49 protein-coding genes (2 of these 49 running past the window's edge) are annotated in these 57,671 nt (G+C 41.1%); 26 read left to right on the forward strand and 23 right to left on the reverse strand.

Going from position 1 to position 57,671, the window contains the following annotated elements; genetic code table 11:
- From L0657_RS27265 to L0657_RS27295, 7 genes are all read left to right on the forward strand, one after another.
- Positions 1–1,038, forward strand: partial view of a tetratricopeptide repeat protein gene (locus L0657_RS27265; protein WP_235154033.1) — the 3' portion only. 639 nt of this gene lie to the left of the window's left edge; only the last 1,038 of its 1,677 coding nucleotides appear in the window; its start codon lies beyond the left edge, outside the window; the stop codon is at positions 1,036–1,038.
- 256 nt (positions 1,039–1,294) lie between these two features.
- Complete coding sequence (locus tag L0657_RS27270) at positions 1,295–4,054, forward strand: TonB-dependent receptor (protein WP_235154034.1); 2,760 nt, start codon at positions 1,295–1,297, stop codon at positions 4,052–4,054.
- Positions 4,055–4,081: 27 nt separating this feature from the next.
- Positions 4,082–5,359 carry a right-handed parallel beta-helix repeat-containing protein gene (locus tag L0657_RS27275; protein WP_235154035.1) on the forward strand — a complete coding sequence of 426 codons (1,278 nt, stop codon included), beginning with the start codon at positions 4,082–4,084 and terminating at the stop codon, positions 5,357–5,359.
- A gap of 32 nt (positions 5,360–5,391) precedes the next feature.
- Entirely contained in the window at positions 5,392–6,489 is a 1,098-nt protein-coding gene (locus tag L0657_RS27280) for a phytase (protein WP_409015114.1), read from the forward strand.
- Between the two features lie 188 nt (positions 6,490–6,677).
- The gene (locus L0657_RS27285; RefSeq protein WP_409015116.1) at positions 6,678–7,778 is read left to right on the forward strand and encodes a BamA/TamA family outer membrane protein; all 1,101 of its coding nucleotides are present in this window, start codon (positions 6,678–6,680) and stop codon (positions 7,776–7,778) included.
- A gap of 123 nt (positions 7,779–7,901) precedes the next feature.
- Positions 7,902–8,834 carry a D-2-hydroxyacid dehydrogenase gene (locus tag L0657_RS27290; protein WP_235154037.1) on the forward strand — a complete coding sequence of 311 codons (933 nt, stop codon included), beginning with the start codon at positions 7,902–7,904 and terminating at the stop codon, positions 8,832–8,834.
- 164 nt (positions 8,835–8,998) lie between these two features.
- Positions 8,999–9,958 (forward strand): DUF4886 domain-containing protein, encoded by a 960-nt coding sequence (locus L0657_RS27295; protein ID WP_235154038.1) that lies wholly within the window; start codon positions 8,999–9,001, stop codon positions 9,956–9,958.
- 79 nt (positions 9,959–10,037) lie between these two features.
- Here the strand turns inward: L0657_RS27295 and L0657_RS27300 are convergent, their stop codons facing one another.
- Both L0657_RS27300 and L0657_RS27305 read right to left on the reverse strand, forming a co-directional pair.
- Positions 10,038–10,484, reverse strand: coding sequence for a glycine zipper domain-containing protein (locus L0657_RS27300; protein WP_235154039.1), 447 nt, complete (start codon positions 10,482–10,484; stop codon positions 10,038–10,040).
- A 118-nt stretch (positions 10,485–10,602) separates the two neighbouring features.
- Positions 10,603–11,028, reverse strand: a complete 426-nt coding sequence (locus tag L0657_RS27305) for a VOC family protein (protein ID WP_235154040.1) — start codon at positions 11,026–11,028, stop codon at positions 10,603–10,605.
- Positions 11,029–11,321: 293 nt separating this feature from the next.
- On the opposite strand from L0657_RS27305, the gene L0657_RS27310 reads away from it, so the two are divergent.
- The gene (locus L0657_RS27310) at positions 11,322–12,710 is read left to right on the forward strand and encodes an alpha/beta hydrolase (RefSeq protein WP_235154041.1); all 1,389 of its coding nucleotides are present in this window, start codon (positions 11,322–11,324) and stop codon (positions 12,708–12,710) included.
- Positions 12,711–12,749: 39 nt separating this feature from the next.
- On the opposite strand, the gene L0657_RS27315 is transcribed toward L0657_RS27310, so the two are convergent.
- The 5 genes from L0657_RS27315 to L0657_RS27335 form a co-directional block, all read right to left on the reverse strand.
- Complete coding sequence (locus L0657_RS27315) at positions 12,750–13,163, reverse strand: DUF6157 family protein (RefSeq protein ID WP_235154042.1); 414 nt, start codon at positions 13,161–13,163, stop codon at positions 12,750–12,752.
- Positions 13,164–13,331: 168 nt separating this feature from the next.
- A complete protein-coding gene (locus L0657_RS27320; RefSeq protein WP_235154043.1) occupies positions 13,332–14,171 on the reverse strand; it encodes a glycosyltransferase family 92 protein in 840 nt (279 codons plus the stop codon).
- A gap of 157 nt (positions 14,172–14,328) precedes the next feature.
- On the reverse strand, positions 14,329–15,087 hold the full coding sequence (locus tag L0657_RS27325) for a ThuA domain-containing protein (protein ID WP_235154044.1): 759 nt from the start codon (positions 15,085–15,087) through the stop codon (positions 14,329–14,331).
- 130 nt (positions 15,088–15,217) lie between these two features.
- Positions 15,218–18,694 (reverse strand): PVC-type heme-binding CxxCH protein, encoded by a 3,477-nt coding sequence (locus L0657_RS27330; RefSeq protein WP_235154045.1) that lies wholly within the window; start codon positions 18,692–18,694, stop codon positions 15,218–15,220.
- 93 nt (positions 18,695–18,787) lie between these two features.
- Positions 18,788–20,041 (reverse strand): GDSL-type esterase/lipase family protein, encoded by a 1,254-nt coding sequence (locus tag L0657_RS27335; protein ID WP_235154046.1) that lies wholly within the window; start codon positions 20,039–20,041, stop codon positions 18,788–18,790.
- Positions 20,042–20,286: 245 nt separating this feature from the next.
- Between L0657_RS27335 and L0657_RS27340 the strand changes: the two genes are divergently transcribed.
- Complete coding sequence (locus tag L0657_RS27340) at positions 20,287–21,306, forward strand: endonuclease/exonuclease/phosphatase family protein (protein WP_235154047.1); 1,020 nt, start codon at positions 20,287–20,289, stop codon at positions 21,304–21,306.
- A 183-nt stretch (positions 21,307–21,489) separates the two neighbouring features.
- Positions 21,490–24,276: a DUF6797 domain-containing protein gene (locus L0657_RS27345; protein ID WP_235154048.1), complete on the forward strand. Its 2,787-nt coding sequence runs from the start codon at positions 21,490–21,492 to the stop codon at positions 24,274–24,276.
- Between the two features lie 44 nt (positions 24,277–24,320).
- On the opposite strand, the gene L0657_RS27350 is transcribed toward L0657_RS27345, so the two are convergent.
- Positions 24,321–25,253: an AraC family transcriptional regulator gene (locus L0657_RS27350; RefSeq protein ID WP_235154049.1), complete on the reverse strand. Its 933-nt coding sequence runs from the start codon at positions 25,251–25,253 to the stop codon at positions 24,321–24,323.
- Positions 25,254–25,474: 221 nt separating this feature from the next.
- Between L0657_RS27350 and L0657_RS27355 the strand changes: the two genes are divergently transcribed.
- The 3 genes from L0657_RS27355 (at position 25,475) to L0657_RS27365 (ending at position 28,208) form a co-directional block, all read left to right on the forward strand.
- Positions 25,475–27,016: an aldehyde dehydrogenase family protein gene (locus L0657_RS27355; RefSeq protein ID WP_235154050.1), complete on the forward strand. Its 1,542-nt coding sequence runs from the start codon at positions 25,475–25,477 to the stop codon at positions 27,014–27,016.
- Between the two features lie 98 nt (positions 27,017–27,114).
- A complete protein-coding gene (locus tag L0657_RS27360; protein ID WP_235154051.1) occupies positions 27,115–27,498 on the forward strand; it encodes a DUF779 domain-containing protein in 384 nt (127 codons plus the stop codon).
- Positions 27,499–27,641: 143 nt separating this feature from the next.
- Positions 27,642–28,208 (forward strand): hypothetical protein, encoded by a 567-nt coding sequence (locus tag L0657_RS27365; RefSeq protein ID WP_235154052.1) that lies wholly within the window; start codon positions 27,642–27,644, stop codon positions 28,206–28,208.
- Positions 28,209–28,309: 101 nt separating this feature from the next.
- Here L0657_RS27365 and L0657_RS27370 read toward each other — a convergent pair whose 3' ends face one another.
- Positions 28,310–29,506 carry a BamA/TamA family outer membrane protein gene (locus L0657_RS27370; protein WP_235154053.1) on the reverse strand — a complete coding sequence of 399 codons (1,197 nt, stop codon included), beginning with the start codon at positions 29,504–29,506 and terminating at the stop codon, positions 28,310–28,312.
- Positions 29,507–30,241: 735 nt separating this feature from the next.
- On the opposite strand from L0657_RS27370, the gene L0657_RS27375 reads away from it, so the two are divergent.
- The 5 genes from L0657_RS27375 (at position 30,242) to L0657_RS27395 (ending at position 34,941) form a co-directional block, all read left to right on the forward strand.
- Entirely contained in the window at positions 30,242–31,465 is a 1,224-nt protein-coding gene (locus L0657_RS27375) for a DEAD/DEAH box helicase (protein WP_310588309.1), read from the forward strand.
- A gap of 183 nt (positions 31,466–31,648) precedes the next feature.
- Positions 31,649–32,371 (forward strand): DUF1361 domain-containing protein, encoded by a 723-nt coding sequence (locus L0657_RS27380; RefSeq protein WP_235154054.1) that lies wholly within the window; start codon positions 31,649–31,651, stop codon positions 32,369–32,371.
- 130 nt (positions 32,372–32,501) lie between these two features.
- A complete protein-coding gene (locus L0657_RS27385) occupies positions 32,502–33,233 on the forward strand; it encodes a class I SAM-dependent methyltransferase (protein ID WP_235154055.1) in 732 nt (243 codons plus the stop codon).
- A 6-nt stretch (positions 33,234–33,239) separates the two neighbouring features.
- Positions 33,240–33,971: a pseudouridine synthase gene (locus tag L0657_RS27390; RefSeq protein WP_235154056.1), complete on the forward strand. Its 732-nt coding sequence runs from the start codon at positions 33,240–33,242 to the stop codon at positions 33,969–33,971.
- Positions 33,972–34,083: 112 nt separating this feature from the next.
- Entirely contained in the window at positions 34,084–34,941 is an 858-nt protein-coding gene (locus L0657_RS27395) for a hypothetical protein (RefSeq protein ID WP_235154057.1), read from the forward strand.
- Positions 34,942–35,037: 96 nt separating this feature from the next.
- Here the strand turns inward: L0657_RS27395 and L0657_RS27400 are convergent, their stop codons facing one another.
- The 4 genes from L0657_RS27400 to L0657_RS27415 all read right to left on the reverse strand — a co-directional run bounded on the left by L0657_RS27400 (position 35,038) and on the right by L0657_RS27415 (position 39,766).
- A complete protein-coding gene (locus tag L0657_RS27400) occupies positions 35,038–36,843 on the reverse strand; it encodes a glycoside hydrolase family 15 protein (protein ID WP_235154058.1) in 1,806 nt (601 codons plus the stop codon).
- 627 nt (positions 36,844–37,470) lie between these two features.
- Positions 37,471–37,707, reverse strand: a complete 237-nt coding sequence (locus L0657_RS27405; protein ID WP_235154059.1) for an acyl carrier protein — start codon at positions 37,705–37,707, stop codon at positions 37,471–37,473.
- Between the two features lie 245 nt (positions 37,708–37,952).
- Positions 37,953–38,690, reverse strand: coding sequence for a LytTR family DNA-binding domain-containing protein (locus tag L0657_RS27410; RefSeq protein WP_235154060.1), 738 nt, complete (start codon positions 38,688–38,690; stop codon positions 37,953–37,955).
- Between the two features lie 11 nt (positions 38,691–38,701).
- The gene (locus L0657_RS27415) at positions 38,702–39,766 is read right to left on the reverse strand and encodes a sensor histidine kinase (protein WP_235154061.1); all 1,065 of its coding nucleotides are present in this window, start codon (positions 39,764–39,766) and stop codon (positions 38,702–38,704) included.
- 313 nt (positions 39,767–40,079) lie between these two features.
- Here L0657_RS27415 and L0657_RS27420 point away from each other — a divergent pair, with 313 nt between their 5' ends.
- Positions 40,080–40,688 carry an RNA polymerase sigma factor gene (locus L0657_RS27420; RefSeq protein ID WP_235154062.1) on the forward strand — a complete coding sequence of 203 codons (609 nt, stop codon included), beginning with the start codon at positions 40,080–40,082 and terminating at the stop codon, positions 40,686–40,688.
- Between the two features lie 63 nt (positions 40,689–40,751).
- Here the strand turns inward: L0657_RS27420 and L0657_RS27425 are convergent, their stop codons facing one another.
- Complete coding sequence (locus L0657_RS27425; RefSeq protein WP_235154063.1) at positions 40,752–41,279, reverse strand: GNAT family N-acetyltransferase; 528 nt, start codon at positions 41,277–41,279, stop codon at positions 40,752–40,754.
- A gap of 236 nt (positions 41,280–41,515) precedes the next feature.
- On the opposite strand from L0657_RS27425, the gene L0657_RS27430 reads away from it, so the two are divergent.
- The 4 genes from L0657_RS27430 (at position 41,516) to L0657_RS27445 (ending at position 47,639) form a co-directional block, all read left to right on the forward strand.
- Entirely contained in the window at positions 41,516–42,307 is a 792-nt protein-coding gene (locus tag L0657_RS27430; RefSeq protein ID WP_235154064.1) for an MYG1 family protein, read from the forward strand.
- Positions 42,308–42,702: 395 nt separating this feature from the next.
- Positions 42,703–43,737: a DUF2235 domain-containing protein gene (locus tag L0657_RS27435; protein WP_235154065.1), complete on the forward strand. Its 1,035-nt coding sequence runs from the start codon at positions 42,703–42,705 to the stop codon at positions 43,735–43,737.
- A gap of 161 nt (positions 43,738–43,898) precedes the next feature.
- The gene (locus L0657_RS28095; RefSeq protein ID WP_235154066.1) at positions 43,899–46,940 is read left to right on the forward strand and encodes an ATP-binding protein; all 3,042 of its coding nucleotides are present in this window, start codon (positions 43,899–43,901) and stop codon (positions 46,938–46,940) included.
- 159 nt (positions 46,941–47,099) lie between these two features.
- Positions 47,100–47,639: a pyridoxamine 5'-phosphate oxidase family protein gene (locus tag L0657_RS27445; protein ID WP_235154067.1), complete on the forward strand. Its 540-nt coding sequence runs from the start codon at positions 47,100–47,102 to the stop codon at positions 47,637–47,639.
- Between the two features lie 126 nt (positions 47,640–47,765).
- Here the strand turns inward: L0657_RS27445 and L0657_RS27450 are convergent, their stop codons facing one another.
- Both L0657_RS27450 and L0657_RS27455 read right to left on the reverse strand, forming a co-directional pair.
- The gene (locus L0657_RS27450; protein ID WP_235154068.1) at positions 47,766–49,256 is read right to left on the reverse strand and encodes an alpha-amylase; all 1,491 of its coding nucleotides are present in this window, start codon (positions 49,254–49,256) and stop codon (positions 47,766–47,768) included.
- A gap of 211 nt (positions 49,257–49,467) precedes the next feature.
- On the reverse strand, positions 49,468–50,346 hold the full coding sequence (locus L0657_RS27455; RefSeq protein ID WP_235154069.1) for a cation diffusion facilitator family transporter: 879 nt from the start codon (positions 50,344–50,346) through the stop codon (positions 49,468–49,470).
- A gap of 218 nt (positions 50,347–50,564) precedes the next feature.
- On the opposite strand from L0657_RS27455, the gene L0657_RS27460 reads away from it, so the two are divergent.
- Both L0657_RS27460 and L0657_RS27465 read left to right on the forward strand, forming a co-directional pair.
- Complete coding sequence (locus L0657_RS27460; RefSeq protein ID WP_235154070.1) at positions 50,565–51,203, forward strand: NAD(P)H-dependent oxidoreductase; 639 nt, start codon at positions 50,565–50,567, stop codon at positions 51,201–51,203.
- Positions 51,175–51,465 carry a putative quinol monooxygenase gene (locus L0657_RS27465; RefSeq protein WP_235154071.1) on the forward strand — a complete coding sequence of 97 codons (291 nt, stop codon included), beginning with the start codon at positions 51,175–51,177 and terminating at the stop codon, positions 51,463–51,465. The genes L0657_RS27460 and L0657_RS27465 overlap by 29 nt, the downstream gene beginning before the upstream one ends.
- A gap of 66 nt (positions 51,466–51,531) precedes the next feature.
- Here the strand turns inward: L0657_RS27465 and L0657_RS27470 are convergent, their stop codons facing one another.
- From L0657_RS27470 to L0657_RS27495, 6 genes are all read right to left on the reverse strand, one after another.
- A complete protein-coding gene (locus L0657_RS27470; RefSeq protein WP_235154072.1) occupies positions 51,532–52,062 on the reverse strand; it encodes a DUF892 family protein in 531 nt (176 codons plus the stop codon).
- A gap of 448 nt (positions 52,063–52,510) precedes the next feature.
- Entirely contained in the window at positions 52,511–52,864 is a 354-nt protein-coding gene (locus L0657_RS27475) for a cupin domain-containing protein (protein WP_235154073.1), read from the reverse strand.
- A 56-nt stretch (positions 52,865–52,920) separates the two neighbouring features.
- Positions 52,921–53,589 (reverse strand): response regulator transcription factor, encoded by a 669-nt coding sequence (locus L0657_RS27480; protein WP_235154074.1) that lies wholly within the window; start codon positions 53,587–53,589, stop codon positions 52,921–52,923.
- Between the two features lie 18 nt (positions 53,590–53,607).
- Positions 53,608–54,402 carry a sensor histidine kinase gene (locus L0657_RS27485; protein ID WP_235154075.1) on the reverse strand — a complete coding sequence of 265 codons (795 nt, stop codon included), beginning with the start codon at positions 54,400–54,402 and terminating at the stop codon, positions 53,608–53,610.
- The gene (locus tag L0657_RS27490; RefSeq protein WP_235154076.1) at positions 54,381–55,031 is read right to left on the reverse strand and encodes a hypothetical protein; all 651 of its coding nucleotides are present in this window, start codon (positions 55,029–55,031) and stop codon (positions 54,381–54,383) included. The genes L0657_RS27485 and L0657_RS27490 overlap by 22 nt, the downstream gene beginning before the upstream one ends.
- Positions 55,032–55,147: 116 nt before the next feature.
- Positions 55,148–55,840: a hypothetical protein gene (locus L0657_RS27495; RefSeq protein WP_235154077.1), complete on the reverse strand. Its 693-nt coding sequence runs from the start codon at positions 55,838–55,840 to the stop codon at positions 55,148–55,150.
- 361 nt (positions 55,841–56,201) lie between these two features.
- Here L0657_RS27495 and L0657_RS27500 point away from each other — a divergent pair, with 361 nt between their 5' ends.
- Positions 56,202–56,996, forward strand: coding sequence for a hypothetical protein (locus L0657_RS27500; RefSeq protein ID WP_235154078.1), 795 nt, complete (start codon positions 56,202–56,204; stop codon positions 56,994–56,996).
- A gap of 244 nt (positions 56,997–57,240) precedes the next feature.
- Here L0657_RS27500 and L0657_RS27505 read toward each other — a convergent pair whose 3' ends face one another.
- Positions 57,241–57,671 carry the final stretch of an LLM class flavin-dependent oxidoreductase gene (locus tag L0657_RS27505; RefSeq protein WP_235154079.1) on the reverse strand. It continues 595 nt past the right edge of the window, so the window shows 431 of its 1,026 coding nt (coding positions 596–1,026); the start codon falls outside the window, past its right edge — the gene reads right to left on this strand; it ends in the stop codon at positions 57,241–57,243.

Here is a 57,671-nt window from a genome sequence, read left to right on the forward strand (position 1 = left end):
GAAAAGTATGATTCAGCTTACTGGTATTTTAATAAAGCCTATGTACTCAATAAGCAGCAGAAAAATGACAGGGCGCAAATTGAGGTGCTGAATAATCTGGGTGATGTGTTGCGGAAAACGGGTCGTTATCGGGAGGGTCTAAATTTTAGTATGCAGGCACTTGCGATGGCTGAGAAAACGGGAGAATATTACCAGCTTTCCGGGGCTTACAATGATATTGGAAAGGGATATAACTTCCTGAATAAAAATGATAGCGCATTTTATTATTTGTCGTTAAGCAGAAAATTCCTGAACGATATTTATTCAGAGGAAAGCAACAAGCAACTCGCTTTATTGCAAACTTTATATGAAATAGAAAAAAAAGATAAGGAAATTGAAGGATTGACATTAGCCAGAAAGACAGATTTGCTTATCAGTATAGCAACCGGCGTTGTGATTGTTTTGGTTATTTTAATTGCAGGGCTTATCATCAGCAGGCAGCGTTTGAAGATCAAAAATGAGCAAAAACTTCACGAACAAAATAAGCAGGTATATCTAACCCAAAACCAGCTGATGGAAGTGGAGCTTGAAAACAAAAAGTTGCAGGAGGAAAATCTCAGACAGGAACTTGAAATTAAAACCAAAGAATTAAGCAGTTATACGCTGCACGTTATCCGCAAAAATCAGCAGCTCGAAGACTTGCAGGCACAATTGGAAGGGCTGGTTAAAGATGACAAACGCGACCAGAAAAAACAGATCAAGCAGTTGTCAGATCAAATCAGTGCAGGGCTCAGCGATGACCAGCATTGGGAAGAATTTCGTGGGATTTTTGAGCAGGTTCACCAATCCTTTTTTGACCGTTTACAGCAACAATCCGGTCCGCTCACTTCGAACGATCTGCGCCTGATAGCGCTGATGAAAATGAATCATACCTCCTCTGATATATCCACGTTGCTCGCCGTCTCTCAGGATAGTCTGCGTGTGATGCGCCACAGACTTAGAAAAAAGTTAAACCTGCCGCAGGGAGAAAATCTTTCCAACTTCATTCAATCCATTTGATTCGTCTTAACATTTAGATAATACTAAGATAACACAAAGATAATGGATATGCGTTACGAGATAAATATCTAATAATCAAACAAATATATAGTTATTTTTCCATTTGTTGCCTTCTTGTAACGCCTGAAATGAGGTTGTTTCCCTTTTGTTAACGGCGCCGATTTGCATCCCGGCGATTTCTTTGCTCACCTTCGTATCGTTGTTTAAAACAGGCAGAATTATTTGCCTTAATCATTAACCGATTCGAATTTGAAAGATGAGTTATAAATTTTATTTGTGTCTGGCCGTTTTTATTTCATGCTCTTCTTTTGTGTTTGCAGGAACATTAAGAGGGAAATTGACCGAAGCTGCGAGCGGTGAACCTGCGCTTGGCGTTGTGGTGATGCTGGAAGGAACAAGTTACCAGGATGTCTCAGGACTTGATGGAAGTTTCACGATTCGAAATGTAAAAAAGGGAACTTACAAACTGATCGTTCGTCATATTTCCTACGCCATTGTTCAGAAAGAAATTTCAATTTCAGAGGAAGAACTATTGCAATTAGATATGGCTCTTGGAGCGGCTGAGAATTTGAAACTCGATGAGGTATCGGTAGTCGGAAAACGTGATGGTTCGGCGGATCAGACTGCTCGTTCATTGGAGCGAAATGCCGATCAGGTCATGAACATCGTGTCAGGAAAAACGATCCAGATATCGCCGGATTTGACTGTGGCCAATGTGATCCAGCGTGTTTCTGGCGTGACGCTGGAACGTAACAGCAATGGTGACGGACAACATGCCATCCTTAGAGGAATGGATAAACGGTATAATTACACACTGGTCAATGGCGTGAAAATTCCCAGTCCGGATAACAAATACCGTTACGTTCCACTGGATATTTTTCCATCTGATCTGCTCGACCGCCTGGAAGTTTATAAAGCTTTAACGCCGTCCATGGAAGGTGATGCCGTCGGTGGGGCAATTAATATGGTGATGAAAGATGCGCCAGACCGTTTTACGTTTTCAGCTAACGTTTCAGGTGGTTATAATGAACTTTTCATGGAGCGTGATTTCATGAGTTATGATTATAAAAATATTCAGTCAAAATCGCCTTACGAGAGAAATGGCTCTCAATACAACGCAACACCGGCTGACTTTTCAAAAGCGGCGATTGATTATAATTCAAAAAAACCATTGCCGAATTTGCTCGGCAGCATGGCAATTGGAAACCGGTTCTTGAACGGAAAACTGGGTGTGCTTTTGGCTGGAAGTTATCAGAACACGTTCAGAGGAAGCAACAGTTTGTTTTTTGACTCTGAAACGGTAGACACCCAACGTGGTGAAACATTAACCAAAATGAACGAACGCCAGTATTCGGAGCAGCAAATCCGCTATGGTTTTCATTCAAAAATTGATTACAGATTTAATGACAGACACAAGATTCAATTTTACAATGCTTTTATGAATCTGACCAATGTCCAGGTGAGAGATGTGAAATCAACACAGCTTACTATCGGTGGATATGATCCGGTTTTGGGTAATGCGACGCTGGGTTTTTCAACACGTTCGAGGCTGACGCGCCAGCAAATTTTTAACAGTACTTTGCAGGGAAAACATCAACTTACAGAGAAACTGGGTTTGCAATGGTCGGCCGTTTATTCAAAAGCGACCAATGAAGTGCCGGACAATGTCACGGTGCCGCTATTAGGAATTCGTAAAAATTTCGTTGACACCAAAACAACTGTCGGTGATGCGTCCAGAAGATGGGAGCACAATTCGGACAGGGATATTTCCGCTTACCTGAACCTTACCTATGCGCAGCCTGTCGGAAATATGCAGCTGGAATACATGGCGGGCGGTTTGTTCAGGGATAAAGCCCGGACGAATTTCTATAACAATTATCAGTTGAGACCGACGGATCTCTTCGCGCAGTTTGGGACTGATTTTACGGAATACACTCAGGTTCAGTGGACAATCCAGAATCCGAGAGGCGCAGTGGCGACTGCTTTAAATTATGACGCTACTGAGCAAATTAAAGCGGGATATGTTCAGGTCAAGGCGGAAGCATCCAATCTGGAAGTGCTCGGGGGCGTTCGTATAGAGGCAACCGATCAGAGTTACAGCATGCTTTTTCCGATAGGTGAAGATCGCCCTGTTGGAAGTCAGGTTTATACCGATTTTTTGCCAGGTCTTCATTTTAAATACAAAACCGGAGAAAACGTCAATCTTAGAGCCTCGTATTTCAGGTCGGTAAACCGGCCGGGTTTCTTTGAAATTGTTCCTTACCGCATTGTGCAGGAGGAATATCAGGAACGGGGAAACGCCGATTTGAGAAGAGCTATCGCTGATAATATTGACCTTCGGTATGAAATTTTCCCGAATGCTTCGGACCAGTTTATGGTTGGTCTTTTTTACAAACATATCAAAGATCCGATCGAATATACTTTACAGCGTGATGCGGTTCGTGGTCAGGATATCTTTTACGCGCCGGGGAATTTTGGAAATGCCAATAACTACGGGATTGAAATCGACTATATCCGGTATTTTAAAATGTTTGGTATAAAGGCCAATTACACCTACACACATTCAAAGATTACCACGCCAAAATCACAAAGGATCAGAAACGAAAGTGGTGATCTTGAAACAATCAATATTGACCAGTCCAGACCGCTTTATGGTCAGTCGGCACATGTTGCAAACCTTTCTTTGCTATATAAAAATGCTAAAAGAGGGATAGATGGGCAATTGGCGGCAGGTTACACCGGCGACCGGATCAATACGGTATCTCAATTCCTTGATAACGACTTGTGGCAGAAGGGTTTCATTCAAATGGATGCTTCTATTGATAAGACATTTTCCAGCGGCTTTGGCATTTTTGTGAAGGCGAATAACCTGTTGAATACGCCAATGGAAGTTTATATGAAAAATGTTAGTGCAGCAAATCTAAATGTTCCTGAGCAGGGCAGTTCAACAAAGACTTTGATGCGCCGCGATTATTACCAACGATCTTATCTCCTGGGAGTTCGATATAAATTTTAAACAATATTTATCTAAAACAATTATCTTATGTACGAATTTAAAATGAAAAATCTTTTCGCTTATGCCTCTTTGGCAATGCTTGCGCTGGCAGGCTGTGATAGTGATAATTCTGAACCGGCACCGTCAGTGGAAGTTCCGGTAGTTCAAGAGTCAGTTTCCGGTGAAGTTTCGGGCACGTGGACGAAGGGCGGAACTTATAAGATCACAGGGCATATTCAGATTCCGGAAGGGAAATCTTTGACGATTCAGGAAGGTGTTACAGTCCTTTTTAGCGACTCCGTTGTTAAGCCGGAAGTGGTAGTTAAAGGAAACTTGTATAGTCTTGGCACCGCCGAAGCTCCTGTAAAATTTACCGTTCCTGATAGTTGGAAAACAGCAAAAAACCAGTTCGGTAATCTTTGGGGCGGACTTATTGCAGGGCCAAAATCGAGTGAATTTGTTTTGAGCTACACAATTCTTGAATACGGCGGAGCGGTAACTACCGAAGAATCTCCTTCTGTAAAAGCCGGACTTTACAAGGCAGCAGCAGGTGAACATGTTCCGGTTCTTTACTATCCAAATATTAGTGGAAAGCTTGTCGTTACCAACAGCATCATTCGTAATTTTAACGAAGACGGATTCTATATTGAAGGTGGACAAGTCATTATCGCCAATAATTATTTCTATACAACAGGAGTATCTGGTGGTGACGCGATTAATATTAAATCAGGTGTTCAGGCTGATGTGGCTTTTAACGTAGTATATAGTCCAAACACCAATGCATTGAAATTGTCAAATTCGGGAGACCGTACGCCGCAGGCTTATGTGGTCGGATATAACAATACGATCGTCAACGCTGGATGGAGAAGACCGACGACAAAAGGTGGTTCGATCTGGCTGGAAAAATCGGTTCGTGCTGATCTTTACAATAATCTTTTAGCGAACGACCGTTATGGAATTAAGAGAGATAAAGGTGCTCCGGAAGATGCTCGTTCGGTGATCAGCAATACTTTTTACTACGGTAACAACCAGACTACGACTGATCAGTTTCAGCCATCAGACGAAATCGTAAAAGGGGTTAATGATATTATTTCAGCCAAAGCGGCCGAGAATGATCCGAAATTTGTGAATTATCCGTTGAACACTGATACACAGAATGCTGCCTTCAATACAAGCTGGGATTTCCATTTGCAAGCTGGTTCACCTGCATTGAGCAAAGGTAAAACTGACTTCACACGTCTGTTCGCAAACGGAATTGTTGTCAATGGCGTAACCTATAAATCCCCTGCTCCGGCAAACTTCATCGGTGCTTTTGGAACCAAGTAATTGTAAATTTTCGATCCATTTAAATTAATTCTGTGAAATTACTGATTAGCTTTCTAAGCGTTCTGAGTATATTTTCCGTGTCTTGCCAGGAGAAAAAGGATATTGCTGATTCTCCTGTGACAGACTCTGTCAAGATTATTGAACCATTATATATATCGGATACGGTGGCGCACGATACGGATGATCCTGCGGTTTGGATAAATCCCGCGGACCCGTCGCAAAGTTTGATCCTGGGAACTGATAAGGATGAAGATGGCGGACTGTACGTTTTTGATTTGAAAGGTAAAATCGTCAAAGACAAAGTGATCCGCGGACTGAAAAGACCAAATAATGTGGATATTGAATATGGATTTATGTTAGGAGGGAAACTAACTGACATAGCCGTGGTCAGTGAGCGTTTCACGCACAAACTTCGCATCTACTCACTACCTGACATGAAACCGGTTGACGGTGGAGGAGTCGAAGTTTACCAGGGAGAAACCCTCGAAGGCGGACGGGATTTAATGGGTATCGCGCTTTATAAAAATAAATCCGGTAAGATTTATGCGATTGCCGGTAGAAAAACTGGTCCGACTGATGGGACTTACCTTTGGCAATATCTTTTGGAAGACGATGGTTCGGGAAAGGTGAAGGCCACTTTGGCGCGCAAGTTCGGAACATACAGCGGGCTAAAAGAAATTGAGTCGATTGTTGTGGATGATGAGCTCGGTTATATTTATTATTCCGATGAAGGAAAAGGCGTTCATAAATATTACGCCGATCCGGAAAAGGGTAACAAGGAGCTTGCTCTCTTCGCAACAACAGGTTTTACTGAGGATCACGAAGGTTTATCTATTTACAAACTAACAGATTCGACCGGGTATTTGTTGGTATCTGATCAGGGGGCCAACCAGTTTCAGATATTTAGCAGAGAGGGTGAAAGTGATAACGCGCAAAGCCATTTACTTTTAAAAACGGTCAAAGTGAAAGCGTCTCATAGTGATGGCTCCGAAATGGTTTCCGTGCCTTTAAACGACGATTTTAAAAACGGACTTTTTGTAGCCATGAGCGATGATAAAACTTTTCACTTATACCGCTGGGAAGACATTGCTGGAACCATTCTTAAATCGATTGAAAAGGAAAAGAATTAGAACAATAATCAAATTCTTTATTGTACAAAAACGGGACTTGCGAAAGTTCCGTTTTTGTTTTTAGCAAGTTGAGTTCAATTCTTGAAAATTAATATGGCTGGCTTGATTTTTTAATTTAATTTTAATGTCAACACTAAATACAGCACAGCCTCTTGAATTTAAGATATTATTGCCTGCTTTTTTTATTAATCGCTCCTTTTGATGCAGCTTTTGGCCAGGAGAAACCCGGATGGATCAAACGGGTAGTTCAGAAAGCGATCTCTGATACTACCTCACCAGGGAAACCCAGTTTCAGAATTTATCCAACACTTGCTTATTCGCCCGAAACTAGCTTTGAGTTCGGTTTTTCTTCGTTGCTGCTTTTTCAGGCGAAGAATGATACGCTGAACCGATTGAGTGAAATCCAGGCTTTTACTTTTATTACACTCGAAGCACAATACGGTATCTGGCTGGATAATGCGATTTATGGGGATAAGGATAAATGGTTTTTTCTGGGAAGAACCAGATTTCAGCGTTTCCCATTATTATACTACGGAATTGGTCCCGAAACATCAGGCCACGAACCGGCACTGATTGATGCAAATTATCTGCTGTTAAGACAACGTGTTCTTCGTAAAATCGTTCCTAACCTTTTCATTGGGCCGGAGATTGATTATCAGCAATTGTATAATACCAGTTTCAATCAGCCCGAAGGTAACCATGAATATGAAGCACCGTTGGGTAGTGATGGTACGAGAAATATCGGTCTTGGAGCCGCTCTTGTGTATGACAACCGCCACAACGTTCTTAATGTTCGAAAGGGACTTTTTAGTGAATTATCATTTTTACAATATGCTCCCAAGCTGGGCAGTGACTATAAATTTTACGGAGTAAACCTGGATATTCGCTCATCACATCCTACCAATTCTAGAAACGTACTTGCCTGGCAATTGTATGGGAATTTTTTATCAGGAAATGTACCCTTCAATCAGCTGGCACTGATGGGTGGGGAAATGATTATGCGTGGATATTATTCCGGGCGATATCGGGACAAAAATATGCTCGCTTTTCAAACCGAGCATCGCTGGCTGCCATTTAGGTTCAGTAAGCGTTTTGGGGGAACGGTTTTCGCTGCCGCTGCTGTGGTTGCTCCGAAAATAAATGAGTTTAGCTGGAAACATATTCGCCCTTCCGGTGGCGTAGGGCTGCGATATTTGCTTTTTCCTAAGAAGGATATTTTCCTCCGTATGGACGTTGGGTTCACGAAAGAAGGACCTGGAATCTATCTTTTCACAGGCGAAGCATTCTGACGAATAATTCTTTATTCGCTGCTTTCGTCATATTGGAACAGTATTTTAAACTGGTAGTCATATAAGTTGTGAAGGGATATTATTTCCGCACAACCACTTCATCACGATTCAAACCAGTTGAAAATGAAAATCTTATTGTACGTTGACTTTGACGAAAAAGACCGGGAAGACTTTAAAAAACAATTACCTGATAAAACTGAACTTATATACAAATCGGATATCTCAGAATCGGAGTTAGCTGATGCATTGAAAGATGCAGAAATTCTGGTTGGAAATCCGCCGGTTGAGTCGATTAATGAAGTTTCGTCTTCACTAAAATTTTGGCAGCTTGAACATGTGGGTTTTGAGCAATACAAGGATGTTGACTTCAAAGGAAAGGTAGCCAACGTTGGTGACATATCTGCTGTGCCGGTGGCAGAAACAATCATTAGCGGCGTTTTAGCGTTTTACCGTGGCGTTCACAGTATGGTAAGAAACCAGCTTGAAAAGAAATGGGTAGGAGAGGAAGCAGAGCCTTCACTGCACATACTTGGAGAAAAGCAGGTAATTATCCTCGGTTCCGGAGCAATTTCAGCACATGCAAAGAAGGTCTTGAAAGCATTCGGATGCAAGGTGCAGACGACAGCTAAAAGCGATCCTGACGCTGATATTCATTCATTTGAAGATCTGTTGAAAGAATTGCCGGAAACTGATCTTGTTATTAATACATTGCCCGGCAATCTGGAAGATTATGTTTCCGCCAAGTTTTTTGAAGCGATGAAGGAAGGAAGCCTTTACGCGTCCGTAGGAAGGGGGAATACGACAGATGAAGAGGAAATGATCAAAGCCATTAAGAGCGGACGTTTACTCGGAGCGGTTCTGGATGTAACCGAAGTTGAGCCATTGCCAAAAAGCAGTAAACTGTGGACAATGAGTAACGTAATTTTAACGCAACACACCGGAGCAGCTCATAACCATAGGAATAGAGATAAAGTGGAGGTTTTTGTCAAGAATATTAAACAATATCTTGGCGGGAAAAAAATGGAAAATGAAGTGAAGCTCTCGGACGGATATTGAATATCTGATGGTGTGGAAAAACGACTTTTTATTGCATAGAAAACGGCCCGGACTTCGGGCCGTTTCTAGTTAGCTTCGAATTATTTTGTAATCCGATAAATGCCGTTGTAGTTTAGTTAATTGATTTTCGTTTAGAAAGTCTGATTCACTTTAACCTATTACGAATGAACTATAATTTTGATAAAAACGCCTCGGGCAGAATATTTCGACCGCTGGTGCTGATGACGATCTTATTTTTGGCGAATTTTGCTTCGGCAGAGAATTTACGGAATCCTCTGATCAAAAGTGATACGCTTCGGTTGTTTCTGATTGGAAATAGTTTCTCGCAAAATGCTACGCGCTATTTACCTCAACTTGCCAAAGAAGGCGGCCATCCTTTAAAGATAGGGCGTGCAGAACTTGGAGGATGTTCGTTACAACGGCATTGGGAAATTGCGGAAGCCGCAGAGAAAAATCCGGAAGATCCTAAAGGCAAAGCATACGAAGGGAAGTCGCTGCGGGAATTATTGTCGGTTGGGAAATGGGACGTCGTGACCATTCAACAAAATTCTATGAATTCCGGTGATGTGAAAACGTATATGCCTTATGCGAAGAAACTTTTTGACCTGGTAAAATCTATCCAGCCCGATGCGAAAATCATGATGCATCAAACATGGGCTTACCGGATCGATTCCAAGCAGTTTACGCAAACGGCGCATGATCAATTTGCGGCAAGCGCGAAAGAAATGTGGGAACAATCAAGGGCAGCTTACCATGATATTGCCAAAGCATTAGGAATAGAAATAATTCCGGTTGGTGATGCTTTCTGGAAAATCAATTCTGATTCCAAAACAGCTTATAAACCTGACTCGACATTTAAATTTGACTTGGCAAAGTCTCCCGAACTCCCAAATCAAACGAACTCGCTTCATGCAGGCTATCGTTGGGATAAAAGCGGGAAGATAGCTTTTGATTCAAATCATGCCAATGAGGCCGGATGTTTTCTCGGAGGTTTGGTTTGGTATGGAGTTCTTTTTGATGAAACACCTGCCAAATTAAAATTTTTGCCGGAAAATGTCGACGAAGGTTTTGCTGAGAATTTGAGACAAACAGCAGCAGACCTGACGACAGAAATCAAAAAGTGATTGATTGGCATTAATAACAAAACGGGCGCGCATTAATTTGCACGCCCGTTCTTATAATCAATATATCAAGCCGAATCTATTAATTTGATCCGTTTTTCTTTTTCTTTGATCGGTCAACCAATGCGCCTGTTCCGGCACCTACGCCAGCACCGATTAAAGTTCCCACTATTGCACCTTCCGCACGTTTTTTGTTAATGATTGCTCCTGTAACTGCCCCCGTTCCGGCACCGACAACGGCACCCTTGGCAGTATGGCTCCAACCTTTTCTCTTTTGAGTTGCAACCGGAGCTACGTTGTTATTTGCTACAATCTGCTTGTCATTTTCCTCATTTTGCGCTTTCAGTTTCGCTTCACGATCCGCCATTACTGCGTTCATTGAATCAACAACTGCCTTTTTAGCCAGTACATTTTGCATTGAATCAATGGTGGCTTGTTTGGCTTTAAGAGCCGCGGACTCTGATTTTGAGCCACTATCGCAAGCAAATAGAAAACAAACTGCGCTGAAAATTAAAACGATCGATTTCATAGTATAGATTTTAGGTTTCTCAATAATCTATATTAAGTCCTAAAATCATGCCAGTCTGATACCGAATAGCGATGAACTGTCGCGGAAAAAAACTATTTACGTCCATTTTCGGATATGGTTATGCGTCGACAAGCTTTTGAATGTCAAGTTTTTTCATTCCCATAATCACCTGCATTACGCGCTGTGCTTTTTCTGGATCAGACATTAATTTGGAAATAATCGCAGGAACAATCTGCCAGGAAAAACCATACTTATCTTTGAGCCAGCCACACATGCTCTCCTGGCCGCCATCTGCCGTCAGCTTTTCCCAGTAATAGTCGATCTCTTCCTGATCTTCACAATTAACAACGAATGATACAGCCTCGCTAAATTTAAAGTGTGGTCCTCCGTTCAGACCCATAACCCGGTTTCCATTCAATTCAAAAATAACGACCATGGGCGTATCCTCTATAATTCTTGAATTTTTAAAAACAGAACAGTAGAATTCGGCTGCAGATTTCGCGTTGCCATCGTACCACAAACATGGAAATATCTGGTTGTCCATTGTTGAAAATTTTTTAGTTCAAGTGAATAATTTGCTCACAAGTTTAGTAAACTATTATTGAAAGAATGGGGGGATAAAACGACATTTCAGGGGGTAATCAGGACGAAATTTGCGTTTCTGAAAACAAAGGAAAAGAGAGCGCAAGCAGGGATTTTTTGTCCGCGGATTTGAAAACTTTAAGGTCTAACTATCTGATTTTACGGTAAATAAGTTATGAGGTTATTTTAAGGTATTGTTGAAAGTTCTTTATTCTTTTGAAGTGGTTTTAGCGTACTACCTTTTCAGACATGATTATGATAAAAGCTCTCATAAATTCTGATTTAGATCACACCTCGCAACGCCCGGCCGTAAATCCCAATGTTTCACGATATTATATGAAAGGTGACGTTGTCCAGGTCGCCCGTGCGAAATATGAAGATAATCAAACGCTCTGGTATATCCTGGAAAATGGTATTCAGGTAGACGCGCACTTTGTAGAAATTGAGCCTTATTCCGGCGTTGGAGAAGCGGATAGAACGCATTTTTTTCTATGTTACCGTAAGCTTGATCAGAATAATAATCCTTCACTAGATGACGAAGGTGCACCGGAAAAGCTACATTTCGCACAAATTACCACCCCAAGCGACACACGCAGATTTATGGTCAACCACTGGGATGAGCATACGTTTGTGAATGCTGTGATGCAATCGGTCAGAAAGCTTGAAAGCGAAAGAAAACATGTATTTATTTATATTCATGGCTTTGACTGGGAGCCTGGACTTAAACTGGATCTTCCCGCTTCATTTGTTCAGAGCTATATGAGCCATCCCGCAAACACTATTGCCAAAGTTATTTATTTTGGATGGCCCTCTTCCGGTTGGCGGACAAAAGCTGATGACAAAGCGATTCAAGCAGGTGAGCATTTTACGCGAAAGAATTTTTTTAATTATTTTAAATTGCTGTCTGACGCATTGAAAGAGGAAGGCAAAAGTCTGAATTTGATTGTGCATTCGTTTGGTCACCAGTTACTTAACGGAATGATTAATCCAGGTGACAATCATGTGCCACGTATCCCTCAAAACATTTTTGAGCACGTATTTTTGATGGCTCCTGACATAACGCATCTTGCTGTTCAAAGGGACGGGGTATTTTTACGGAACCAGAAAAAGACCAGAAGAGGCAAACATTTTATGTATAGTCTGGCACCGCTGAAAAAACTTAGCGCAAATGTACACGTCTATTACAACGAACTGGATTATTTACTATACCTAAGCACACAAAAGTTTAACGGTAATAAATCAGACGGGAAATTCGACCCAAAACCAGATATTGAAGGTATAACTACTGACTATCGCAACCTGGGAAATTATGGAAGGGCATTGTTTGATGCGTCGGATTCCGGCCTGGTTTCTGAGGATGGTTTTAATTATTTTGATGTTCAGGATCTGGTGAAAACAGAGCTGGAAGCCGACCCGTTGTATTATCCGTTTCGAAATCTCAAAGATGAGCATATGATCAGGACGATTACGAACATAAGGGAACATTCCAGCTATGAAGGACTGGCTTTGCCGGATACTTTCTGGAACAGGCACTTTCTCATGACGCATCATCAGTATCTTTTTACATGCCGGCCCGTAGTTGACCATGTGCTTCGCCTTTTAAATAAATCACCAAAATTAGCCGAGGAAGAGCTTATCGTTTAGAAATCGGAAATCCTTAGGTAAGATAAAGACGTGAGTTTCTTATTTCCCAGACTTCATCGCCCTGACCACTTTTAGTTCTTTGTCTCCGGCGAATTTCTTATACTCGGCTGTTCCATATCCATACAAAGCTATTTTACCTTCCTTATCATGGTGAACGCCCCAGCCATATCTTTTAGTGAGCGGTGAAGCGCGGAGGCATGCCTGCCCTTTGGAAAAAAACTCTTTTCTTGATTCTTCCAGCTCGCTATCTGTCAGATCTTTTCGTTCCGCATAAACTTTAAACAAAACGTCGTCAGAAGTAAACTTGTATGGATGTTTGCTAATCATGTCAAACTGGATATTGGCAACCGTTATTTTATCCGCCTTTACCGGTGGAATTTCCCCACCCATTGCCGGAGAATCTTCCGCAATTTCAATGAAGGTGTTTTGATAGTTGGTGGTATGTTGTTTCATGACATTGCGTTGGAATAATGGTACAGCCTATAAACGAATATACCATTTAAGATCTGATTATTTATTTAGAACTGTCAGGTTCGATATTACCGAGCATCAATAACATTTTCTCTCGGAATTATTTTTAATTATTGAACAAGTGTCTGATTTCGATAATAGTTTGAGAAATCATTCAACCCGATTAAGAATTTCCAGAATGGCCCTGTCCTCAACAGCGTTGGCCTCGCGATCGTGATTATGAAAATCTTCCATTTTTCTCGTTCTTTTGGAAGTGTCTGCCAGTCCTCTTTCTACCTTATCCTGGTATTCTTCCAAAGATCGGCAGTAATAATGATTGATCTGTATTTTGTCTACACTGGTGTCTGAGTATGAACTGGTTATCTGGCTGAAATGCTCATTCACGGCGAAATGACCTTTTTTGTAACTAAACAAATGAGCTCCAATCGAACGCTTCACAAACCTTGGCTGGACGATTAATTTAACATGCCTATTGATCGGAAAACTTGCTTGTGATCTCTTCAAAAAGCTTCGTAACTGCGACCGCAGCGTTCTTTTGATATACCCGCTAGATCCAAAGACAAGCCAGTTTATGCCCAGACCGCCTACATTTTCGAAATCTTTCAAAAATCCAGGCAAGTCGCCTGAGGTACTTTTCGGGACGATAAATTCATCAGCGTCAATAAATCCAATCCATTGAGAAAAAGCACTCCGCCTTTTGAGGCAGTCATTGTATGCTGTCACCTGCTTAGCTTTTCCATAGATTTTTATGACCGTTGCATAGTTTTCCAGTCCCAGCATTTTCAACGTTTCCGAAACAGCAATTTTACTTTCGTTATCGTATATGTAAAAATGCTCAATTCCGATTTTTATATGGTAATTCATCCATTCTTTCAGATACTCATTTTCGTCTTTGACAATGCAGCAAATTGTTAAATAATAAGATTGTTTTTTTTCTTGATTTGTAAAACGTTGTATCAAATCCTGAATTCTGAAACCGCCAATAATCATAAGTATTCAAATATCTATGTGCTGCTAGTAAAATAAAAAATAGCCGAAAGTTCAGCTACAGCGGGTTAAACTCAGATATTTTATCCTTTTGCTATAAAATTTTTCGCCTTTCTTCGGATAGAAGAAAGGCGAAAAAATAAATCAAAAATAAAATATTTTACTTGATACCTTTTCCTGTTGCTGCCCAGTAAATTCCTCCGTAAAGGTGGTCAAGAAATGATTGGTCAGAATAAACTAATCCAATATGGCCCAGGCCAGTGTAGAAAGCGCGGCCGCCGTCGTATTTATGATACCATGACATCGGGTGAACATCTCCCATGCCTTTTCCTTCGTTGTCTCCCCATTTGGTTTTCGCATCGTAAGTTTTCTCATCCAGCGTGATCAGGAATTTCAGATCGTTTGATTTGTATGGTTTTTGATATTCGTACCACTCGTCTGTCCACAACATTCTTTTCGGGAAACGTTCAAGACCTGGAAAATTGCTGTCAACTACGTCCAGATAAGCAGTTTGCTGTGCCGGGTGAATTTTGAACATCATGCCGACCATCTTCGTGTACCATGGCCATTCGTATTCAGTATCAGCAGCGGAGTGGATACCAACCCAACCTTTGCCAGACTGAATGTATTTTTCAAAAGCGGCCTGCTGTTCATCATTAAGAACGTCACCTGTTGTGTTCAGGAAAATTACCGCTGCATATTCTTTCAATTGTTTTTCGTTAAAAACAGATGCATTTTCCTGCCAGTCAACAGTGAAATTGTTTCTTGCAGCCAGATTTCTTATTCCGTCAACTCCTTCGTGAATGGACTGATGGTGAAAGCCTGCTGTTTTTGAGAAAAGTAACACCTTGAACTGCTGTGCGTTAGCGAAGGTCGCAGTAGCAATGACGAAAAGTAGGGCCAGTGATTTTTTTAACATTTTTATTGTAAATTAAAATTTAATGGAATTAAAGAGATTTGAGGATAATAAAGTCAAATGATACCCCAAGATTTCATTGTATATAAGGATGAAGTTAGACGAAATATACTTAGGTAATTTTATCAAAAAATCATTTCCCCATTACCAACCGTGTTTGGGCACTACCTCCATCTGCGTCCAGTAACTGAATTTTTAAATTCGATTCCTTCGTCAGATTTCTATCTACGGCCAGCGTTACCGTATGAATTCCCTGTAAAAGTTCAGCTGTTAAACTGTTTTGTAAAAGTTTTCCCGGTTTTCCATCTACCCAGGCTTGTATACCCGTTGTGGTGTTAAGAGACAGATTCACCGTTCCTTTTGTAACTACTTCAATCTCAAAACGAATAAAACTCAGACGTTTTGAACCGGCGACTTCAATAACAGGAATTTCGTTAAGGGGCAAGTCACCGGCTACCTTGCTGTATATCGGATCGAAAACAACTTTCGAGTTTTCTTTTATAACGTAGGTAACTCCCTCTGCCGCTAGTTTTTTCATAAGCTCTTTACCTGGGACTGCGCTGCTCCAACGGCGAACGAATCGGGTTGTGGGTACGCGGTAATTACCAGATTCACCTAATTTTGAAAGAAAGCCAATCAAATTGATGAATTCCTGCTGATCCAGGCCTGCTGTAAGTCCCGGAGGCATTAATGAGCCAGGCACCTTTTCCATTAATTCGACCTGGCTTTTTGGTATGGATACTTCTTTTCCCGTTACGTCCCGGATCACAATATCTGAGGCGCCGTCGCTGGCAAGATACCCAAGCATTTCTGTCCCATCTTTTTTCAAAACCCGTTTTAAATCGTAACCTTCTTTGATCGATAAATTTGGGTAAAGCACAGAACGGATGATTGTCTCCACAGGTGAGCTGGTGCCGAGACTGCTCAAATCAGGACCGATACGCCCGCCTGCGCCACCGATTGCATGACAGGAAGTACAGTTGACTTCCGCTTTTCTGAAAATCAGTTCTCCTTTTTCCGGATCAGCTTTTTCACTGATCACTTTTGCCAGGCCAGCAATTTCGTTGTCATTAAGTTCCTGAGCCATTTTTGCTGCGGGCATCGCTCCGCCGGATTTTTCGAGGGCAGCTTTGAGTGCAAGCACGTCGGTCTGCCTTTGTCGCGTCCACATCACGCGCGTCTGAACCAGTTGTCTGCCTTTTTTAGCAATGGATTCAGGGATTTTCTTTGAATTAATTGCGGCAGTTAACGCTTCCGTTCCGGCTTTGTTTCCAATCAAAGCGATGAAAATATCTGACATATCCGTATCCGCGGGAAGTGTTCGCATAAGCTCCGTTCCAATACGCGCAGCCTCCTCAGGGTTGAAATCAGCTAATTGTGCTGTGGCTATGATCCTCACTTCCGCAGCATTTTTAGGCCCAGCCATCTCAGTCGCCAGTTTTAGTGCGTTTGTTTTATTGATAGCCGCCAAGGAAGAAAGCGCCGTTTTTTTAGTCGGGATATTTCCTGTTTTAATCAGGCTTAAAAGGCGGTCACTGAGCTGTTCAAGCTTCCATAATCCGATCAGTCGAATGGCGGACTGGCTAACTGCTTCATCTTCATTTCCAATCAAATTGGCAATACGCTCCGGATTATTATCTGGTATAAGTTTTCTTGAACGCGCCGCTTCTTCTAACGCATTCAGCTGTAAAATCAGTGTTTTATCTTTGTTCTGCACCGCAAAATCCAGCAGCATATTCAAGTCGGCGACCGTTCCTGATTTCGCAATGGCATTGATAACATCCTTTTGATATTCAGAAGGAACCTGACCTTTTTGATATATTTTTATTAAAAGTGATACCGCTTCCGGCGAACTAACTGACTTCAAGGCAAAAACAGATTTTTTAGCATCTGCAAAGAAATCAGGTTCAGCTTTTAATCTGGCCATCCATATCGGTTGAAGTTCGCGTACCGTCTGCCAAAGCGCAAAATCGAGAAATTCATCCATCGGCTTGTCAAGCACCTTTAGAGCAGTACGGGAGGCCTCGGCAGTTTTCGTTTTCCGCAGTGCAATGACAGCTTCCAGACGAACCTGTGCATGTTCATCGTTGACCATTTTTTCGAGAATGGCAGGCACATTGGCAATTTTTGAATGCCAAGCTTGCAGCGTACGCAGGGCGGATGAACGGGCATTGTGACTTTCTGCATTTAACAGGCTTGTAAGCAGCGGTTCATTTACGGTTTCCAGCGCCTGAAAAACCCATAATGCTTCCAATAAAGTATGCTCATAATTTGCATCTTTTTTGTCCAGGGCACCAACCCATTTTTGCAACACAGGAATAACTTCTTTCGCTCCACGTTCTTTCAAAACTTGTTTTGCATTAGAACGTACCAGATCTTCCGGTGCTTTCAACGCCTCCAAAAGGACCGGAATTGAGGCATTGTTCAGTTTCTGTACCTTTGCCAACGGACGATTTTTTGCAGTAACACGCCAGATGCGTCCGTGTTCCTGGTCGCGCCTAGGATCAAAGAAGTCCACCTCTCCATGTTGAATGATTGGGTTATACCAATCGGCAACGTAAATGGCACCGTCTGGGCCGACATTTATATCTACTGGCCGGAAAGCAACATTGTCCGTCCACATCAAATCCTCCATTTGTTTGGACGCATATCCGCTTCCCTGTTCTTCAAGTTTGAAGCTATTGATCCGGTTCGCCCTGAAATCGTTTGTGATCATTCTTCCCTGCCAGGTATCGGGTAAATGGCTTCCTGAAATTACATCCAGTCCACTATGTTTTGGCTGTCCGGGATTCAGGCCACGAATAATACGTTCGGCACCTTGCGTCGCGGCGAAAGCAGCACCGGGAAAAGCATAGTTTATACCTTCACCACCTGCTCCGTCGGTTAAGAAAGACTGTCCCCAACGATCAAATTGCAAACCCCAGAAATTAATTCCGCCCCGGGCATACACGTCCAGTTCCAGTGTTTTCGGATTTAGCTGCCAGACGCCTCCGGCTTCCAGACGTTTTACGCCAAAAGGTGTTTCAATATGACTGAAAATGTAAATGGATTGGTTGAAATACATTTTCCCTTCTGGCCCCCAACGAAAGGTATGGATTAAATGATGTGCATCACCGGTTCCAAAACCATGCAAAACTCTGCGTTTTTTATCTGCTTTTCCATCGCCGTCCGTATCGGAAAAATGTAATACTTCAGTAGAGTTGGCGACATAAACTCCGCCATCACCCGGGAGAATTCCGGTAGGTGTAAGCAGGCCTTCGGCGAAAATCGTTGTTTTGTCTGCTTTTCCGTCACCATCAGTGTCTTCGATAACAAAAATCTTGTCGTTGGCTTCTTCGCCCGTTTTTAAATGCGGATAAGCAGTACTGCTCACCACCCACAAACGGCCGTCAGCATCCCAGTTCATCTGGATAGGTTTGGCAACCAGTGGTTCTGCTGCCCAGAGTGTCACTTCGAAACCATCGGCAACGTGAAAAGACGCGAGCTCTTTCTGAACGTCCGGATCGGGATCTTCTTTCACCGTAGCCTGGTGAACGGAAGATGTTGTTAAAAGAACCATCGGAATAATGACGGCTCCATATAGTGTTTTAGTAAATTTAAATGGCCTCATATTTTTTGCTATTGACCAGGCGTCTGAGCGTCTCGATGATTTGTGATGAATAATAAACTGCTCCCGCTGGATTGAACGGGCAAAAAATTGTAATTACTTTAAAGCAGATATTTGATAAATATGCGGTTTCGGCATTCGCTCCATGGCAATCTGGCTTTCCAGAAACTTGATCAGGATACTCTGGTCGTCCAGATCTTTCACATGTTTACCCTGCTCGTAAGCCCTGAATCCAATAATATAAGTTTCGTTTATCGGGCGGTACTGAAAAAAGAATAAGTCGTTTTTTTTTAGGATCATATTTTTCACCAGATTTGCCTGATTGAATGCGGCACCGTTCTTTATTTCAATTCCCGTTTCCCAGTCTTTTGCAGAAGCAGTGATCAGGTCGAAGCCATCTTCTTTTAGTGTATAAAATCCTTTTTTCAGACCAGAAATTTTAAAGATCTGAGGAGTGCTGTTTACCAATTCACCTGATTTCGGCGCGGGCAGTGGGAGATACTTTTGATTGATCGTAAATTTCAGATTATTAAGGTCATTTGTCTCTTTCATTTTTTTAATATTTTCAGAAGTCTCGATCGACTGTTTAGAAACATTGATCGCAGCAGGCTGTGGATCTGATTTTAAACCCAGATTATTTTCAAGAATTTCGGCCAGGTAATAATATCCCGCTTCGTTAAGATGTATGCCGTTTTCTGTGATGACGGATTTCTTACTGACTTGCAAGACCGGATTATACAGATCAATAAATTTTTTTCCCCGCTGCGACGCGATTTTTTCAATTTCAGAAGAATAAAGCTGGATGTCAGCATTCCGTTTATCAGCTCCGATTGCAGAATCCGCTGATATGACCGGTAGGGGAGAAAGCAGGATTGTCCTGGCACCCAATGAATCGATCTTATTGAGAAGATTGTTCAGTCCATCTTTAAAATGGGAAAGCCCAGCTTGGCCTTCCTGCGCCTCGACACCGCCATAAGCGAGAAAAACAACGGAAGGCTGTGTCTTGATTATATTTTGAATCAAATGCTGATATGCCGTTGGCGGGTTAGTGAATGTACTTCTGGCATCGCCAAATACATTATCACCTGTCCATCCGAGGTTTCTGAAAGTCACAAATTTATCAGCGAATTTTGTAGTAAGCGCGAGTTCAAGGTAGCCGAACTCAAAATCGTTTTCAAAAACTGAATTTCCAAGAAAAACGACGCGATCGCCATCTTTCAGATCAAAGTTGTCAACTGATTTTTTTGAGTCTGATGAGGTTTTGTTTTGAGCAATCGCCGGTCCTGCCAGCAGTGAAATTATTAATAAAAGATAATATGCGGAAGTAGCCGAAACTCTTACGATTCTCATGTAGGGAAATTTTAATGTCAATTTCTGGCGAAAATAGGGAAACAAAATTATGAACGTAGAAACAAAAGCCTGTAAGATTATAATTCCTACTGTGGATCACTGACTTGTTTATAAAAAATTAATTACGATGCTCTGATTGCCTGTTATTGAGGATGGGGAAGTAATATTTAATGATTCAATAACATTAACGAACAATCCTGTTCACAGCCCGATCGTAATTTCGTGGACCACATAAAAATAGAAAGATGCTTTCCTATTTTACGAGAAACAGGTATACCACCGGCGCTTTGGTTATTTTGGTTTTCTTTTGGACAAGTACAGAACCAACAAATGGCTCTTCGGCGGTTTACTCCCTAAAAAACACAGAGCTGAAAATCGCAGATGCGGGTGAGTTTTCCGTGATCACGTATAATGTGGCTGGGTTGCCTGGAATTATTTCAAGTGCTGTAACCGAGCGTTCTTCCAGTATGATTGAAATTGGAAGGATTTTAAATCAGTTTGATATTGCCCACGTGCAGGAAGATTTTAATTACAACAAATATCTTTATCAGCGAGGGAATTTGCATCCTTACCGGACTACTCCAAAAGGCAAAGTACCGTTCGGTGACGGTTTGAATACGCTCTCCAAATATCCCGTTCATGAAGTTCGTCGGATTAAGTGGAAGGATTGCACCGGAGCTGATTGTTTTACGCCCAAAGGGTTTTCATACAGCAGTATAGAAGTAGCGAAAAATGTTTTTATTGATTTCTATAATGTCCACGCCAACGCCAATAATCACTATGCAGCTGCCGAGGCACGAAGAAAAAATATTTTGCAATTATCTGCTTATATCAAAAAACATTCTTCTGAAAACGCAGTCATTGTGATGGGCGATCTGAATGCGCATTACAGTTATTTCTATGATAATGTAGGAATATTGAACACTGAGAATAAACTTGAAGATGTCTGGTTATCACATAAGAGTGACGGGAAATTTCCTGAGATGTCCAGACAATTTCCTGATGATAATATTTTGTCAGTCACTGATTCATGTGAGACGATCGATAAAATTCTTTTCCGAAGCAGTAAAGATTTGACACTTCAGATACAGGATTACCGCCTTGAAAATATTTTATTCACCACTAAAACGGGCCTGCCACTTTCAGATCATCATCCGGTTAGTGCCAGGTTTCAATGGAGTCTTGTGAAACAGGGTGATGAGAAAAATGACAGTATCCTGGCAATGAAGAAAAATGGTCTTTTACCTGTTTTATCGGGTTTCTGAAATGCAATAACAATCTTAGATGCAGTTCGTCGCGTCTGAATTTTAACACCCGGAGAAATAAAATTCGTTGTAATGTCAATGTACCGATGTAATTGTTTCGTCGTAGTGAAATAGCGTGGTGTGAGTAATTATATACATACAGCTGGCTTTTCACCATGAAAGAAATATTCAAAGGTTTTTGGTATGTTCAGCATTTTGGGTTTTAGTAAAAAATATATTGGAGTCGTCATGCTCCTGGCAGGTTTTCTGGTCTCAGCTTTGATGCTCACGGCTTATACAGACAAGAAAACGGAGCTCTACGCAAGTCCGGATTCACTAATTCTGAATCCTTTTGTTGAGCCAGACTTTCCATTTATTTCGACTTCACTTGACGCAAGAAAATTAGGGCCCCATTTTCCCGAAGACAATATTTCCGCCAGATCACTTGCCTTGCAATTGGGAGATAGTGCCTACGCCTGTTTCGATACAGATTTACTACGCTGGTCGGTAGGGTGGACCGGGAAATTTCTGCCGATGGTTTTAATGGCGCAGATCTCTTACAAAGACTTTTTTAACAAGAATAATAAAGTGACAACCGTAACGGGAAGTCCAAAAATCGCGACAGGTTTATATGCAGGTTGGTCTGAAGGAAAACCTGATTTTATTGACCCGAGAGAAGAACCCGAAATTGCCAACGAGATTAAATGGGGCTCAATGCCGGCGGAGAAAGGCAGATGGAATGGCGTTTTTGTATACGGCGAGAAAGCGGTGCTGAATTACAGTGTGGGAAAAGCTTCGGTTTACGAATTGCCTGAAAGTATCCGTTTTGAAGATCAAACCGTTTTTGTCAGAAAATTTCAGATTGAAAATGCAGGAAAAGAACTTTACCTGAATGCGGCTGAGGTGACAAATGCTTCTGGAAGTGAGGTAAAAGGCAAAATTGCTTACGTATATCAAGGAGCGAATAAAGATACTGTTACCGCGATTGCTGTTCTCGGAAAAGCGACACTGAATATGCAGCCTGAGGTAACGAAAAACCAATACATGACAGTCCGTATTGCGCCATCAAATAAACGGGGCGAGGGGACAATCCTTGTCTGGAAAGGTCCGGCCAATAAAAAATCTGCTTTTGAAAAATTATGTAAAAAGAAACATATCACGCTTCCTGATTTCAGGAAAGGTGGCGAGTCACACTGGGGACAGGCAGTAATAACTTCGGGCGAGCTGGCACCGGATACTGCCGCTTATGTAACCGACAAACTGACGCTTCCGCTAAATAATCCGTGGAAAAGAAATGTTCGGGTTGCTGATATTTCGTTTTATAAAAACGGAAGAGCAACGGCTGTTACTTTTGAAGGCGATGTCTGGATGATTGACGGAATTGATAAAAACCTTAAAAGTATTCGTTGGAAAAGATTTGCGTCAGGGTTGCATGAACCGCTAAGTATTGAGGTGGTCAGGGATACTGTTTACGTTTTTGGGCGGGAAGGAATCGTTCGCCTCCATGATTTGAATGAAGACGGGGAAGCGGATTTTTACGAGAATTTTTCAAATGTAGTAACCCAGTCGCCTGAGTCACGTGAATGGGCTGCTGATATGGTCTACGCGCCCGATGGAAGTTTCTATGTGGCAAAAGGCGGAACGCAAAGTAATGGGCCGGGAGTGACCTCTCAGGTGACAAAAGGGTTTAGGGCCGGTTCAAAACATAACGGAACTATCCTGAAAATTTCGCCTGATGGACGTAGTTATGAAGTAATTGCTACTGGTTTAAGAGGTCCTTATATCGGTATTCATCCTGAAAAAGGAACGCTCACAGCTTCGGACCAACAGGGTAATTTTGTTCCATCGACGCCGATTTATTTAATTAAAAAAGGAGATTATTATGGTGTTCCTGCTTCGGCGCATCGCAAAGATAATCCACCGATTGCGCCGCCATTAACCTGGATTCCACACAGAGTTGATCGTTCCAGTATCAGCCAGGCATGGGTTACAGGAAATAAAATGGGTCCTTTGAATGGAGACTTAATCCATTTTTCGTTTGCCCATCCAGGTCTTTTCAGGGTACTGATAGATAGTGCTGCCAGTATACCACAGGGCGGTATCAGTTTTATTCAGGCAGATTATCCTGCACCAACTTCCAAGGGTGCGATGAATCCGATTGACGGGCAATTGTATATTACGGGATTTAATCTTTGGGGGTCGAGTTCAAGCGGAATAAGTGCGTTGATGCGACTTCGATATACTGGCAAACAGATGTATTTACCCAATCAATTTCAGGCTGCGAAACAGGGAATCGTGCTCGGTTTCGATACTGAACTTGACGGCACAGGGTTGAATGTTTCGGATTTTGCGGTTAAACGATGGAATTATAAACGTACTGAGGAATATGGCTCTGGTCATTTTAAACTGGATGGAACATCAGGCGAAGAGACTTTGGAAGTTGCCGGTGCCTATCTTTCAACTGACAGAAAAAAAATTCTGCTGCTCGTGCCCGATATGCAGGACGTCATGCAGATGGAAGTTGCATACAAAATCAAAGCGGCGGACGGAAAAAATATCAATGACCGTTTTTGGTTTACGATTAATAATCTTTCTCAATTGAAATCTCAAAGCGATTTTTCAAAAGTAGATTTTTCAGTGTTGGAAAAGAAAAAGGTACAATCCGAATCAAAACCCGAAACAGAACTAGCCGCATCAGCAGAAAAAGGTAAAGATATTTTTCAAAAAATGGCTTGCGCTGGCTGCCATTCTGCCGGGCTTGTCACAAAAGGAATGTATGGGCCGCCTTTTCAAAATCTTTATAAATCCGAGCGGCGTTTTGAAGATAATTCGACAGCTATTGCCGATGAAAATTACATACGGGAGTCCATTCTGACGCCTTCTGCTAAAATTGTGAAAGGATATAATGAAGAAATGCCTTCGTTTGTAGGAATACTTTCTGAGACAGATATCGCGTCTGTGACCTTGTATATAAAATCACTTAAAAAATAATTTTTTTCAACAATATTTCGAAAGAAACAACTTTGACCACAATGTCATTTATCGTCCAGGTTACCGCTGACATGGCGGTATTGGGAGGGAGAAATCCCTTCTGATTTTTTGAATTGTCTTCCAAAATAATTTAGATCAGAAAAACCGAGTTGGTAACAGACGTCAGAAATTGTTGCTCTCGACTCGGTTAAGAGCGTTTTCGCTTTTTTGATTTTTTCTTTTAAAATAAACTCTACCGGGCTGATATTAAATTCGCGTTTGAACGCGCGGTAAAACGAAGCTCGACTCATGCATGCTTTCTCGCTCAAATCTTCAACTTGAATTTTCTCCCCGATATTGGTCCTGATGTAATGGATGATATAGGCTAGCGGATTGTCATGCTGGTTAAATGAATCATCCTGCACAGCATTAAGATTTTGGGTCTGGATGATGTGGACTACGAGCTCCTGGAGTGTGAGATCGGCCAGGATATCTTTTCCCAATGAATTTCCAGAACAGATGTGAATCAGTTTGTTGATGCTTTGTGCCAGATCCAGATTATTTAAAAAATGATACTGATTGTGCTGCAACTGCCAGAATTGATCCTGACCTTCCCGCGGATATTGCTCGTTTAGCCTGTCAACAATCTGCTGGATTTTTGCATGGTCAAGCGCGAGGGCAATGCACTGTGTCGGGTTTGTTTCCGTTGCTTCCGGAAAGTCAATTTTCATAGTCACGTTTGCCGGAACAAGAACAGTCTCGCCCGGCATATAGTCAAATCCGGGCTGGTCAAACAAATGCATTACCTTTTTTCCTCTCAGCATACTGGTCACCACAAAATCCGAAAAGGAAAGCGGTACAAGTGCAGATTCCTGCAAAGTTTCAAAAACGTTTAATTCACAGTTTTGAAGGGTGAAAGCACGACGGTTTTCCACCAACGTTTTCATTGATTTTTGAGGAGAGATCGCGATTTGGTTTAACTTAAATCCGGATGCCATATTTTTTTGGAGCGATGTAGAGAATTATTAAAATTCAGAAAGGCAGTGAAATTGTCATCGTTTGATTTATAAGCTAACGCGCTACAATCAAATATAAATATAAAAGAAATTTTATTTTTTTTGAGATTATTATCCTATTATTTGAAACAATAGTTCCAGTCTGAAATTGCAATCAACACTAAGTTTGTATCAGTCATTCACGAATTAAAATTGATACATCTATGGATACGCTGGAAGTAGAAAACAAATCAGATGTTAGTTCAACCTTAGCCAAACGACCTGTATTTAAGGCGCAATACGAAAATTATATTGGTGGCAAATTTGTCGCGCCGGTAAAGGGTGAATATTTTGATAATCTTTCACCGATCGATGGTAAAGTGTTCACCAAAGCTGCGCGTTCAGGAAAAGAAGACGTGGAACTCGCGTTAGATGCAGCCCACGAAGCTTTTAAAACCTGGGGTAAATCCGCCGCTACTTATCGAAGCAATATCATGCTGAAAATTGCCCAGGTAATCGAAGATAATCTTGAATATCTGGCAGTTGTGGAAGCCATTGACAACGGAAAAGCCATACGTGAAACCAGAGCGGCAGATCTTCCGTTGTGCGTGGACCATTTCCGATATTTTGCCGGCGTGATCCGTGCAGAAGAAGGAGGAATTTCAGAGCACGACGAAAATACAGTGTCGATAAATCTTCATGAACCGCTTGGCGTGGTGGCACAGATTATTCCGTGGAATTTTCCACTTTTAATGGCAACCTGGAAAATAGCACCTGCGCTCGCGTCTGGTTGTTGCGTGGTCGTGAAACCAGCAGAACAAACTCCAACGTCAATAATGTGTTTAATGGAACTGATCGGTGATCTGCTTCCTGCTGGTGTTTTGAATATTGTGACCGGATTTGGCCCTGAGGCCGGAAAACCTCTGGCAACTTCGCCGAGAGTCGCCAAAGTCGCATTTACCGGCGAGACAACAACGGGCCGTTTAATCATGCAATATGCTTCCGAGAATCTGATTCCCGTTACGATGGAGCTTGGCGGTAAATCTCCCAATATTTTCTTCGAGTCTGTTGCTGATCAGGATGATGCCTTTTTTGATAAGGCCGTGGAAGGAGCGGTTATGTTTGCTTTGAACCAGGGTGAAGTGTGTACCTGCCCTTCCAGAATTCTGGTTCAGGAAAGTATATATGACAAGTTTATGAGCCGTGTGGTCGAACGTACCAAAGCCATCAAACTGGGGCATCCGTTGGACGGAACCACGATGATGGGCGCCCAGGCTTCTAATGACCAGTATGAAAAAATTCTTTCCTACTTAAAAATAGGGAAGGAAGAAGGCGCCGAAGTTCTTTGTGGAGGAGAGGCGAATAAATTTGAAAATGGTATATCAGGAGGTTATTATATCAAACCGACGCTGTTTAAAGGCCACAACAAAATGCGGATTTTTCAGGAGGAAATCTTTGGTCCGGTTGCTTGTGTGACAACTTTTAAAACAGTTGAAGAAGCAATCGAAATTGCTAACGATACACTTTACGGACTGGGAGCTGGCGTCTGGACTCGTGATGCGCATGAAATATACCAGGTGCCGCGTGCCATCCAGGCGGGTAGGGTTTGGGTAAATAATTACCATGCTTACCCTGCACATGCACCATTTGGGGGATATAAAAAGTCTGGTTTCGGACGTGAAAACCATAAGATGATGCTTGGTTATTACCGCCAGACTAAAAATATGCTTATCTCATACGATCGTAACAAACTTGGTTTTTTCTAATAGGGATTTCGTTTTTTGTAGGGAATGCACGGAGGGATTCGTGCATTCCAATTTTTTAAGCTCTTACATTTCGTCAACAAAATTAACTTGTCTGAAATATGAAAACACCTCGTGTTCTGATCACGCCGGAAGCTGAAAATGTAGTAACTGAACTCAAAGGTCGTTTTGGCGAACTAATGTTTCATCAAAGCGGAGGCTGCTGTGACGGTTCACAGCCGATGTGTTTTGAAAAGGGCGAATTCAAAACGGGGGAGAGCGATGTATTTCTGGGTGAAATTTCCGGTTGTGCGTTTTTTATGAGCCGCGATCAATTTGAGTACTGGCAGCATACACAGCTTACCATTGACGTAACACCAGGCAGAGGTTCGAGTTTTTCTCTTGAAATACCGATGGGCGTTCGTTTTATTACCAGATCCAGAATGTTTAGTCACGAAGAGGCAGGTAATCTTGTTGAGGTTGGTTCAGGTATTCAGGCCGACTAAATAGATTTTTGCGGATAAAAATAAGCATGGGCGACTTTCCCATGCTTATTTTTTTGATAATTTTTGTATCGATTCACTTCTGGAACAGTTCTTTATGAGTTACCAGCAATTCATCAAAATAAACAACCGTAAAGATTTGAATCATGAAAAAGACAGTCATTAATATAGGAATCTTCATGTTGACTTTGTCTGCTGGCGCCTTTGCCCAAAGCACAACTTCATCAACGAATCCAAACCAGAGTTCTACGGATACGACTAAAAATGCCAGCGCAGCGGGTGCTACTTCAACAACGACAAGTACGGCAAAAGGCACTAAGCCGGATAGTTCAGCCGGGAAAGCAGATGGTTCTTCGGCCAGGCCAAATCCTACATCCGGGACAGCTCCAAGTGGAAGTACAGGAACTGCTGAAAATACAGGAAATTCCGGAAGTGCAGGAACTGGCGGAAATACAGGAACCGCTGGAAATACCGGAAGTATAGGAAATGCAGGTCAGGGTGCTACCCAGGCAACGCCGGCGAGTGAGGCAGCTGCTGCAAAAGGTATGGCAGCTCAACAAATCGCCAATGATCAAAAAGGTGCCGTTACACGGACCGAGCCTGATACGGCAGTAAAAGAGGGAAGTGGGGCCGGCAAAAAAAACAGGAAAAATAAGACTGGTAAAACTGGTAATTATAAAGGAGAAGCATTTAAAACAAGTAATCCAAAATAATCTTATCAGGAAATGGCATCAGGATCAACTCCTGATGCCATTTATTTTTAAGGCTCTTTTTACCTGGACGGAAATTAAAGATTTATTATAAAAAGTTTTTCTTAAAATACTTCACCCAGCGTGAGTTTGATTCCGGAATAATCTTTGCTGAATCCATAGTTCAAAGCGATGTTTGTCCCAGATCGTTTATTCATTTTGATACGAAGACCTGCCCCCGCACCAGGGTTCCAGTTAATCAGAAATGTACTTTTCGGACCGCAGACTGTATTGAAGTTGGCAAACACTACAAAACCCAGAAATCCATTGCTGGTAATATCCCTTCGATATTCTGCCTCAATATAAAGCAGGTTTCTGCCACGATATCGATTTTGATCGAAGCCACGGCCGGAGCGGTTATAATCTTCCCATCCAATACTTGGAAGATCGAGATAAGGTATTTTTTTATCAAAAACTTTCCATAGATAACCCCATAAAGCCAGCATATTCTGCTTCTCCAGACTTGGATTAAACCGGATATATTTTCTAAAATCAACGTAAACTGATTTCCACGAATTATCATTTCCCAGCCATGTCGGATTAACGCGGTACTGTATGCTCGTATAATATCCATCCCATGGATTCAGCGAATTATTACGTGTATCAAAAAGTAGATTAAAGCTGTAACCGGAAGAAAAGCTGTTTAGGGACTGTGATGTGCCATAATCATATCCTGTATATTCTTGCAAAAGAGGATCCCCATTCTGCGTTCGTACGTTTACACGATAATCAATATGATAACCGACACCGGCAAAAAAACCATGGGATATTCGTTTAAAGGCAGTTTGGTATAATCTCAAATACGAATAGTTTACCAGTAATTTTTCGTCTTCGCCATACTGCCTGCCAAGTCCCCAGGTATACTGTGGATACACCATCATCCGGGTATCACCGCTGATTACCCACTTATTCTGTTTCAACCAAATGTAAGACCGGATGGGGAGACCAAAGCGTTTTTTGAAATTCCAATAAGGGGTAAACGTTACCCGGGACATGTACGTATCTTTTCTGTCCCCTAAATAAAAACCTGCCGTGGTGGATGTCACAATCGCAGTTCCGCCGCCGGGAACCTGGGTGGAAAAGGGCAGTACAGAAAAATAAATCGTTCTCCCCGTGCTATCAGGAGCTTTCGGACGCTTAATATTGAAAAGTTTTTTACCGACATCTATCAAGTCCATCAGTTTGCTGGTATCTCCTCTGACCGTTGAATCTCTTTCCAGAACGTTGGTTGGACTTTGCGCATGTAACAAACGAGGAAGCATTGCCAGAACTATGAAGCATGTGATAAATAAGGTATTATTTCGGTATCCGCTATTTACCGAAATTCTGATCGTCGTGTTCAATACTAAATAATCTGATTGTAATATTTTAACTTTCTGTAAAATCAACTTGTTCCTAAATCAGTAATTTTTTCAACCTCTGAAGAAGGCTGAGGGTAAATTGAGCCTCATATCCCGCATTTATCGCGTTTCAAGCAAAAGAAACGGTAAGCCGTCTCAAACATTCCAGAGAACGCAGAGCTGGTTAAATTTGTTCAGTATCAATAGGTCGCATCCTTATTTGTCAAATAAAATTTCCCTTTTAGCGCTACTTAAACTGATTTCGTTTATAGGAGTGCTATTCCCGGATAGATTTTAAATTATATTTCGAGACAAAGTCACAAATTTCCGCAAATCCCCATACTTGCGCTTCGTTTCCCTATATGCATTGCAATGAATCTTTAATTAACCTATGGCATTTATCCGATGCGCCATTCAAGCAGTTGATTGTTAAGAAATTGCAGGGATATACTACTTTTAACTTATTTGCGTACCTTTGCAAGGAATCAAGCGGATTGCTGACTGGTGAAATCGAAGTCAGCTTCTTATTAACTAACTGTTCATTCTCAGACAGATAGGGGAATAAAAATACCTCGCGAGAGTTTGAACTTAAAAAGCTGAACTTTGAATTTTAACGAATTTGAACTCCACGAAGACGTGCTAAACGCCGTGGATTCTATGAACTATCAACAAGCAACACCCATTCAGGAGCAAGCAATTCCTTACATTCTTCAGGGAAAAGATCTTTTGGCTTGCGCCCAAACGGGTACTGGAAAAACAGCTGCATATCTGATCCCCATTTTGGATAAAATTGCAACAACGCCAACCGGACAGATCGGGGCACTGATCCTCGTTCCTACACGTGAGCTTGCACAGCAGATCGATCAGCAAATTCAGGGGCTAGGATATTTTGTCGGCGCCACGAGTATCGCGGTTTACGGCGGAAATAAAGGGCCCGAGTGGGATCAGCAGAAACGTGCTTTAACGCAAGGGGCAGATATTATTATTGCTACACCTGGAAGGCTTATCGCCCATTTGCAACTTGGTTATGTTAGTTTTGGATCGATCCGCCATCTGGTGCTCGATGAGGCTGACAGGATGTTGGACATGGGTTTTTTAAGTGATATATTAAAGATAATGAGCTTCTTGCCTGCAAAACGTCAGACATTGATGTTTTCTGCGACGATGCCTCCAAAAATTGGCGAGCTGGCAAAGCGGATTTTACAAAAACCTGAAGAAGTTCGGCTGGCAGTATCTAGGCCCGCGGAAAGAATTGACCAGCAGTTTTATATGACTACGGACGAACAAAAACTTCCGTTGCTGGTGCATCTTTTAAGTCAGGTAAACAATACCAGTATGGTTTTGTTCACATCCAGAAAATCAACGGTGGAGCCAATTGTGCGTGCGTTAAAAAAACTAGGGCTTGATGCGAGAGGGATTTCATCAGATTCTGATCAGGCAGATAGAGAAATTGTACTGCGTGACTTTAAAAACAGAGCATTTCCTGTTTTGGTGGCGACGGATGTTTTGTCGAGAGGAATTGATATTGATAATTTAAGTCATGTTGTCAACTATGATGTGCCGCGTGATCCGGAGGATTATGTACACCGTATCGGGCGCACTGCCCGGGCGGAATCCAAGGGAACGGCCATTACGTTTATCAATGAACAGGATCAAAAATATGTGCTTAAAATAGAACGTCTTTTCGAGAAAGAAGTTGAAAAACAGGCGATAACGCAAGACCTTGGACTGGGTGAAGCTCCTAAGTTTGATCCAGGCAAATACCGGAATTCGGCACCGCGCGGGAAGGGAACGAATGGTCCTCGTAAAAATCAGGGAGAAGCATCCAAGAAAAGAAGGCCGAAGCAAAAGAAAGATGAAAAAAGTCCGTTGCAAACCTAATTGGGCTTATCTTGCGGCCTGAACGATAGTTAAAAGCGGTTACATGCTTAATGAAAGTTCAACAAATTTAATTGCCTGGGGAGCGTCCAGGGGGCAGAAGTGGTATAATTTTTTGGACTGGTCCAAACATTACTTTACCCGTTTGTCTGTTCTGGACGTTATGAATATTTAAATTAAAAACACTTGGAACGTATACTTCAATGGTGGAAAAATTATCGTTTTAGCATAGCCGAGCCTCCCGTTGTTTCAATGGAGGGACTTTATCCGCTCTTGTTACTTCTGGTTTTGAGCCTGGTCGCAGTATTCTTTCATTTGGTAAGAATTCTTTTCAATGCGCCGGTAGATTTTTCGATGGACTGGAATCTTTTTTTAAGCTGGATTCCTCTGATTGCCGCCTTTTTTATCAATAATATTACCAAACGTTTCGGCCGGTTGCCGGTTCTGGTAATATTCGTAAGTCTTTTTTGGCTTGCTTTTTTTCCAAATGCTCCGTACATGATTACGGATCTTGCACATTTAAGCGTCGATTATCAGCGGGATCTTACCTGGCATGATACGATTATGCTTTTTTGTTATGCAGAAGTCAGTTTGTTCAATGGACTAGTATCATTATACTGGATCCACCAGACATGGCGGCGTGTATTTTCTAAAAAGGTGAGTACGACTTTTTTATTGGCAAGTCTTCCCTTGGCAGGATTCGGTGTGTATCTTGGGCGTATCAGAAGAATGAACAGCTGGGATATTATTCATGATCCCAGATTAATTCTTGAACATCTTTTGAATAGTATGCTCGACAGGACGGCACTTGTCATCAGTCTTGAAATTGGTCTTCTTCTCGGTATGCTTTATTTGGTATTGTGGGCGATCATTAGGTTCAGGGTTCGTTATGGAAAAAAAGAAGCCTGAAAACTTCGTTTCGCGATTAAGTTTTAAGTGTTTTAATTGATTTGGAGGCACAAAAACTTGCCATTTTTATCCCTTAATTTGCAGCTCAAATAATACCGGACTCCAAAGTCTACAAACCTGCGTTGATAGAATGAATGTATCAGAAAAAGTAAAAGATTCTTATTCAAGCCAATATGATGAAAAATCGGTGGCGTGGAGAAATATGGGCGCAAAATATAAAGCGCAAAATATCATAGAACTTGCTAAAAATATCACATTCAACAACGTACTGGAAGTAGGAGCTGGCGAAGGAAGTATACTGTCCTGGCTGTCGAAATGGAATTTCTCGAAAGATTTAAATTGTGTGGAAATTTCCGAAAGTGGTATTGAACTGATCAAGGCTAAAAAAATTGAAAATCTTAAAAACATTCTTTTGTTTGACGGATACAAAATTCCTTTTCCCGATAATCACTTTGATCTTGTAATCTGTTCGCACGTAATGGAACATGTAGAACACGAGCGGATACTTTTGCGTGAAATCAAACGGGTTTCAAAAAACCAGATTTTTGAAGTACCGATCGATTTTTCTTTTTACGTCGACAAGAAACTACAGCACTTTCTCGCTTACGGACACATTAATATCTATACACCGGGCTTATTTCGTTTTTTGCTGAAATCAGAAAATTTTGAGGTTGTTAAGGACAAGTGTTATCTCTTTTCAGACGATGTATTAAAACCGCTGTATGAACATAATAAGACCGGTTTTTATCTGACAAAATTGAAAATGTTTTTTATAAGAATGTTTCCCTTTCTCTTGGGTATCAAGCCAAGCGCTTATGTCGTGCTGACTTCGAAAACAGACAAAGATCTTTCGATATTTTAAATAAAAATGTTGAAAAACGAATCAGTATCTCCGATATCAGATCCGGTATTGTCTCTGGAAATAATTTTTCAGGATGAAAATCTGGTAGCAATTAATAAGCCGCATGGGCTGCTGGTGCATCGCTCGCATATTGCCGCTGACACATCCGAATTTGCTGTTCAGATCCTCCGCGATCAGATTGGGCAACGCGTGTATCCCGTGCACCGGCTGGATCGGAAAACGTCGGGTGTGCTTCTTTTTGCCTTGAACGACGAAATGAATAGCCGGATGCAAAAACAGTTTTCAGACGGAAAAGTCAAAAAACATTACCACGCGATCGTTCGCGGTTTTACACCCGACGAAATGGAAATTGACTATCCGCTAAAACGTGATGATGGTGTGGTTCAGGAAGCTTTTACTTCTTTTAAAACCATAAAAAAAGTAGAGCTGAATTTGGCTTTTGGAAAACATTCTACGTCGAGATATTCCCTTGTAGAACTTACACCAACTACGGGCCGGATGCACCAGCTAAGGAAGCACATGGCCCATATTTTTCACCCCATTATTGGTGATCGTCCGCACGGCTGCAACAAGCAAAATAAATTTTTTCTTGAAAAATTCGGTATGAACTCGATGCTTTTGCATGCAACCGAGTTAAGTTTCTTAGATCCTTTAACCCAAAAGGAAATCTCCCTCCAAGCCGAATATCAGCCTGAATTTCAACGGATGTTACAAACGCTTCAATTTACAGCGGTATAGGTTTTAGCTTTCAGGGAGTGTCAGGATAATTAGTTTTTATAGCCACGCAACCAGCCGAAACCACGGCTCGTATATGCTATTGTAACTAATACTTACCCCTAATAAATTAAAGATGAAAGCAAAAAATTTGTTTAATTCCATCTTCGTGATGGGATGTCTGGCCGTAGCCGGCTGGTCATGCAGCTCCGACGATGACGATGCTACGCCAGTAGTAGTTCCGCCAACACCGACGTTTGATATTTCGCAAAAATCAACTTCGCTTGGGAATGTCCTTACCGATCAAAAAGGTCGAACGCTCTATTTTTTTACCAAAGATGCGAATGGAACTTCCACCTGTACGGGAGGATGCCTTGATGCCTGGCCGATTTTTACAGTGGCGTCGCCGCGACTGGATACTGGTTTAGTAGCCAGTGACTTTGCGTCTATTACACGTGCAGATGGAAAATCACAAGTTACATTCAAAGGCTGGCCATTATACTATTTTGCGTCGGATGCAGTGGCAGGAGACGTAAAAGGTGAAAATGTAAATAACGTCTGGGTTGTGGCGAAAAAATCGTATTCTCTAATGCTTGCCAATACGCAGCTCGTAGGAAATGATGGCAAAAATTATAAAGCCGATTACACAGAAGGAATTGCAGATACACAGTACTTTGTGGATGCGAATGGGCGCACACTTTACGCCTTCAACAAAGACAAAAAGAACAAAAATAACTACACCAAATCTGATTTCAGTAATGATGCCACCTGGCCCATTTGGGTTTCGGATTTAAAAGATTTTCCTTCAACTCTGGACAAATCGCAATTTTCAACCATCGATGTTTTTGGGAAAAAACAAGTAACGTATAAAGGATGGCCGCTATACTATTTCGGACCTGATAACGCGACTCGCGGATTGACAAAAGGTGTTAGCGTTCCAACACCAGGCGTTTGGCCGATTGTCCAAAAAACAACGGCTGCGGCACCAGAATGAATTTTAAAAAGTATACGATTTACCTGGAAATCCGTATAATCAAATTGGCTCAAAACGATTTCGTTTTGAGCCAATTTGTTTATGATTATAACTGCGCTACAACCTGTCCAGCTGCTTGTCAAGTTCCAGCGCCGCACTAATGAGCGCTAGATGGGTGAAGGCTTGTGGGAAATTGCCCAGATGTTCGGCCTTATGGCTTATTTGTTCAGCGAATAGACCCAGATGATTTGCATAACCGTTCATTTTTTCAAAACTATCCAAAGCTCTGGTAACTTCGCCGCTTTTCGCCAGCGATTCAATAAACCAGAACGAGCACATGTTAAAAGTGCCTTCTTCACCCTGCAATCCATCAAATGCGTCCGGGCCGTTACGGTATCTGTATAACAAAACGTCAAGTCCTAGATCACGCTCAACAACCTTCATCGTTGAAAGCCATCTGGGCTCGTGGGGTGATATAAAATGCATAAGGGACATCAGTAAGACACTAGCGTCCACCTCCTCAGCTCCTTTGTACTGGACCCAGGCACCCATTTCTTCGTTCCAGAAATTATGATATATGTCCAGATAGATCTCGTCCCGAACCTTTTCCCACTTTCCTTTTGGAAATGGAAATGACCGGCTTTTTGCAATTTTTATTGCCCTGTCCATTGCCACCCAGCACATCAGCCTGCTATGTAAAAATTCCTTTTCAAGATTTCTGATTTCCCAGATACCATGGTCCGGCTTCTGCCAGTGCTTGATTACCTGGTCTATCTGAGTAACGATTGTTTCCCAGAATTCATAAGTAATTGCCGAATGCTGTTTGTTGTAAATGTAAATAGTATCAATTAATTCGCCGTAGATGTCTATCTGCAATTGATCCTGGGCTGCATTTCCGATTCGGACAGGCAGGGATTTTTTATATCCCTCAAAATGTTCAAGTTCTTTTTCTGCCAGATCATGTTTACCGTTGATCGTGTACATCAAATAAAGCTTGTCTTCGCTTGCTCGCGCGTGTATCCATTTCAAAAAAGCCGTCGCCTCATCGGTATATCCGAGGCGCAAAAATGCGTACATCGTGAAAGCCGCATCGCGTATCCAGGTGTAGCGATAATCCCAGTTTCGTCCTTCACCTAATGTCTCCGGCAGGCTGAACGTGGGGGCGGCCACCATAGAGCCTTGTTCCAAAGAAGTAAGCAGTTTCAATGTAATGGCAGAACGATTAATTGCTTCGCTCCAACGACCTTTGTATGTGGATTTTTTCGTCCAGTCGCGCCAGAAATTTATTGTCTGTTCGTATGTATGATCTTTGTAAAAATCAATCGAGTTTGGCTTTTTGTCCTGACCGCATTCCATGACGATAAATGCAGTTTCTGATTGATCGAGTGTAAATTCGGCGTACCCGGTATTGTCCAGAATCTGCAAAGGGATATCCGCAATTAAACGCATGATCGTCGGCTCCTCCTCGTCCGTGGTAAATCTGAGTTCATTCTTTTTGAGCTCAGTCTTGTGCTTGGCCTTGGCATAACCGAAAGCAGGATTGCACTTTACCCGGTACTTGATAGATCCGCGAACGGTCTTTATCATTCTGACAATCGTATTGGTTTTGACGCCATCTCGTGTTGTTACCGGCATGTAATCGGTAAGCTCAGCAATTCCTTCTTCGGAAAAAAAACGGGTAAGCAAAACCGCAGTGCCTGGAAGATAAAGTTGTTTGGTATTAAAATCCTTGATCTGTGGCGTGATAGAAAAACTCCCTCCTTTTTTGTGATCGAGTAATTTTGCGAAAACTGATGGAGAGTCGAAATCGGGATAACACATGAAGTCTATGGAACCTTCTAATGAAACAAGTGCGACCGTTTTCATATTACCAATCAATCCATAGTTCTCAATGGGTTTATAATTGTTGTTAGTATGTTGCATCCAAATATTTTATCTAAGTTTTGAGGTACAAATCACTTTTAAATAATCAGGCCAGAAATGAGGGATGGTGGTAGCGCCTGGGTTAGGGTTTCTGCAAATAGATAAAGGTAAAATGGAAAATTAGAATGGCCTTTATCCGGCGATTAGTATCGATCGGAAGGTATTGTGTTGTAGTTCAAAAGATTATAATATTTACCTAACAGTGTTAAATTTAATTACAATCGCGCTAGCGATATCACCACAAGTTTGGTTGGCATTCGCCACTTAAATCAGGAGTTAGTATCGATTTTGAAAAAGAGCGTTTCGGGGAAAAAATCAATGGATGACCATAAATATTGCGTCAGTCAGATCCCGAATCTTTGGAGTCAGCCGCATATTAAACTGAGGGAGTTTCTTAATGAAGTAACATTATGGGCTAGTAAATTTCTAAGTTAGGAGCCAGAACGGAAAATGTGAAAGCGATAATATAATTTGGATAAACAATCTTTCAATTTTTCTAAGACACAGGGATTTTGTACAGGTCATTGGAGTAAACCTATATCCATTCGAATAGTACGTTGAAGTTATTACTTAAATAAAAAAAGAAATTTTGCCTGACAATCAAATTGTTATCTCTGTTTTGCTAAACTAAGCCTGGGCTACGATTTTACGTTTGAGATAGTCGGAAAATTGTTTAACGGTTTGAAGCTGCTGATAATCTTCGTCGGGAATCGAAATGTGGAAGACGTCTTCCATTTGCAGTACAAGATCGACCGTGTCAAGGCTATCGAGCCCAAGGTCTTTTGAAAGGTTTGCATCCTCTGTAATGGCATTGTAAGGTAGTCCGCTGTTAGCAGCAAGTAAGGCACGCAGTTGCTCATTCATATGAAAATCAATTTTGGTGAAGAGTAAAGTAAATTCCAGTAAAAGATTATTTCATATAACCAGAGGCGGTTTAACAGGGAATTGAATAAATGACTTATCGAATTTTTTTATGATTGTAATTACCGAAAATGTGTTGGTAATGTGGCAAGCGATCAAAGTATTTAATGTTTTTTAACAAAATTGAAGTTACTATTTTATTTAGATATATGCTGAGAAAATTTTCGTAATTAATTGTCTGTCAATTATTAACTCCATTTTGAAAGAAGTTCTTTAAATGCGTCTTTATATAAATCACCTACCGAAATATCCATACTGCCAACATGCACGGAGTTCTTGCTGATGGAGTCAATCTTGTTTATCGCTACGATGAAAGAGCGGTGAAGTCGTAAAAATTTACCAGGAACCAGTTTTTCCTCGATTGCTTTCAGGCTGCTTAAAGTCATAACAGGTTTTGCCGGCGCAACCAAATGGATTTTCAAATAATCTTTCAAAGATTCGATGTAAAGAATCGATTCAAAATCAATTCTGACCAGTTTGTAATCTGCTTTTACGAATAAATAATCATCCTTAACCTCGACTTCGGGAACCGAATTACCTTCCTGAATCAGGTCAAAATATTTTTTTGCTTTTATCGCCGTTTCCAGAAACTCCTCATAACCAAAAGGTTTAAGCAGATATCCGAGTGCGTCAACCTTATAACCTTCCACGGCAAACTGGTTATACGCTGTGGTGAAAATGATTTTCGTTTGATCTGGGGAAGCCGTTTTGCTCAACACACGGGCAAGTTCCATACCGTTAAGATCAGGCATCTGAATATCCAGAAATACTAAATGTATTTCCTTAGAATGGATTGCTTGCAAAGCCTGGACGGCATTGCCATATCTTCCTGTCAGATTCAAAAATGGGGTTTGTTCGACAAAGGCGCTTACGAGACCCAACGCGAGTGGTTCATCGTCAACCGTAATACAATTCAATTTTGTCATCTGAAACTATTTTAAACCAGATTTATTTTTAACAAAACCTGGTATGTATTGTCATTAATATTGTCGTCAATCAATAGCTCATGCTTTCCGGGATATAACAAATCCAGCCTGCGCTGTGTGTTCACAAGCCCGATTCCTCCGCTTTCCACATTCAGTACATCTTTATCACGAAAGATATGATTTTTTACTACCATAGTAAGAAATCCATCCGCGATGTCCAGATCAACCCGAATACTGGCTTGGTGCATGGCGCTGATGCCGTGCTTAAAAGCGTTTTCAATGAAGGGAAGTAATAACATCGGTGCGACAGAATATTCTCTATCAGGCTTCGATTCGGTAAAAACAACCGTTGTATTACTTTGCAAACGGAGTTTCATTAATTCCATATAATCCTTAATAAAGGAAATTTCCTGGCTCAACAAAGACGTGTCCTGCTGTGTTTCATATAGCAAATAGCGCATCATCCGCGAAAGTTTTAAAATCGCATCTCGGGACACAGGAACATCTGTGAACGTCAGCGCATAAATGTTGTTCAGGGTATTGAAAAAGAAATGCGGATTGATCTGCGCCTTCAAAAGTGCAAGTTCGGTAGCAATGTTTTGTTTTTCGACTGACTCACGGATCTGGGCGTCCTTCTGCCAGCGTTGAAGTACTGACAGACTTGTACTCACCCCAAGTACCAGAAGTAAGATCATGAGTAAGATGCCGTCGATGACTCCCCGTGGCCGGCGACTTGGACCTGCCTGCGTCATAAGCGCGTCCATTTGCTCATGCACATGGAGCTGCTGATCGACAAATTTACTTATGACCAGCATAACCACGACCGATAGAATAATCCAAAGGGCAAAGGCGGAAGCATTGTTTTTTAATAGAAAGGAGGGAACCATGTAGAGCATATTGAAATAGAATATGCCCACCAGAAGAGCTATGCTTATCAATTGTTTCGCCCAAAACACAAACGGTAGCTTGATGCCCCAGGAAAGAGGCTGATAAAACATCAGCACAAATCCCAGAAGTGCCCACGCAAGAATGTGCACCCCAACAATTACCCAACCTTTTGATTTCTCCTTTGACATATTAATAAATTAAGCTGCAAGAATAGATGAAGTTGCTATAACATCAAAAGACTTTCGACGTAGAGCGCATTTATAGGGTCAAAGAGAAAAACTTTGACCGTGAATTATTTTATTGAATAATGGCAGTGTTTCTAAAAACCAGACTGCCGGTTAAACGGTAAATATTGGCTCTTCATCCTGACTTCCCTGCTCTTTGTCTAGCCGATTTTTACTTGTATCGGCTAATTCTTCTCTTTGTTCAGAAAAATGATCCCCGGGAAATTTTAACCTTAAACGGTGTCAGGGAAAATGCCAACATCTAAATACTTCTGCTGTGCTATTCGGAAAAAAAATATCGTATACTGAGGGCGACTTTCAAACTGTTGTCGAGGCTTGTAAAGCTGGTGAAAGCCAGGCGCAGCGTTATCTTTACAAGCAATTTTTTGGATATGCCAAAACCGTTTGTCTGCGTTACACTTCAACGAAAGAGGAAGCGGAGGAAGTATTAAATGAAGGATTTTTGAAAGTATTCAAAAACCTGGAAAGTTATGATTCTGTATATCCATTTAAAGTATGGCTCAGAACGATTATGGTCAACACCGCGATTAGCAATTATCGGAAACAGAAAAAACATACGGAAGACAGAATTGCTCTGGAAGATGCCCCGTACCTTGGTTTTGAGGAAGATATCGTCAGTCAGATAACAGCGGAAGAAATTCTATCACTGATACAGCACATCAAGCCGGTGTATAAAAATGTATTCCTTCTTTACGTCGTTGATGGTTATAATCACAGGGAAGTGGGCGATTTATTAGGCATTAACGAGGCGACTGTAAGGTCGCATTATGTTCGGGCGAGGGCGCTTTTGCAGCATCTCATCAAGCAAAATTATCCACATCTTTATCCTGGTTACCGCACCGAAAAAAGATTGGTTGAGCATTGAGATCCAGAGAAATTTCTATTTATTTTTTTTATTTAATATTTGAAAAAACCAGCGAGTAATCAATTACAGATTGATTTCATCGCCTTTAAGCTGGATTTCGAATAAACTTGAAGCGCCATGCTTATAATGTGCAGGTAAGCTCTCACTGTTTCCAAGCGTAACCACTCCAAGATATTTGAATCCACATCTCTCGTAATAACTATTTAGTTTCTCGTTGCCACTGCCGGTATCCATCCGAATGAATTTTTTGCGGATTGCTTTTGCGTGATTTTTCGCCCATTCGACGATTTTTTTAACAAAAAATTGTCCGCGAAAATCCGGATTTGTAGCGATCCTGTGAATGTAAATGGAAGGATCTTTATCTCTTTCGCCCCAGATTAAAGGATCATTGTAGTCAATTGCGAAAACACATACAATGGTTTGGTCAACAACGATTTTGTATTGCCTTTCTTCTGATATTTCCTTTTCTATCAGGGAGCGTTCAAAACCTTTCCAATGCTTGATGGCCACCGTCTTCTGGTGTTCCGTTCCTTGTTGGTAAAGCTCAAAAATTTTATCGATGTCCTCGTATTTGCTTTTTAATATCTCCATTGTATCGCGAAATGTTTCGCCAAAGGTCACAATCTAACGATAGATATAACAGACGCAGATTTTTATATTTTGTGCGGTACAGATAATTCTTTTGTTTGTCATTGACCGACGAATTAAAGTGAAAATTTTCATTGAAGTAAATTTTTTTTACCTACATTCAAACAGAAAATCTCGGCTCAAATCCGAAACAACGGAAATATGCGGCTAATTTTGAGCGAATCAATTAGTTTTCTAGGATGCAATTTTCGAAAGTAATTACCCACGATACCGCTTTTCATGCCGACGAAGTTATGGCTGTGGCCTTGTTACGTCACGCAGGATTTCAGTTTAAAGTGATCCGTTCCAGAAATCCAACTCTGCTCGCTGACTCACTTGCTGATCCGGAAGTCGTTGTTTTGGACGTGGGCGGCATATATGATCCGCTTATGCTGAACTTTGACCATCACCAGGATGCCTCCATGATGTCTGCGGCAGGATTAATATATGATCATTTCAAAAATTCAATCTGCCCTAAGGAGGCTCAGCCGTTCTTTGGAAACTTTATAGCTTCCATTGATGCAATCGACACAAACCGTGATAATATATTTGCAGTCTGGAACACATTGCCAATGGGATTTAGAAATACTTCCAGTATCATTGGCGGATTCAACCGGGAGATTAACGATCCTGCGATACAGGATGAGCAATTCCAGAAAGCAGTTGATTTTACAATGGAAATTATCAAAAACGAAGTCCACAAGGCTGTCAAAAAAGCAAAATCCGAAGCTGATTACTCGAAGAGAACAATCCTTGCGAACAACGTAGCAGTGTTTGACGAGTTTTCGACGGTTTGGAAAGAAAAGGACGAGCATACCTTCGCGATGCTTCCTCATGCGAATGGCTGGCAAATTCAATCCGTTGATACAACCGTTGCAAAAGTGCCCGAAAACATTGCGGATTGCGAAGGTTTTGTTTTTCGCCATGCTTCTGGTTTTATGGCTGTTGTGAAGGACAAAAACGTTGCGCTGGAATTTGCTAAAACGCTCTGATTTTTTCTACTAAATATTAATCAAAGCAATTCTTCTAAGTACCATATCGGTGGAAATGGTCTGCTAACCTAATGGTTTGATTTTAATAGGTCCATGATTTTATAGAATCAAGACCGAACGGGCAAAATGAGACAATTGTGTGAAACATGATTGTCTCATTTTACTTTTTATGGAAGTTTTACCTTCCCCCAATAACCTCCATAACTCACACGCAAATTCACTCAATTGGTTTATTTTTTTTACTTTCAAAAGGTGCAAATAACCTAGTTAATGGTAGAAATTTGGCCGTTAACTAAATTTCGTAAGATTCTGTTTATTAATTAGTTATGTCTTGGTAATTTAATGTCATCGAGAGATTTATAATTCATAAGGAAAAACAAAATCCAGCCCGTAAGATGAAAAGAATTATTACATGTAGTGATGGTACCTGGAATCTTCCGGGTGACAGTTACCAGGGTAAGCCTGTCAGAACTAATATCCAGAAAATATTTGAAGGCATCTGTAATGAAGCCTCAGATGGGATACATCAGCTCAAATATTATGATGAGGGAGTTGGCGTGGAAGGCATCGAGTTGAAGCGCATGATCAATGGTATGATTGGGGGTGGGATAGACCGGAATATTCTGGATATCTATAAATTTATCTGTTGGAATTATTCTCAGGGCGACGAGCTTTATCTGTTCGGATTTAGTCGGGGAGCGTATACTGCAAGAAGTCTGGCAGGGCTGATCCGTACTGCGGGACTGGTCAAAAGTAATAATCTGACTTTGATTAATGAAGCCTATAAAATTTATCGGGACCGATCCGATCCGACCCATCCGGATGGTGATGTTGCCAGCAAATTTCGGGCAGAGTACAGTCAGCCTGAATTCAGAATAAAGTTTATTGGTGTTTGGGACACAGTTGGGTCGCTCGGGATACCGCTTAAATTTATTGGTAATAAGAAAAAATACGAATTTCACGATACGACTTTAAGCAGTCACGTGGATTTTGCATACCAGGCACTGGCGCTGGACGAAAAGCGCAAAAATTTTGAGCCTGCGATCTGGAAACAAAGTAACAATGCGGGGCTCGACGGGCACTATCAAATTCTGGAACAACGGTGGTTTCCCGGCGTGCACTCCAATATCGGCGGCGGATATCCGGACGAAGGTTTAAGTGACATTGCCCTGAACTGGATGATCAACAATGCGAAAGGAGCTGGGCTTTCCTTTGAAGACAAATATCTAGCCGATAATGTCAGGCCAACGATCGAAGGAGAGCTGTATGATTCTTATAATTTTCCTTTTTCACTAGTCGGGAAGCTACAAAGGCAGGTGATGACCGATGCAGATTCCCGTGAAGATATTCATCACTCAGTATATGAACGGATGGAGAAAATCAAGAAGTACACGCCGGATAATCTTCCAAAACGAGAGAAAGTTACGTGATGAATGCGCGGTAGGTTTCTTGGATGTTATCGACAAAAATCATCAAAAGGTATTGATATTCAGTTCTTAATCGATATACGGTTACACTAAATTCTAAATTTGCAATGGCTTGAAAAAAACGTTGGTATATTAGTAATTTGAATAGTAATTAATTTACCAGCGTGAATAATCAGGAGTCAGTTTTATCTTTTTGGCGGGATGTTGAAATTTTCAGTTTACCTGACTTGCCCCGCGATGTAGTTTATATGAATCCGGCAAAGACATTGCCTTGGGAAATGTCGTTCAAACCGTCGAAAGATTTTACCTGGCGGCATATTATTTATTTTGGTAAAAGTCCCAAGGAAACTATCGCGAACTTGATAAAGGAGGCGGTTCAAGAAGAGATTCATGAGGATTGGGTTGAAAAGCCATCAGGCAATACCTACATGGCCGTGATGATCGTCAATGAAAATGGGCAAACTTCTCATGATGGAGGATACCTGCAAGCTTCTTATCTGCATGGAATAAAGTGTCTCCAGGATAATATTCCGATATCCAACGTCAACGAGAAACTGCAAAAAACGCAGGATGAATTTAAAGAACGGTATCCGGCGAATCAGGATGCGGAAAGTTTGGAAATGCTCAACTCGCCAATTTTAACTCGGGCACAGCTAAAAAATGAAGTTGAGGTATTGAGGATGCTTGGCATTGTAGGGCTTCGCTGCGACGACCGGATCTACATCAAGTCAGACAAGGTGTCACGAAACTCGAAACCTGACCCTTCCTTCATGAACAGCTTTTACCTCGATGATCTGAACGCTTTATTAAAAGAGGAAAACCGAGGTCCTGCCATAGAAAAATATTTGTCCGATGGCCGGGACGCTAAGCCGGGAACAGATATTCTTAAAGATCAACAAGCATTTTTCGAGCTTTTGAATCCAGAATTAATCTTGTCTGGTAAATGGGCTGCAAAACCTGAAATCAGTCTTTATACTGCACAAATGGCTGCTGTGCATTCCGCCATGCGTGAATTGAAAAACGGAGAAGGAATAATTGGAGTGAACGGTCCGCCCGGAACAGGAAAGACAACTATGCTGCTGGATATCATTTCAGATATCATTGTGGAACGGGCCAAAATACTTTTGAAGGAAAAGGCAGGAGAACTTTTTGGGAAATCACAAAGAATAGAAAGGAAGGACTCTTATGCATACTACTTTCCACCAAAATCTGAGGTTTTTAGGGATATAGGAATCGTAGTGGCGAGTAATAATAATGCTGCTGTTGAAAACATTTCCAAGGAGTTGCCTGATGAAAAAAAGATTGATCGTGCAAGTTTTCCTGACGCAGATTATTTGTCAGCATTCAGTCGGGATTTGATTGTTGGAGACGCCTGGGGGCTACTGTCGGCGGCGCTTGGCAATGCGAAAAACAAGCAAGCATTTAAAAATAACGTATGGAATTCTTTTGAAGATGATAAACCAAAACTGCAAAAGTTCTTACTTGAAATCTATAATAACCCCGAAAAGAAAGACAGGTCAGAATTGTATCATGCACAGTTTCTTGCTGCTAAAAAGGAGTTGCTGTTGCTATTGACAGATCTGGAAAATTTCAAGAAAGAAGCGGTTCAGTATTTTTCACTTTTAAAGGAATATCTTGAAAACCGCAAGCATCAGGTTTATTTAACAAACAAAGTTAACGAAGCAGCAAGTCATTTGTTGATGCTTACAGATAAAAGAAAAGCTGAATTATTAAACGCTGATCGTTTGCTCGCGGTTATTGATTCTACCAGGCAAAGCGTGATGTTATATCAATCGTCAAAACCGATTTTCTATTTTTTTCATAAACTCTTCAATACGCAGAAGTATAAAAATTGGCACGCACCTCTTGAAAAAATGCTCAATGAGCTTGTAAGATTGTCTACGCAGCAGTCTGAAAACGCGACACTGGTTGGTAACTTAGATCAGGAAATTGAAAAAAATAAGGAGGTTTCTGACGGTTTTCTAAGAGAATTAAAAGAGATTGAAAAGGGTGCAAAACTAAGTCTGAAATTAAAAGCGTCGTTGAAAGAGAAATATGGTTTTGCTGATAATAATCTCCCGGACGAAAGTTTGTATGACTTATTTGAGACGAACAGAGATGCATTTCATAGAGCAAATCCATGGTCATCAAAAATTGTTAATACGCTCAGGAGTAACATTTTCCTGAAAAGCCTGAAATTACATGAATTAGCTGTTCTGGGAAATGCAAAAGGATTTAAAAACAATTTAAGTCTTTTCATGGAAATGATTGACGGTCGGGTAGAGGTATCGGCAAATATGGCGGCCGGCCTTTGGCAATCATTTTTCTTTTGTGTTCCTGTCGTATCGACGTCGCTGGCCTCTGCCGGAAAATTATTCAAACCTTTGCAAAAATCAAGTATCGCCTGGCTCTTGCTCGACGAAGCTGGTCAGGCCTCACCTCAGTCCGCAGCCGGTCTGATCAATAGAGTGAAAAGAAGCATTATTGTTGGAGATCCGCTTCAAATTGAGCCAGTGATGACGATACCGCAGAGCGTAGTGCAGATATTAAATAGTGCCTACAAAACGGATAGGCTTTGGTCTCCATTGCATACTTCAGTTCAGAAACTTGCAGATAGGATCACCCAACAAGGCACCTGGGTGAACGGCGGAGAAGAGGAAGATATCTGGACTGGCTTACCGCTGCGCGCGCATCGCCGATGTGATAACCCAATGTTTGATATCGCCAATGCGATTGCCTATAACGGACAAATGGTTAAAGTGCAAAATGATGTGGATAACTATTCGCCATTAGGGAAATCGTGTTGGCTTGATGTAACTGGGACTACAATAGAAGCCAGGCAGGTTATAGTTGAAGAGCTGGAGGTGCTGGTCCGAAAGGTGAGTATGTTGACATCCATGAGCTCTGAAATTTTTGTAATATCACCATTCAAGTCAGTTGCCACGGCATGCGAAAAAGTCTTAAAAGATATTTTGCCAAATGTGAAATGTGGGACAATTCACACATTTCAGGGAAAAGAAGCGGATATTGTATTTTTGGTTTTGGGAAGTGCGCCTGATAAGCCGGCCAGTCGGCAATGGGCATCTCAAAAACCCAATATGTTAAACGTTGCCTTGACAAGAGCCAAAAGAAGGTTTTATGTAATAGGAAATAAAAAGCTTTGGGGACAGAATCCTTATTTTGACAAACTTGCGGCTGATCTTTAAATAGATCATCAACCGAATACGACCTTTCCGTAACTTATCAAACCAGAGCAATAATTTGTGTTTTCAGAGTTGTAATTAGCTAAATAAGGAATTCCTTACGGCTTTGCTGGAACGATCTTTGTCAACCTGATGTAACTATAACCTTTAAATCCACATTTTATGGACAGCATTAACGAACAACAGCCGGAAAAAAATCATGAAGATCTTTTTGGCAGAGAGGCCGGGGAGAAAATAAAAGAACTGGCAAAAGCTGCAAATACCTGCTTTTTTTGTTCAAGGATAACTTCAGGCCAACCATTAAATACTCGCCCGATGTCTATACAAAAAGTTGATGATCAAGGTAATTTTTGGTTTCTCAGCTCGGACGATAGCCACAAAAATGAAGAAATCGAGTCTGATCCAAATGTTCAGCTTTTGTTCCAGGGATCAAAATATTCTGATTTTCTAAGTATTTACGGAATAGCGACGATTTCAAAAGACAAGGCGACAATCAAGGAGCTTTGGGAGCCGATTCTTAAAGCCTGGTTTACGGAAGGTGAGGATGATCCAAGAATCACCGTCATAAAGGTTGAGGCAAAGGAGGGTTACTATTGGGACAATAAACATGGAAATGCAGTTGCATTAGTCAAAACTGCTGTTGGGGCTATGCTAGGCAAAACTTTGGACGATTCCATAGAAGGCAAACTTGTCAATCCGTGATAGTTTTTGCGTGGTTGTAATTGATAAAAAGATGATATCATCAAAAAAACCGCGGCTGGCAAATCAATTGCCAGCCGCGGTTTTTTAGTTAAGGTAAAAAATAACACTGAGGTTTGAATATCTAAATCAAACTGTTTTTACTGCCCAGAATGACACCGAATTTCCTTTAACCTTGAAGTCGGCAGAGCCATCTTCCTCGATAGTAATTTCTTCCTGAACATTATTAAGGTAATCGACAAAAACTTTCCCGGCGTGTTGAGCGCCAATTTCCATACGCTTGAAACCGTCGTCTCCGTTAGAGAGAATAACTGCGCACCCTGAGTTTTCGTGCTCCTCATCACCTTGTCTAGTCCAGCCGATGCAATTCGGATGATCAAAATAGTCCGTCTGCAAGCCGTAAGCAATATGCTTTCTGCAATACAACATTCTTTCCAGACCTTCAAGTTTTACAAGTGTAATCTCATGTTCCTCACCGTCGTTGCCGGTATCCTTATATTTCGAGCCATATAAATCTGTGTAGAAAATACATGGATAACCCGCTTCACGGAAAAGAATTAGTGCATAGGCAAGCGGTCGGAACCATTCGTCAACTGTCTGTTCCAGCGATTGAAGTGGCTGGGTATCATGATTTTCAACAAGCGTAACAGCAAGTTCGGGATCAACCTGAACGAGCGTATTGTCGAAGATCGTACATAGGTTAAAATCACTACGCTCCTTGGAAGCCTGGAAGAAATTTCCTTGCAGCGGTGCGTCAAAGAGTGACACGCGTCTGTCTGTTGCCTCAATATATTTGATCATCGATGGAAGATCATAAGGTGCCCAGTATTCGCCGACTGTATAGAATTCTTTCTGATACTTTCCACGAAGATGATCCAGCCATTCGTTGTAAAATTCCGGATCCATGTGTTTGATCGCATCCAGGCGAAATCCGTCAAAATCAAGTGTTTCGTAAAACCATTCACCCCAGCGTTTAAGCTCTTCTCTTACGTGCGGGTTCCTGAATTCAATATCGGATAACATTAAATAATCATAATTTCCATTTTCCAGATCAAGCACATCTTGCCATCCCTCACCATATTGATTCTGAATGCTGTAAATTGCAGTTTCCTGTGTTGAAGCGTTATAATCTACACCAGAAAAACACTGGTAATCCCAAACGAAGTCTGAATATTTTCCTGCTCTGCCCGGAAAGGTAAATTTGGTATAAGCTTCAATCTGAATCGGTTCGCTGATAAATTCATTACGGTTTTCAGGCTCTACTTTTTTAACCGTCACAACTTCCTTTTCATCCGCGCCTCCCATGTGGTTTAAAACGATATCAGTATAGACCTGAAGCCCGGCTTCCTTACCTGCTTTTATCGCATCAATTAATTCTTGTTTTGTGCCATATTTAGTTCTCACAGAGCCTTTTTGATCAAATTCACCCAAGTCGTAGAGATCATATGAATCATAGCCCGAAGCCTGATCTCCCGCCATTCCCTTATGCGCCGGAGGAAGCCATACCGAATCAATTCCAATAGCTTTCAAACGATTTGCTTCATTTCTAAAATGACTCCAAAGCGAGCCATCCGCTGGATAATACCATTCGAAGAACTGAAGCATTGTAAAATTTTCCATTATTATTTTAGTCCAGGTAATTATTAAACTGATAGTTGATGTTTCAGATATTTTTCTGATTGTAACATTCCGATACAATAATTGTGCCTTTAACAAAAAACAGGAGATTGATTCCGTATCCCCGGAAATCAAAAAGAAGTCGGCTTACATAAAAAAATCCAATCGCTAGTTATGGCAATTGGATCTTTATTATCATTCTAAAACCGTAATTTTATTCAACAGGCTCGATATGAATCAGCACATTGCCAAGTTCAGGAATTTCCTCTCTCAAAGTATCCTGCAATTTGTGGGATAAATAATGTCCTTCCCTAACAGAGATACTGGCACTTACCAATGCGTGTAAATCAACATGGTAACGCATACCGGATTTTCTGATGAAACATTTTTCAGTTCCCACAATTCCATCTACACTAGCTGAAACCTTTCGTATTTGTTCGATCATATCATCGTACAAATTCTCATCCATGATTTCGCTTAACGCCGGTCTGAAAATCAGATAACTGTTGTAAAGTATAAAACCGGAAGCAAAGAGTGCAGCCCAGTCGTCAGCAGATTCATACCCATCACCCATTACAAGCGCTATGGTTATACCAATAAAAGCAGCCACAGACGTTATAGCATCACTGCGGTGATGCCAGGCGTCTGCTTTTAAGGAAGAACTGTTGGTTTCTCTGCTCCGCTGCATGACGAGCCGGTATGAAATTTCTTTCCATATAATAATCGCTGCCAAAATGATAAGTGTATATGGCTTTGGCAGGCCGTGGGGCGTTCTGATATTCTCAACACTTTCGTATGCAATAACAGTCGCCGACGTTATCAGAAAACCTACAACCAGAAAAGTGATTAAAGGCTCTGCACGTCCGTGACCGTACGGGTGATTCGCATCTGCTGGCCTGTTTGAATATTTAATTCCAAACAACACCAAAAAGGAAGAAAATATATCGGAGGTTGACTCAATCGCATCGGCTATAAGGGCATAGGAATTACCGAAATAGCCTGCAAGTCCTTTTATAATCGCTAAGCAAGTATTTCCTATAATACTGAAATACGTCGCTTTAATAGCCTTTTGTTCATTTGTCACTTCGGCCATATTCGGTACAAAACATCTTTAAACAGAGTTCTACAACAAAACTAATATCCGTTGTAAGGGCGTAAAAGTAACTTAATTTGACGTAAGTTACTAACGACTTCTTATATCCATTCTAGTGTTTCATATCATCAATATTATAGATACCTATGATTTGTCTTATTTTATTGATAGTTCTTGCCGCATTACCTTTGCCGCATATTATTTATCAATACTGAAAAATGGAAACTCAAAAAATATTTATCATCAATGGCGGCCAAATCTTTGGACATTCTGGCGGACGATTCAATAAAACAATATTCGACGAAACGATTAAATTCTTTAACGAACATCCAGGCTTTAAAGTTAGGTCAACGGATATCAATCAGAAGTATGATCCAAAGAAAGAAGTAGAAAATTTTGTATGGGCAGATGTTGTCATATATCACACGCCGATCTGGTGGTTTCAGGTTCCAAATGGATTGAAAAAATACATAGACGTCGTTTTTACGGAAGGCCATCAGACCGGTATTTATAACAGCGACGGGCGTTCATCAACGAACCCTCATATTAATTATGGAACCGGCGGAACATTGCACGGACGTCGATATATGATTACTACTTCATGGAATGCGCCGGCAACTGCTTTTACTTTACCGGGTGAATTTTTTAATGAAAAGAGCGTGGATGAGGGACCACTTTTTGGCTTCCATCGCATGAATGCTTTTACAGGAATGAAGCCAGTGGATGGAATTCATTTTCATGATGTAGAAAAGAATGCAGTTATTGCCGGCGATCTAAAAAGGTACAAAGATCATTTACGAAAAATTTTTATCAATAAACCCGTAGCGCATGAGCATTTATCTGACAGCGTTTGTTAAAAGTAAACCAGGGAAATCAGAGGATTTGAAAGTCCAGCTTTTAAATCTGGTAGCCAATTCGACTAAAGAAGCGGCTTGTATCCAATATGATTTACATCAGTCAAATGAAGAACCTGATGTTTTCATTTTTCATGAAGAATGGGAGAGTCAGGCTGGGCTGGACGTTCATAACGCCAGTCCATATATTTCTGATTTCATTACGTTGGCGCCCGACCTTATCGAGGGAAATATTTCGATTTACAAGACTTCGAAAATTGGTTGATGACTTCAAAATACAGATCCTTTGTTAAGTTAACAAAGGGATCTGTATTTTGAAAAGTTAAAGTTATCAGGAGTTAGTTAATCTCGTCCCGAAGTTTTGAAAATATCGAAAAATTTCGTGTTCTTCTTTAAGTGTTTTCTCTATTAACTCAGAGATTTTATAATGTTTTAGCCTCTTTGCCAGTGAGTTCAACTTCTCATAAACTTCGATTTGATAAGAGGCTATTTCACATAATGCTTTGACAATAACAGAATCAGCCGCTGAGGCAGCCGTTTTTGTATTTTCTGTGATAATCTCAATATCACGAATTAAATCACTCAGAGTGGTATCAATTTTTCCTTTTGTTTTCTGAGCAAGAATTTCAAAAATATGCTCAATGTGCTGGACCTGTCCCGCAGTAACAAGCATATAGTCTAAAACCGATTTTCTTAGTTCCTGCGAGTTGACCAATAATGCCCACTTAGAGAAAGTCTTCAACTGAATATTTTCTGCCCAATAAACGTGTTGAATGTTGCTTAGAAAAAAATGAAAGGTTTCCGGGTTATTAGCAATTTCATAATGCTGGTCAAATTCAGACCGAGGAGAATCTGTTTTCATCGTTGGGTTAGTTAACAAATGTTTGTATAAGTGCTGGTTATAAACAAACTGGCAAAATTTTAAAACGCGAATGGATAAAACACATCTTAAAATTTTAAACTGTTTGTTCGGTAAAAGCGCATATATAAACCGCGTGCCAACCAAAGCATTTTCACGAATTGACAACTCATGAGAGTGAATTAAACCTATCAGGAGTAATCTGACATTTTTGAGATGTAGATATGCCGGAATCAATATTAATGGATGAATTTATTTTCTTGCCAAACCATCTCATTTATAGACAATTGCTATTATCGAATCTTGCAAATTTTAGGAAATGTTATTCTGAAAAGATTGACCGCTTTTCCTACAATTAGGGAACGAACTTCGCAAGATTTTGTTTAAAACCTGTTATGTAAAGCTTCAATACGCGAGCTTAGAATTGACTTATGGTGCGGAAGTTATTCTGTCAGGATACAAAACCATCATCTTGCCCGTCTTTCAAAACAATGTATATTCTGGCCCAACTTTCCTCGCTAAGCCTTCTCCACTTGTGCCCGGTGCCGGCAACATCTTGTGCAATTAAAACATCACCTGGTTCGATAGTGAAAGTACTCCCATCGGTCACGGTAAATTCTAGTTTGCCACGAAGTGTGATGACATACTGAGGTCTTGGAGCGGGATGCCAATCGAATTCTGTCCTTTCCGGCGCATCCTCATGAAAGAAAAAATAAGCAGCTTCGAGTTGCAACAAATCTTGCACTGTTCCTTTTTCAAAAGCAGAATCGCCTTCAACTGTATTAAATAATCGGTAAGCATTCATTGGATATGTTCTTCTAATAAATTGAAATGTTGAATTGAAAGATACAAACTTGAAAATTACATTTCAATCAGGTTATGTTTTACAGCAAAAACAACCAGACTTACAGAGTTCGAGACACCGGTTTTAAGCAACAGGTTTTTCCTGTGGCCTTCTACGGTGCGATAACTGATGAAAAGCTCTTCTGCGATTTGGCCGGTATTAAATCCTTTGCAAATTAGCTTTAATACCTCCATTTCGCGTTCAGTCAGGACAATGTTTTCGGATTCAATGACGGTACTTTTCTTAGCATTTCGTCGCTCGTTTATTTGTAGCGCTTCCCGGAGAACGGCTGCGATTTCATCGTCCATGTAATGGCCCTTTAAATAAACCTGGTCGATGGCATCAATCAATTTTTTCTGATCGATATCTTTTGGCAAATAGCCATGAACGCCAATTTTCATCATTTGCCGGATATAGTCGTGCGAATAATTCATAGACAAAATGATGATCTTCATTGCCGGAAATTCGCTGCGCAGAATTACGCTGGCCTCCTGTCCGCTCATACCTTTCATGTTTAGATCCAGCAGAACAATATCGGGTTGGTTAAGCGCGACTTGTTCAAGAAGCTCTTCTCCTGATGCAGCTTCAAAGATGACTTCATAATGATTGAATTTTTTTAAGATCTGGATAAGACCCTGACGGAATAATTTATGATCATCGACGACGGCTAATTTTAGAGTACTCATGATAATCTTTGCTTTAATTTAGGAGTTAACCGGAAATTCGAGTGATAATTTGGTTCCGGAATGAGCAGAAGATATTATTTCAAGATTTCCATTCAAAAGACCAGCCCGGGCTTTAATACCGCTTAGTCCCATGGATTGAGTTTTCCCGGAAGCGGTTTTTTGATAATCGAAACCGTCTCCGTTATCGGAAACAGATAAGATCATGTGACCATTATTCTGGCGAATTTCCACTTCAATAACGCTGGGATTTGCATGTTTCAAAGCATTGCCTATTGCCTCCTGAACGATTCGGTACAAACCCAATTCTGTTTCTTCGTCGATTTTTGCGGTGAAATCAATCTGGCAGCTCGTACGGATACCGCCCGACTGCACCCGTGTGAGCAGCATTTGAATTGCTTGTGAAAACCCAAAATTTTCCAGGATTAAAGGAGACAGATTCTGTGCAATTTGCCGAATATCCTGGACAATATTCCCAATAATTCCACTGGCGTCACTAGCCAGCTGAACCATTTCTGTCGGTGCCGTTTCGTATTGTATCTGATTGATATACAATTTTGCCGCAGATAATGACACGCCGATTTCATCATGAAGGTCACGCGAAATTCTGTCGCGCTCACTTTCCTGGGACCTCACGATCAAGCTGGTCAGGTCTTTCTGATATGCAATTTCCTGATCATGCATCTTTTGCAGCTGAGCATGTAATTTTCTCTGATAGAGCAATATAAAAAGGACTATTGCCAGGGATAGAAAAAGAACGAAGGCAAGTCCGCCGTATAGCAGCTGTGTAAATTCTAGTTCTCCTGGCGTCTCCATAAAACAAATGAATAAATCAAATATAAAACACAATTTAGAAAGGCGTGAATCAGCCAGATCTGGTAGTTAAGCTTCTGTGAATATTGCAAAATGAAGTTTATAAAAAGGAAGATGAAAAAGTTTCCTGCAAAAAATATAAGCAATCCGGTAGACACACAAAACATGGGGATTGACCACAAGTTCTTCGTTGGCTGCTCTATGTATATTTTATAATAATATGACAAAATAAGTACGATCAGACACACGCTTTCAACAAGTCTGCCACTGTTATCGATAAGGTTTATCCTGCTTGAAATCTGTAATGTTTTATAAGTAAGATAGGCGGCGAAAATTAAGATCAGCCAGATCCTGGTTTTCAACAATAAATTGTTTTTCAATTCAATGCTGTATATCCAGATAAAAAAGCCGAACTCAACCGTCACATAAACTGGCCAGAGAAATAAATTGGAGATTTTATACAACCATAATATCCGGGAAATAGATTCAACAATGAGCGCAAAAAAGATCAGGTAGGTGAGGATTTTCAGCGTTTGATCAAGTTCTTTAAATCGAACGGCTCCAACAATAGCAGCGAGCAAAACGGGTAAAAAAGCAAAAAAAATGATAAGTTGTTCGCTCGAATAAGGCATGACGGGTTATAGAAAAAATTCGTCGCAAAGTTGGACTGTTTTCTCTGAAAATCATAAGTCAGGTTGTTAAAAAACCTACTTTATTACAGCGAAAACAATTCTTGGGCCTGTATTGCTTAGCAGGTTCGCGGGCAGGGAGCAGTCAGATCGTAGTAAGATTCGTCGTCGGCTCCAAGACCGATATCATTATCCGATTTTTGACCCTGAAGAACAACACCAAATGTAGAAGTTACCACTTTTGTCGTCAGATAGTTTACGCCATAGTATTCATGAAGTACGAAGACCACATTGATATTAGGGGCTTTATTAAATGTAAAAAGCGTCTGTATAAACTCCTTTAACGAATAATTATATCCTCTTGTAAAACCGTAAGGCGTTATGAAATTGTTATTGGTAACTGCGCCTTTTCCTGCCGTGATCAACCAATTGTTTTTCCATTGTCTGATCAGCTCAGACGGAACTTTTCCATCTTCCTCTCCAAGTCCAGCGGATAAATCTGTATAGTTTTTCTTAAATGGTATGTAGTATGGCGTAAGTATTTGTCCGGTAGTATCTGTACCGAATAGAATAATCTCAAAATCATTTTTCTCAACATTCAGACCAAACCGTATTTTGATCGTGCTTACGCCGGTTGTAGATAATAATGAACTCATGCTTTTGCTGTCAAACAACACGCTAACGATTAATTCATCATCTTCTTTAAAAAAATCGAACGGATTCGTATTAAATTCCAGTTGTTGCCAGGCGTAAGACCAGGTTTCGAAAGTTTGTTGCGAGATCAGGTGAGTCGTTAATGGGTTATAGTTCATGATAGTAAAGGATTGATAGGATTTCTTTACTGGAAGTTAATAATGGAAAAGTAAAAAAACGCTGTTAGAATCACCGGAGAGTCGCGCGAAGTGAAACGGTTAGTATAATTCACAGGGCAATGTAGAGCAAATTCTATACTTCACAAAAAATGTGTAATTGTTTTTGGTTATGATCGGCTTACCCCCCGTAAAACACTTGGTTTATAAAACACGTGTTTTACGGCTTTCAGGCCAGTTTTTTAAGGATGTACTTTGTAATGAAAAAAGAAAAGCTCAACGTTTTTATAAACCTTAACTATTTGAAGTATGAAATTTCAATTATCGGGCATACGCTCAAACACGACTTAACGGAAATAATCAGATGTCGAAACTGCATGTATTTGAAAGGTCTTTCGACGGGATGCCGGGTTCGACATTCATTCACGGGAAGCTTATGACGAGCCAGCTTATGACCTCCCTAATCAGCCAGTCACTAGGTAGATTATTTACCGTACCGGAGCATGATTGGACTGCTATCAATAAACGGGTGGGCGAGGCCGCTGCCGGAGCCGAAGTTGCTCAGTATCTTTCAGAATATATTCCGGAATTCCCGGTTCTTATAACTGTGAGCAAACTTTGGCAAGACCAAACTTTCGAAAGCTTGATCGACTTGTCGGCCGCAGTCAGTTTATATGCCGGAAACGCAGTTTATGGCTTTCAAGAGTTATTGATGGCCATAAGTCAACTTGACAAATCTTCGGATAAAGTTCCTGATAGCGTCAGGCATCTGACTTGTTTGCAGTTTGATAATCTGACTCAGTCAACGTCTGCATTGAGCAAAATCGTTTCTTCTGTCGGTGTAAATATTTTGGATTTTTTATATGTTAATCAGGAGGTTGATATCAGGATTGCTCGGTATACCAGCCGATTAGGGATATACTGGGAACCTCTGGGGGAAACTATTTTGAAAGTAGATTCAGCTGTTACGAAGTCGACGGCGGATTGGTTTTCTTTGGCAGATACGATGCAGCGAATCCTGGATGTAAAGCCTGAAATTACGATGTGTTTTCTACAAAACTTAGATATAAATACGGCAATTACCTGCTGGAAAAAGCTGCAAATAGAGGCAGATTCATTTAATACTTTTTCGGAGAATCAGGTTCATTATTGGTACTGATCTCCATTCAGATAATTATTTAACCCAGCCAAACCAAGAACTATGCCTTCCTCACACCTTAAAAAAGTCCGGTCTTGCAACTAACGCGGGGTTAGTTGTTCGGCTACGGGGTATTAGACTTACCATCTCACCGCATTGCGGAGGGATGGTTTTATGTTTTAAAAAGTAAAGGTACTGTGTCTGAAAATTATTTGTTCTCAAAAACAGTACGATCAAACGCACCGTTTTTGGGAACAATGTTTTGTTAAACTTCAACCGCACTTAATTCCTGTACAATCTGAGAAAACAGCTGATAGGATTTGATACGCGCACCATGGTCAAAAATGTGCGACGTTGCCATAATTTCATCAACCTGCGTTTTTTGCAAGAATGTCTTAATTCTTTGTTTCAATTTTTCAGGACCTCCAATGAAAGAGTAAGCAAGCATTTGTCCAACCGCATGTTCTTCCTGAATTCCCCATATCTCGTCCATGTTTTCAACCGGCGGCTGCAACAATTTTCGCTTCCCGCTCACGACGCCAAGGAAAAACTGCAACACGGAAGTAGACAAGAAATCAGCTTCGGCGTCTGTATCTGCGGCCACAACATTTACACATGCCATCACATAAGGCTTATCCAGATATTGAGATGGACGGAAATTTTTCCTGTAAAGCTCAATGGCTTCAAGAAAATAGG

Source organism: Dyadobacter sp. CY345 (assembly GCF_021502725.1).
Taxonomy (GTDB): domain Bacteria; phylum Bacteroidota; class Bacteroidia; order Cytophagales; family Spirosomataceae; genus Dyadobacter.

What these genes read in the sequence shown, in the direction of transcription:
- L0657_RS27480 (WP_235154074.1), bottom strand. Translation starts at nt 53,589, where the DNA reads ATGAGTACTCTAAAATTAGCCGTCGTCGATGATCATAAATTATTCCGT.
- L0657_RS27355 (WP_235154050.1), top strand. Translation starts at nt 25,475, where the DNA reads ATGGATACGCTGGAAGTAGAAAACAAATCAGATGTTAGTTCAACCTTA.
- L0657_RS27465 (WP_235154071.1), top strand. Translation starts at nt 51,175, where the DNA reads ATGAGCATTTATCTGACAGCGTTTGTTAAAAGTAAACCAGGGAAATCA.
- L0657_RS27410 (WP_235154060.1), bottom strand. Translation starts at nt 38,690, where the DNA reads ATGACAAAATTGAATTGTATTACGGTTGACGATGAACCACTCGCGTTG.
- L0657_RS27335 (WP_235154046.1), bottom strand. Translation starts at nt 20,041, where the DNA reads ATGAGAATCGTAAGAGTTTCGGCTACTTCCGCATATTATCTTTTATTA.
- L0657_RS27345 (WP_235154048.1), top strand. Translation starts at nt 21,490, where the DNA reads ATGTTCAGCATTTTGGGTTTTAGTAAAAAATATATTGGAGTCGTCATG.
- L0657_RS27435 (WP_235154065.1), top strand. Translation starts at nt 42,703, where the DNA reads ATGAAAAGAATTATTACATGTAGTGATGGTACCTGGAATCTTCCGGGT.
- L0657_RS27340 (WP_235154047.1), top strand. Translation starts at nt 20,287, where the DNA reads ATGCTTTCCTATTTTACGAGAAACAGGTATACCACCGGCGCTTTGGTT.
- L0657_RS27370 (WP_235154053.1), bottom strand. Translation starts at nt 29,506, where the DNA reads ATGCTTCCTCGTTTGTTACATGCGCAAAGTCCAACCAACGTTCTGGAA.
- L0657_RS27325 (WP_235154044.1), bottom strand. Translation starts at nt 15,087, where the DNA reads ATGTTAAAAAAATCACTGGCCCTACTTTTCGTCATTGCTACTGCGACC.
- L0657_RS27330 (WP_235154045.1), bottom strand. Translation starts at nt 18,694, where the DNA reads ATGAGGCCATTTAAATTTACTAAAACACTATATGGAGCCGTCATTATT.
- L0657_RS27455 (WP_235154069.1), bottom strand. Translation starts at nt 50,346, where the DNA reads ATGGCCGAAGTGACAAATGAACAAAAGGCTATTAAAGCGACGTATTTC.
- L0657_RS27315 (WP_235154042.1), bottom strand. Translation starts at nt 13,163, where the DNA reads ATGAAACAACATACCACCAACTATCAAAACACCTTCATTGAAATTGCG.
- L0657_RS27385 (WP_235154055.1), top strand. Translation starts at nt 32,502, where the DNA reads ATGAATGTATCAGAAAAAGTAAAAGATTCTTATTCAAGCCAATATGAT.
- L0657_RS27290 (WP_235154037.1), top strand. Translation starts at nt 7,902, where the DNA reads ATGAAAATCTTATTGTACGTTGACTTTGACGAAAAAGACCGGGAAGAC.
- L0657_RS27500 (WP_235154078.1), top strand. Translation starts at nt 56,202, where the DNA reads ATGTCGAAACTGCATGTATTTGAAAGGTCTTTCGACGGGATGCCGGGT.
- L0657_RS27395 (WP_235154057.1), top strand. Translation starts at nt 34,084, where the DNA reads ATGAAAGCAAAAAATTTGTTTAATTCCATCTTCGTGATGGGATGTCTG.
- L0657_RS27320 (WP_235154043.1), bottom strand. Translation starts at nt 14,171, where the DNA reads ATGATTATTGGCGGTTTCAGAATTCAGGATTTGATACAACGTTTTACA.
- L0657_RS27445 (WP_235154067.1), top strand. Translation starts at nt 47,100, where the DNA reads ATGGACAGCATTAACGAACAACAGCCGGAAAAAAATCATGAAGATCTT.
- L0657_RS27475 (WP_235154073.1), bottom strand. Translation starts at nt 52,864, where the DNA reads ATGAATGCTTACCGATTATTTAATACAGTTGAAGGCGATTCTGCTTTT.
- L0657_RS27485 (WP_235154075.1), bottom strand. Translation starts at nt 54,402, where the DNA reads ATGGAGACGCCAGGAGAACTAGAATTTACACAGCTGCTATACGGCGGA.
- L0657_RS27310 (WP_235154041.1), top strand. Translation starts at nt 11,322, where the DNA reads ATGATAAAAGCTCTCATAAATTCTGATTTAGATCACACCTCGCAACGC.
- L0657_RS27495 (WP_235154077.1), bottom strand. Translation starts at nt 55,840, where the DNA reads ATGAACTATAACCCATTAACGACTCACCTGATCTCGCAACAAACTTTC.
- L0657_RS27275 (WP_235154035.1), top strand. Translation starts at nt 4,082, where the DNA reads ATGTACGAATTTAAAATGAAAAATCTTTTCGCTTATGCCTCTTTGGCA.
- L0657_RS27305 (WP_235154040.1), bottom strand. Translation starts at nt 11,028, where the DNA reads ATGGACAACCAGATATTTCCATGTTTGTGGTACGATGGCAACGCGAAA.
- L0657_RS27350 (WP_235154049.1), bottom strand. Translation starts at nt 25,253, where the DNA reads ATGGCATCCGGATTTAAGTTAAACCAAATCGCGATCTCTCCTCAAAAA.
- L0657_RS27405 (WP_235154059.1), bottom strand. Translation starts at nt 37,707, where the DNA reads ATGAATGAGCAACTGCGTGCCTTACTTGCTGCTAACAGCGGACTACCT.
- L0657_RS27390 (WP_235154056.1), top strand. Translation starts at nt 33,240, where the DNA reads ATGTTGAAAAACGAATCAGTATCTCCGATATCAGATCCGGTATTGTCT.
- L0657_RS27300 (WP_235154039.1), bottom strand. Translation starts at nt 10,484, where the DNA reads ATGAAATCGATCGTTTTAATTTTCAGCGCAGTTTGTTTTCTATTTGCT.
- L0657_RS27425 (WP_235154063.1), bottom strand. Translation starts at nt 41,279, where the DNA reads ATGGAGATATTAAAAAGCAAATACGAGGACATCGATAAAATTTTTGAG.
- L0657_RS27295 (WP_235154038.1), top strand. Translation starts at nt 8,999, where the DNA reads ATGAACTATAATTTTGATAAAAACGCCTCGGGCAGAATATTTCGACCG.
- L0657_RS27415 (WP_235154061.1), bottom strand. Translation starts at nt 39,766, where the DNA reads ATGTCAAAGGAGAAATCAAAAGGTTGGGTAATTGTTGGGGTGCACATT.
- L0657_RS27430 (WP_235154064.1), top strand. Translation starts at nt 41,516, where the DNA reads ATGCAATTTTCGAAAGTAATTACCCACGATACCGCTTTTCATGCCGAC.
- L0657_RS27270 (WP_235154034.1), top strand. Translation starts at nt 1,295, where the DNA reads ATGAGTTATAAATTTTATTTGTGTCTGGCCGTTTTTATTTCATGCTCT.
- L0657_RS27400 (WP_235154058.1), bottom strand. Translation starts at nt 36,843, where the DNA reads ATGCAACATACTAACAACAATTATAAACCCATTGAGAACTATGGATTG.
- L0657_RS27450 (WP_235154068.1), bottom strand. Translation starts at nt 49,256, where the DNA reads ATGGAAAATTTTACAATGCTTCAGTTCTTCGAATGGTATTATCCAGCG.
- L0657_RS27365 (WP_235154052.1), top strand. Translation starts at nt 27,642, where the DNA reads ATGAAAAAGACAGTCATTAATATAGGAATCTTCATGTTGACTTTGTCT.
- L0657_RS27470 (WP_235154072.1), bottom strand. Translation starts at nt 52,062, where the DNA reads ATGAAAACAGATTCTCCTCGGTCTGAATTTGACCAGCATTATGAAATT.
- L0657_RS27360 (WP_235154051.1), top strand. Translation starts at nt 27,115, where the DNA reads ATGAAAACACCTCGTGTTCTGATCACGCCGGAAGCTGAAAATGTAGTA.
- L0657_RS27460 (WP_235154070.1), top strand. Translation starts at nt 50,565, where the DNA reads ATGGAAACTCAAAAAATATTTATCATCAATGGCGGCCAAATCTTTGGA.
- L0657_RS27375 (WP_310588309.1), top strand. Translation starts at nt 30,242, where the DNA reads ATGAACTATCAACAAGCAACACCCATTCAGGAGCAAGCAATTCCTTAC.
- L0657_RS27490 (WP_235154076.1), bottom strand. Translation starts at nt 55,031, where the DNA reads ATGCCTTATTCGAGCGAACAACTTATCATTTTTTTTGCTTTTTTACCC.